The 57,671-nt window shown below is 51.7% G+C and carries 38 protein-coding genes (1 of these 38 only partly in view); 7 read left to right on the top strand and 31 right to left on the bottom strand.

Annotated features, from left to right (window positions below):
• Together ACFQZG_RS05180 and ACFQZG_RS05175 are read right to left on the bottom strand one after the other, a co-directional pair.
• Positions 1-122 carry the 5' portion of a cache domain-containing sensor histidine kinase gene (locus tag ACFQZG_RS05180; RefSeq protein WP_378150496.1) on the bottom strand. Its footprint begins 1,693 nt before the window's first position, so the window shows 122 of its 1,815 coding nt (coding positions 1-122); its start codon is at positions 120-122; the stop codon falls past the left edge of the window.
• A 199-nt stretch (positions 123-321) separates the two neighbouring features.
• The gene (locus tag ACFQZG_RS05175) at positions 322-1,572 is read right to left on the bottom strand and encodes a Gfo/Idh/MocA family protein (protein WP_378150495.1); all 1,251 of its coding nucleotides are present in this window, start codon (positions 1,570-1,572) and stop codon (positions 322-324) included.
• Between the two features lie 204 nt (positions 1,573-1,776).
• On the opposite strand from ACFQZG_RS05175, the gene ACFQZG_RS05170 reads away from it, so the two are divergent.
• Positions 1,777-2,619: a helix-turn-helix domain-containing protein gene (locus ACFQZG_RS05170; RefSeq protein ID WP_378150494.1), complete on the top strand. Its 843-nt coding sequence runs from the start codon at positions 1,777-1,779 to the stop codon at positions 2,617-2,619.
• A gap of 89 nt (positions 2,620-2,708) precedes the next feature.
• Here ACFQZG_RS05170 and ACFQZG_RS05165 read toward each other — a convergent pair whose 3' ends face one another.
• Positions 2,709-4,691: a clostripain-related cysteine peptidase gene (locus ACFQZG_RS05165; protein WP_378150493.1), complete on the bottom strand. Its 1,983-nt coding sequence runs from the start codon at positions 4,689-4,691 to the stop codon at positions 2,709-2,711.
• Between the two features lie 240 nt (positions 4,692-4,931).
• On the opposite strand from ACFQZG_RS05165, the gene ACFQZG_RS05160 reads away from it, so the two are divergent.
• A complete protein-coding gene (locus tag ACFQZG_RS05160; RefSeq protein ID WP_378150492.1) occupies positions 4,932-5,540 on the top strand; it encodes a hypothetical protein in 609 nt (202 codons plus the stop codon).
• Between the two features lie 5 nt (positions 5,541-5,545).
• A complete protein-coding gene (locus ACFQZG_RS05155; protein ID WP_378150491.1) occupies positions 5,546-6,280 on the top strand; it encodes a hypothetical protein in 735 nt (244 codons plus the stop codon).
• Between the two features lie 64 nt (positions 6,281-6,344).
• Here ACFQZG_RS05155 and ACFQZG_RS05150 read toward each other — a convergent pair whose 3' ends face one another.
• The 10 genes from ACFQZG_RS05150 to ACFQZG_RS05105 all read right to left on the bottom strand — a co-directional run bounded on the left by ACFQZG_RS05150 (position 6,345) and on the right by ACFQZG_RS05105 (position 22,794).
• Complete coding sequence (locus ACFQZG_RS05150) at positions 6,345-9,920, bottom strand: LuxR C-terminal-related transcriptional regulator (RefSeq protein ID WP_378150490.1); 3,576 nt, start codon at positions 9,918-9,920, stop codon at positions 6,345-6,347.
• A 266-nt stretch (positions 9,921-10,186) separates the two neighbouring features.
• Positions 10,187-11,023: a sugar phosphate isomerase/epimerase family protein gene (locus ACFQZG_RS05145; protein WP_378150489.1), complete on the bottom strand. Its 837-nt coding sequence runs from the start codon at positions 11,021-11,023 to the stop codon at positions 10,187-10,189.
• Between the two features lie 3 nt (positions 11,024-11,026).
• Entirely contained in the window at positions 11,027-11,884 is an 858-nt protein-coding gene (locus tag ACFQZG_RS05140; RefSeq protein ID WP_378150488.1) for an AraC family transcriptional regulator, read from the bottom strand.
• 47 nt (positions 11,885-11,931) lie between these two features.
• Entirely contained in the window at positions 11,932-12,687 is a 756-nt protein-coding gene (locus ACFQZG_RS05135) for a sugar phosphate isomerase/epimerase family protein (protein ID WP_378150487.1), read from the bottom strand.
• A 35-nt stretch (positions 12,688-12,722) separates the two neighbouring features.
• Positions 12,723-13,835 (bottom strand): Gfo/Idh/MocA family protein, encoded by a 1,113-nt coding sequence (locus ACFQZG_RS05130; protein ID WP_378150486.1) that lies wholly within the window; start codon positions 13,833-13,835, stop codon positions 12,723-12,725.
• Between the two features lie 475 nt (positions 13,836-14,310).
• On the bottom strand, positions 14,311-16,860 hold the full coding sequence (locus ACFQZG_RS05125) for a glycoside hydrolase family 97 N-terminal domain-containing protein (protein ID WP_378150485.1): 2,550 nt from the start codon (positions 16,858-16,860) through the stop codon (positions 14,311-14,313).
• Between the two features lie 29 nt (positions 16,861-16,889).
• Positions 16,890-18,983 carry an alpha-galactosidase gene (locus ACFQZG_RS05120; protein ID WP_378150484.1) on the bottom strand — a complete coding sequence of 698 codons (2,094 nt, stop codon included), beginning with the start codon at positions 18,981-18,983 and terminating at the stop codon, positions 16,890-16,892.
• 112 nt (positions 18,984-19,095) lie between these two features.
• Complete coding sequence (locus tag ACFQZG_RS05115) at positions 19,096-20,751, bottom strand: extracellular solute-binding protein (protein WP_378150483.1); 1,656 nt, start codon at positions 20,749-20,751, stop codon at positions 19,096-19,098.
• Positions 20,752-20,851: 100 nt separating this feature from the next.
• Complete coding sequence (locus ACFQZG_RS05110; RefSeq protein WP_378150482.1) at positions 20,852-21,793, bottom strand: carbohydrate ABC transporter permease; 942 nt, start codon at positions 21,791-21,793, stop codon at positions 20,852-20,854.
• Positions 21,794-21,825: 32 nt separating this feature from the next.
• A complete protein-coding gene (locus tag ACFQZG_RS05105) occupies positions 21,826-22,794 on the bottom strand; it encodes an ABC transporter permease (RefSeq protein WP_378150481.1) in 969 nt (322 codons plus the stop codon).
• A gap of 202 nt (positions 22,795-22,996) precedes the next feature.
• On the opposite strand from ACFQZG_RS05105, the gene ACFQZG_RS05100 reads away from it, so the two are divergent.
• Positions 22,997-24,580, top strand: coding sequence for a response regulator transcription factor (locus tag ACFQZG_RS05100; protein WP_378150480.1), 1,584 nt, complete (start codon positions 22,997-22,999; stop codon positions 24,578-24,580).
• Between the two features lie 32 nt (positions 24,581-24,612).
• Positions 24,613-26,325: a sensor histidine kinase gene (locus tag ACFQZG_RS05095; protein WP_378150479.1), complete on the top strand. Its 1,713-nt coding sequence runs from the start codon at positions 24,613-24,615 to the stop codon at positions 26,323-26,325.
• A gap of 8 nt (positions 26,326-26,333) precedes the next feature.
• On the opposite strand, the gene ACFQZG_RS05090 is transcribed toward ACFQZG_RS05095, so the two are convergent.
• The 15 genes from ACFQZG_RS05090 to ACFQZG_RS05020 all read right to left on the bottom strand — a co-directional run bounded on the left by ACFQZG_RS05090 (position 26,334) and on the right by ACFQZG_RS05020 (position 52,033).
• A complete protein-coding gene (locus ACFQZG_RS05090; protein ID WP_378150478.1) occupies positions 26,334-26,582 on the bottom strand; it encodes a tautomerase family protein in 249 nt (82 codons plus the stop codon).
• A gap of 24 nt (positions 26,583-26,606) precedes the next feature.
• On the bottom strand, positions 26,607-27,344 hold the full coding sequence (locus ACFQZG_RS05085; RefSeq protein ID WP_378150477.1) for an SDR family NAD(P)-dependent oxidoreductase: 738 nt from the start codon (positions 27,342-27,344) through the stop codon (positions 26,607-26,609).
• A gap of 27 nt (positions 27,345-27,371) precedes the next feature.
• Positions 27,372-28,004, bottom strand: coding sequence for a DsbA family oxidoreductase (locus ACFQZG_RS05080; protein WP_378150476.1), 633 nt, complete (start codon positions 28,002-28,004; stop codon positions 27,372-27,374).
• On the bottom strand, positions 28,001-28,555 hold the full coding sequence (locus ACFQZG_RS05075) for an NAD(P)H-dependent oxidoreductase (RefSeq protein ID WP_378150475.1): 555 nt from the start codon (positions 28,553-28,555) through the stop codon (positions 28,001-28,003). The genes ACFQZG_RS05080 and ACFQZG_RS05075 overlap by 4 nt, the downstream gene beginning before the upstream one ends.
• A 28-nt stretch (positions 28,556-28,583) precedes the next feature.
• Positions 28,584-28,892 (bottom strand): NIPSNAP family protein, encoded by a 309-nt coding sequence (locus tag ACFQZG_RS05070; RefSeq protein ID WP_378150474.1) that lies wholly within the window; start codon positions 28,890-28,892, stop codon positions 28,584-28,586.
• Positions 28,893-29,019: 127 nt separating this feature from the next.
• Complete coding sequence (locus ACFQZG_RS05065) at positions 29,020-29,592, bottom strand: TetR/AcrR family transcriptional regulator (protein WP_378150473.1); 573 nt, start codon at positions 29,590-29,592, stop codon at positions 29,020-29,022.
• Positions 29,593-29,986: 394 nt separating this feature from the next.
• The gene (locus ACFQZG_RS05060) at positions 29,987-35,296 is read right to left on the bottom strand and encodes a GH32 C-terminal domain-containing protein (RefSeq protein ID WP_378150472.1); all 5,310 of its coding nucleotides are present in this window, start codon (positions 35,294-35,296) and stop codon (positions 29,987-29,989) included.
• A 140-nt stretch (positions 35,297-35,436) separates the two neighbouring features.
• Positions 35,437-41,004 carry a GH32 C-terminal domain-containing protein gene (locus ACFQZG_RS05055; protein ID WP_378150471.1) on the bottom strand — a complete coding sequence of 1,856 codons (5,568 nt, stop codon included), beginning with the start codon at positions 41,002-41,004 and terminating at the stop codon, positions 35,437-35,439.
• Positions 41,005-41,414: 410 nt separating this feature from the next.
• A complete protein-coding gene (locus ACFQZG_RS05050; protein WP_378150470.1) occupies positions 41,415-43,898 on the bottom strand; it encodes a PfkB family carbohydrate kinase in 2,484 nt (827 codons plus the stop codon).
• Between the two features lie 60 nt (positions 43,899-43,958).
• Positions 43,959-46,190 carry a GH32 C-terminal domain-containing protein gene (locus ACFQZG_RS05045; protein ID WP_378150469.1) on the bottom strand — a complete coding sequence of 744 codons (2,232 nt, stop codon included), beginning with the start codon at positions 46,188-46,190 and terminating at the stop codon, positions 43,959-43,961.
• A 134-nt stretch (positions 46,191-46,324) separates the two neighbouring features.
• The gene (locus ACFQZG_RS05040) at positions 46,325-47,986 is read right to left on the bottom strand and encodes a type 2 periplasmic-binding domain-containing protein (protein ID WP_378150468.1); all 1,662 of its coding nucleotides are present in this window, start codon (positions 47,984-47,986) and stop codon (positions 46,325-46,327) included.
• Positions 47,987-48,100: 114 nt separating this feature from the next.
• Positions 48,101-48,982, bottom strand: coding sequence for a carbohydrate ABC transporter permease (locus ACFQZG_RS05035; RefSeq protein WP_378151569.1), 882 nt, complete (start codon positions 48,980-48,982; stop codon positions 48,101-48,103).
• Positions 48,983-49,009: 27 nt separating this feature from the next.
• Entirely contained in the window at positions 49,010-49,864 is an 855-nt protein-coding gene (locus tag ACFQZG_RS05030; RefSeq protein WP_378151568.1) for an ABC transporter permease, read from the bottom strand.
• A 143-nt stretch (positions 49,865-50,007) separates the two neighbouring features.
• Positions 50,008-51,015, bottom strand: a complete 1,008-nt coding sequence (locus ACFQZG_RS05025; protein ID WP_378150467.1) for a LacI family DNA-binding transcriptional regulator — start codon at positions 51,013-51,015, stop codon at positions 50,008-50,010.
• Positions 51,016-51,139: 124 nt separating this feature from the next.
• Positions 51,140-52,033: an IclR family transcriptional regulator gene (locus ACFQZG_RS05020; protein ID WP_378150466.1), complete on the bottom strand. Its 894-nt coding sequence runs from the start codon at positions 52,031-52,033 to the stop codon at positions 51,140-51,142.
• A gap of 53 nt (positions 52,034-52,086) precedes the next feature.
• Between ACFQZG_RS05020 and ACFQZG_RS05015 the strand changes: the two genes are divergently transcribed.
• Positions 52,087-53,301 (top strand): MFS transporter, encoded by a 1,215-nt coding sequence (locus tag ACFQZG_RS05015; protein ID WP_378150465.1) that lies wholly within the window; start codon positions 52,087-52,089, stop codon positions 53,299-53,301.
• 177 nt (positions 53,302-53,478) lie between these two features.
• On the opposite strand, the gene ACFQZG_RS05010 is transcribed toward ACFQZG_RS05015, so the two are convergent.
• Together ACFQZG_RS05010 and ACFQZG_RS05005 are read right to left on the bottom strand one after the other, a co-directional pair.
• Positions 53,479-53,919, bottom strand: coding sequence for a carboxymuconolactone decarboxylase family protein (locus ACFQZG_RS05010; RefSeq protein ID WP_378150464.1), 441 nt, complete (start codon positions 53,917-53,919; stop codon positions 53,479-53,481).
• 54 nt (positions 53,920-53,973) lie between these two features.
• Positions 53,974-54,927 (bottom strand): sigma-70 family RNA polymerase sigma factor, encoded by a 954-nt coding sequence (locus ACFQZG_RS05005; RefSeq protein WP_378150463.1) that lies wholly within the window; start codon positions 54,925-54,927, stop codon positions 53,974-53,976.
• A 195-nt stretch (positions 54,928-55,122) separates the two neighbouring features.
• On the opposite strand from ACFQZG_RS05005, the gene ACFQZG_RS05000 reads away from it, so the two are divergent.
• Positions 55,123-55,974, top strand: a complete 852-nt coding sequence (locus ACFQZG_RS05000) for an NAD-dependent epimerase/dehydratase family protein (protein ID WP_378150462.1) — start codon at positions 55,123-55,125, stop codon at positions 55,972-55,974.
• Positions 55,975-56,097: 123 nt separating this feature from the next.
• Here the strand turns inward: ACFQZG_RS05000 and ACFQZG_RS04995 are convergent.
• Positions 56,098-57,671 (bottom strand): S-layer homology domain-containing protein (locus tag ACFQZG_RS04995; RefSeq protein ID WP_378150461.1); only part of this gene is annotated, 1,574 nt, incomplete at its 5' end.

The following is a 57,671-nucleotide window of genomic DNA, read 5'->3' as shown; positions in this document are numbered from 1 at the left end:
AAATAAAAATCCGACATCAGCACGGATACCGTGAGCACGATGATCAGGAAAAACGTCAGCATCATTTTCCGATACAAGGATCTGCCGAAATACCGGAAGACTCTTCTGGCAAGCGCTTTCAAAAGTAACACCGTCCTTACGAATGATTGCTTCCTCTATTCTACAATGAATTTCGCTCCTCATCGTCGGTCGTTTCGCCTTGGAAGTATGAAATATTTAACCGGATTCTATTGAAATCTTCATGTGGCATTCGCATCCTTAATGACGGCATGACGAAGAGCATGCATACCGGTCGCCGGCACGCATGCTCTTCCTTGGCCGTTACGAGGGTTGAACGACCTTGCTTAACCCGTATTTCGAAGGTTGTTCCTCGTTGCGATCGATCCATTTCCCGCAAGTAAAGTCGGGGAACGCTACCGGCATGCTTCCCAATGCGATAGATTGCTCCGATAGGCAGGTAACGGCCATCCAAGTCGCGGTATCATAGACGTCGATAGGGGGAGGCGTATCGTTCATTACGCTTTCGATGAACGCCCGAAGCACGAGGAAATCCATGCCGCCATGCCCCCCCTTCAGACCGGCGTTTCGATATTCTCTCCATAAAGGATGTTCGTATTGTTCCATGTAGCTCTCCAGCGGCTCCCAGGATGCTTCAAGATTATCCGGATCCTCCGCGGGAGATCGGCCTTCGATATGGATCGACTTCTTGTCCTCCATCCAGATGGCCTTCGTTCCTTGAACCCTTCCGCCTCTCGAATAGACTCTGGGCAGCGAAGTATCGTGAATGAGGAATACGGTCTCTCCATGGGCGCACTTGATCATCGTCGTTACGATATCGCCTTGCGTGAATTCGACCTTCGCGTGTTCGTGATCGTCGCCTTTGTTGTCGACGATCCACTGGTTCAGGCCTCTTGCCTTCGAAGACATGGAAGTTAACGACGTGAACCGATTGCCGCGATTGATATCCAGGTATTGGGCAATCGGTCCGATCTCGTGCGTCGGATATAATTCTCCGTTCCGGTGCCGGTAATTGTTGAACCGGTAGTGACGCTTCTCCAGTCCCTGAGCGATTTCGCTTCGAAGATCATGCTGATAACCGCCCTGACAATGGATCAGCTCTCCGAATAGGCCTTGCTTAACCATATTCAGAATGGTCATCTCTTCTCTACCGTAACAGCAATTCTCGAGCATCATGCAGCTTGCGCCGGTTTCTTCGCTGACCCTTACCAGCTCCCAGAGTTCGTGAACGGAATATGCCCCTCCCGCTTCCATCCCCACCGGCTTGCCGGCTATCATGGCAGCGACGGCAATCTCCCTGTGAGTCGCCCAAGACGAAGCGATAATGACGCAATCGACATCGCTTCTCGTAACCGCCTCTTTATAATTGCCGCACGTATCCGGCTTGTACCCGCGGTTTAACCACACGGATTGTACGGCCTCCTCCATCCTGTCTTCGTATATATCGCTCACTACGGCGATGTATACGTCATCCATGTCGGCCATGCAGTTCATCAGGCTCAACCCGCGGCCGCTAACGCCGATTACCGCAACGTTCACTTTCTTAGGATTCATCGTATGCCCTCCATCTACATCCCTGTAATATATTGATCATGACCAAAGCGCAGCAACACGGATTCATCGATAAGGAACACCTTGAATTCAACGATTTATTAACTTTAATCATACTGATACAATAATTAAAGTACATGAATATTCTTGTTCTATACCTGTAATATATTGCAATCACACACTCTCATGATGAAAGGCTTGATCGGAATGTACGGCTATAGCGGATCCGCGCGCGAGGATGACGTTTACCTGGGACACCGCATATCATCAACACCGTACGCCATTAATTGCTGCGGATATGCGAAGCTCGATGATTATGATGTGTCTATCGATAGGACAAGAATCGATCTTTATTTGATTTATCTCATCAACGGCATTGGCCGCTATATGACGGATGACGGCGATATAACCGCGAGAGCCGGCAGCATCATCCTTTACAAGCCCGACGAGCATCAGAATTACTTTTATAGAGCATTCGACAAAGCGGAGCTCTATTGGATTCACTTCACCGGCGACCGGGCCGAGGCTTTACTGGATGAGTTGCGTCTATCCGGCAACCGTGTATTTCAAGTGGGAATACATTCGGAATATATGGAGATCTTTGAAAATATTATTCATGAACTGCAGGTCCAAAAGCCTTACTTCCAACAGAAATGCAATAGCTATTTGCTGCAGCTGTTGTCTTCCTTTTCCCGAAACGCGGAGGCTCTGAGGAGCGGAAATAAAGTACATGAGGGTTATCTCGACAATATCATCAAGGTAATGAATGAAGAATTCCAAAAGGGACACGACATGGACTATTACGCGAAATTGAGCGGATTAAGCATCTTCCAATTTATAAGAACCTTAAAAAAACAAACCAATTATTCTCCGGCCAAGTACATCGAAAAGATAAGAATCGCGAAGGCCAAGGAGCTTTTGCGCGATTCAAGTCTCACTATCGCGGAGATTTCGGCAATTGTCGGCTATACGGATCCTTTTTATTTCAGCAAGGTGTTCAAGAAAGCATCCGGCATCACGCCCTCTGAATTCAGAAGCGCATCCCAGTGACCTGTTGCCGATTCAAGCCTCTCGATAGCAAGAAGGCCGTTCTGAAGAAACGCTTCAGAACGGCCCTAAACGTATGGATATTCGAGGAATCAATCCACCAGCTCGAAATCGATGAAATCGGTGTACGTCTCGACGCCGGAATAATCGATGAGCACGAAGCCGTACTCGTAGACGCCGTTCGGCAGCATGTCGTAGCTCAGATCGATATCGTCGCCTACGACGAACTCGTCGCCGTCAATATAACCGACATCGTCCCCGTCGCTCGTATACACGTAGTATTGCGGAACGATGCGGTCTCCCGGCTTGAGCTGCACGATATTCTTGTCCGGCATGCCCGACTCCGAGTCAAGACCGGCCCAGGCGCCCATGACCTCGAACGTTCCTTCCTCCGTGTCGTAATGGACGAGCACGTCCATCTCCTTGCCGTTGAGCTTGACCGGAATCGCATAGCGAATATATCCGTCGCCTTGCGAGACGAGATCCAGCACGACGAAGTTGCCGTCCCACATGAGCCACTCCCCGGTGAAATCGTCGCGGATAACGCCCTGTTCCCAATCGACGTCGACGAAGTGATCGTAGCCCAGGTAGATCAACGCACTATCCTCGCCGGCTTCGTCGTCCGCATACATCGACACGACCGCATAGATCTGCTCGATCTGCTCCAGCGCATCCGGATCGACGCTAACCTCGTAAGGCGCGTATTCGTCTTCCTCGTCGTCGTTATAGTTGAAGATGAGATCTCCGCTCGCGGCGAAGTCCACCTGCTCCGTATCGCTCATCAAGCCGTCGACGTAATCTTGGAGGAACTCCGTATAGACCTGCGAGAACCCGATTTGGGCGAAAGTCTCTAGATTGTCGGCGAAGCTATCCTTGTTGCGGTGAGGAAAATAGATCGATAGCCCGTTCGCGTCCGGACGCCCCTCGCTGTTAATGTTATAAACAACGGCCTGTTGAACCGCCGCCTCCAGCGCGGTCGTCGTATCCGGATAGCTGGCGTTGACGTTGCGGGCAAGCGAGAGCAAATCCACCATATCGATCGCTTCCTCCGGCGAAGAGGAGCCTCCGTATTCCTCCGCGCGGCTGCGGGCGTTCGCGAAGCTGTAGAACTCGGCCCGATCGTTCACGATGGCGGAGCTTGCTTCTTGGACGAATGCCTCGAGCGCGGTCACGACGTTCCCTATCTTGCTAAGATCGGTCACCGACAGCGTGATATTCTTCTCCTGTCCGTTATCCGTAGCCTGCTCCCGGTAGGAATCCGCGATCCACCGCCCCAGCGTCGCTCCGTCGACGTCGGAGGATGCGCTTAATTCGCCAAGCGCCCGGCTATAGTCCCAGCCATGGCCCGGCTCCAGCTCCTCCGAGGCAACGAGATAATTGCCGTAAGGGCTGAGCAAGGATGCGTTCTCCACCGTAGCCATCAAGCAAGTGTCGAAGCCGATCAACTCGAACTTCCGTCCGGTCTGTTGATAAGCCGCGGCGATCCCCTTCTCCAGCTCGTCCAGCCTCAGCGAATTGCTGCCATACCATTCGTCCGAGCCATAGCCGTACACGGAGCCGCCGCCGTGGTTCCAGAAGATGAGCGCGTATCTATCCGCGGGATATTGCTCGACTCCCCATGCGATGAAATCCGTCAGCGTGCCGGCCTCGCCCATATTGCGCTTCCCGACATCCTGCAGGTGCGCGAAGCTGCCGTTCTCGATCAACCAACGCTGGTTCTGCTGTCCGTCGATCTGCTCGTTCGCCCAGGCCAACGTTCCGCCCGTCTCCAGCACGACCCGCGCGCGATCACCGGTTAGGCCGGCGACCATCTCTTCTATATCCGCGCTGGCTGCTCCCGAATACTCGCCGATCTCTTCGTCATAAGTGCTCTCTAGGTCGGAACCGTTCATATAGACAAGTACCGTATAATCTCCGTCGCCGTCCGACGCCGGCTTCGCGCTATCTTGATCTTGGACGATGGCCTCCGCTTCCCGCTCCGACTCCTCCGGCTCCCCGTCGGATACGAGCGCCCACACGACAATAAGCGCCAAGACGGCCGCAGCGCCAATGCCTATCTTCATCCCTTTGCTCAAGCGACTTCCCCCCATTGTAGACATCTCTACCGATAAGAGATTACCTCTTCCGCGCTTCGCTAACAACTAACTTTCGTATGAAATGCGCCTAATTTCGACGTTTGCCGTCGAAAAATCAGGAAAAAACGAAGTTCTCATACTTAAGTTTGATGCCGACTCGACGGAGCGGATGTGATGATGGGGATGTATCGCGCAGACGGTACGGAATATCGACGACAACATGGAATGGGGGAGGCCATTATGGTCCGACAAACAAAGAGCAAACGATTGAAGCTGTCTCTCATTGGCTTGGTACTCGTTGCCTTGCTCATCGCGGCAGGCTGCGGCAAGTCGAACGACGAAGGTAACGAAAGCAACGAAAGCAATGCGGGCACGAGCGAGAATGCGACGGCATCCTCTGCATCCGGCGAGGTTTCGGTCGCCGAGGATGTGCAAGCTTACAACGAATCCCTGTATGGTTCATACGCGGAAATTATGAAAGCCGTGAACACGATGACGGACGCCGGCGATGCTACGCCGGAGGAGCAACTGGCGGCGATCGATGGTGACATTAGCAAATTGAACGGGTTGTTGAGCGAATCGACTGCTTACCAAGCGAATACGCAGGAACTGCAGCAGCATCACGATGCCATTACCGCCGGCTTGCAAGGCTATTCGACCGGACTTAACGGGCTCAAGGACGCGCTTGCGTCGGGAGACGAGATGAAGCAAGTGGAAGCCGTCTTCAACCTATTCGAGCCGCTCGAAGCGCTGGCTACGGCGGAAGAGAATTACCGGACGTTCGCGAAGGCTAACGGCGTCGAACCGGAGTTGGTCGTCGATCATCCGGCTCCAGCGGCGGAGGAGTGATGAATATGGAACCAGTTACGGTTACGAGCGAAGCAGCGGCAGTGAAAGAGAAGCGCGGATTCGATGGTTGGCTTGAATTGATCATCGTCATTATGCTTGGCGTTACCGCGCTATTAACGGCGTGGGCCAGCTGGATCGGCGGTCTGCATGGAGGCAACCAAGCGGGCAACTATGCCAAAGGAAACAACCTGTCCGCGGACGGAAATTCGCGTTGGAATGAAGCTGCACAGACGTTAATGCAGGACTATCTGACTTACAATGCAATGAACGGCATGGAGATCGACCAGGCTTATGCGATCGAGCAAGGCAATACCGAGGAAGCGGATCGTCTCGAATGGAAGAAGGACGAGATGAGAGGCGCGAACATGACCGAGGAGTTCCAGGCCGCCTATGATTGGGCATTGGAACAGTCCAACGAGACGGGCGAGCATGTTACTCCGTTCGACCAAGAGGGTTATCTTGATTCTTACTACGCGGATGCGCAAACCGTGCTCGACGAAGCGCAGGTCGTCATGGATCAAGGCGAGAAGGATAACACGAACGGCGATGCCTACGGCCTCGTAACGGTCATCTACACGGTCGTCTTGTTCATTCTCGGTATCGTCAGCACGTTCAAGGGCAGGAGCAACCGAGTGGGACTCACCGCCGTCGCGATCGCCGCGTTCCTCGTCACGACGATCTATATGCTGACGATTCCGATGCCATCGGGCTTCGATTTGATCTCTTACATTACGGGTTGATTCGGCGGCAACGGCAACAGGACAGTCTACTCCCGCGGAGCAGACTGTCCTGTACTGCGAAGACCTATTTGATCAGCGTTAATTCGCGCGCGACGCCTACGGCTTGCGCGCGGCGTTTGACGTTAAGCTTCTGATAGATATTGTAGACGTGCGATTTGACGGTAGCCTCGCTGACGAATAATCGAGCCCCGATTTCTCTATTGGAGTAACCGTCGGCGATCAGTTGCAAGATTTCCAACTCTCTCCCCGTCAAGCTTTCCACCATGCCGGAGAACCCGTCCACGATGAGATTCGGACCTACGTTCGGCACATAACGGCGATCGTCAGCCTTCCCTTGCCCTTCGTCCTGCGTCGGACGCCGCAGCAGATGCAAATAGACGAATCGCGTAATCAGCATTTCGATCGTATCCACCGATTTTTGCGAGAACACATGCGAGATCGTTCGATTGTCCGCGATCAATACGGCTCTCTGATTGTCCGGAAGCATGATCGGCATGCATAGTAACGCTTTAACTCGATTGTTCCTAACATAGCAGTCCGCCGCGTGCTTGCTTGTCATCGCGTTATCGATCACGATCGTTTCGTTCGCGCTGCTAACATAGCGAACAAGCTCCATATCCATTGCTTCCGAGTACCCATCCTGCCGATCTTGACCTTCCGAATGCGCCAATAGAGCCGGAGAGCCGGACGTCATATGCAATAGAACAGCCCGTTCGGCACCCGTCTGAAGCTTGACGGCACGCAACAGTCTTTGCAGACCGTCCGTCAGATTGTTCGGAACGACGGCGCTATCTATGGAAGTCCAGCTCGATTCCTCCGGGGCTTGCGCCGCTGCTTCTTCGCGTACGATCCGTAACCTTTCCCCAGCGTTCGCGCGCCCGATTTCCGCCGCTTGCTCGCCGGTATCGCGCTCTCCCCTAACCCCGTGAGAGAGATTCGGATAGCGATCGAGGAGGCTGTTCGCCTTGACGATTGCGCCCCATGATTTGTAAGCGGCAATCGCGCCAAGCAGCGAGATAGAGCACCCCGTCGCCTGCTCGTTCTCCTCGTACAGATAAGCGGATTGCTCGTAGGCGATCGCTTCGATCAAGCCGTTCCGCTCTTGCTTCGCTTGTTTGATCGCCCGTTCATAATGCAGCAGCGCTTCATAATAGCGATCGTTCAACCGGCTTGCCTCCGCGAGAACGAGCTCATGCGCCGCGCTGTCCGCGCCGTAAGCGCCGCGCCAACGCCGCATGCGCTTCGCCCGGCGCTGAACGATTCGTTTGTAATCGTCCTTCGCCGCGGCCGTGGTCGAGCGGCACAGCTCCGCCGCAAGCAAGGCTTCGTACATCCGCATCCGGCGGTTGCGAATCCAGTCCAAGCCGAATTCATTCGTGCGAGCCAGCAAGATCCATTTCATCCCGACTTCTGGCTTGCGAGCCAGAAAGGCTTGTTCGGCCCGTTGGATCGCAATGTAATTATCGATATCGTCCGCCTCTCCGTCGTCATTCAGCCGTATGAAGGCAAGCAGGGCGTCGCGATCCTTCCACGAATCATAGTAATCCCGGGCATATTGCTTGTAATGCAACGTCGATGCTACTAATTGTTGTTGATGATCGCCTTCCAATAATCGAAACAGTTGTTCGAGATGCGGCAGGTACCCCTGCGAGAGTACCATCAGCGATATCGATGCGGCATTCACGAGATGGTTATGGCCTTGTTCGCCGGCTCGCTCGATTACCTTCAGCAATCGCTTCTCCGCCCTGTCCGGGTCTTCAAGCTGATTCAACAAAGACCCGGTTAGTTCCATGTGAATATAATCCGTAGGATGCCGGTCTTGGACAAGACGCTCCGCAAGAGCAAGCAAATCCTTGGGCCATAATTGATAGATTTGCGGTAACGCGCGTTGCAATACGACCTCATAGGAGCCGATAATACCGAGCAGATTCCGACATATCCCTTGGCTCAACGCGTAACGAATAAACCTCGAATACTGAATCATATAACCGACCGGGTCTTGAATCGCATAGGGAAAGACTAGCGAATCCATAAGCGCGGTTTGAGCGATATAAGACGGCCGATCCGTAATGGATAACCATTCGGGGTGCTTGAATGCCGCTCTTGCCGCCCGCAACGTCCGAACAACCTCGACCAATGCGCTCCCCGCGTTCTTACCGGTGCCGAGCCGTAGGCCGAATCGCTCCAATGCTTCCTTGCCGATCGTAATGGCCATTCGATTATCGGTGAATTTGTGCATCTCCATCTTGGCTAAGCACATATACAAGTAATCTTGCTCCCGGAGCTTATCGATATGTCGTTCGACTCGGTCGGTATACAACCTGGCGCGATCGTATTGATTGATGTAATACAGAGAGAAGGAGTACATGAGCAGCATATGAAGGGAATGCTCCGAAGGCGCGGCTTGAATCGGTTCGCCGAGATCCAACAATTCCGGCGCAACCGCCCGCAGCGCAAGCTCGAAATCTTCCGCCGCCTTATAGAATCGATAGTCGTGGAGCGCCGTCGTCGCTTGGTCGTAATTCAACAGGGCGAGTCGCTGCTTAATGGATTCATCCATCACGGATACGGCTTTATTCCAGTGAGCCCGACCGAACTCCGCATCCGCCTCTTCATACAGCGAGCCTAACCGCAGATGCGATTCGGCGCGTTCTTGCTCGGATAGTTGCAGGTAGGCATAGTCGCGAAGCTCCCTTAACAAGAACAGATACCGGACCCCGTCCTCGTCCGACTCGCTATCCGCCCGTTCGTCGCTCATCGCGATGATGCCATGCGCCAGCGCATCCGCAAGCAAGCGATGAAGCTGTTCCGGGTCCGTTCCGCTAATGAACGTCAGCTGCGGTCGGCTGAACTGCATCCCGATAACGGACGCATAGGACAGCAGCCGTAACGCGGCCGGCGGCAATCGTTGAACATGCTCGAGATGCAGCGATAGCTTCGCCTCGTCCCGGAGTACGTTGGACATCGAATGAAGCTGCCACATCCACTTATGCCCCGAATAATCGTAATAGAGCGTGCCCGAGCTTCTCCATTGCTCCAGCAACTCGATCACGCGACTCGGAATGCCGTCCGTCCAGTAATGGATGACCCAGCACAGTCGTTTGATTCTGGTCGATCGTTCCGTTAGCGCATGCTCCATCCAGCTCTTGAGCTCTTCATAGCGAAGCGGTCGAAGCATCCCCTCGTCATCGAGACCATCGTACAGATGCAATTGCTGCTTGCGATCCGCGACTCCTAGTTCCCGAAGGTCGCTTCGTTGCTCCAAGTCGTATAACAAGCCGTACGCGGATTGATAGCGGTCATCCGGCGACTTGGCCAGCAGCTTGGCAATGATGTTGCCGAGCGTACGATCGATCGGCTCGTTCGCATCGCCCTGCAATCGACCGGGCGAAGCATAGAGGTGGACATGCGCCCAATCCTCGTATTCTCCCAGCTCGAACGGCAGTTCTCCGAATACCCATTCATATAGGATAATACCAAGCGTATATAAGTCGCTGCGAACATCCGGCATGCGATTAATAATGCCGAACTGTTCCGGCGCCATATAGGCTCTCGGCTGTCGTTCGGCATGGAAATTCCAGCTTATCTGATCGGTTTGCGGATGAACGGTAATCTGCCCCGTATGCAGATTCCCCTGCAAGCCTTGTTGTTCATGCCTTTTAAATAGGATGGAAGCTAGTTGTATCGCGATAAGTACGATTCGCCCATCATTCGTCGGCATGTGCTGTCGCCATTCCGACAGGCGCTGATGTTGAACCCCTGTGTTCATCGTCGGCCGTTCCCTTCAACATCTTCTTGGCTCGTTTTTCTGTTAGCTTACTATAACTCCAAGGCATTTACTAGAAGAATGATGCGTGCGGGGTTGAAAAGAAAAGAGCCCGCTGCCATCCGGCAACGAGCACGTAATTAACCTGTTCGAGTAATCCCATAGCTTCGACGCACGGCTTCCAATCCTTGTCTGGCGACTTCCAGCGCCGATCTAGGCCCGAAATCCGGGATGAACAGTTCGAGGGAGAGGAACTCGCGATAACCCGCGGCGTTAAGCAGCGATGCGAATCGCTCGCTCGGGAAGACGCCTTCCCCGGGAAGTACCCGATCCGAATCCTGAATCGTCTCCCGGGGCGGATCGGCCGAGTAATCGTTGACGTGCACGATGCCGATCCGGTCGCCGCTCAACCGGGACAGAAGCTCAAGCGAGCTGCCGCCCGTGTACATGTGGAACGGATCGAGCAGCAGCTTGGCGTCGGCCGCTTCGGACCGTTCGACGACGGCCATCGCTTCCTCCAACCGCGAGAGCGCCTTCGCCCGCCCCCAGAATTCGAGCAGGGGATCGACGCCCAGCGGCCGGATGCGCCGGGCGAGCTCTCCGTAGCAATCCGCGAATCGCTCGGCCGAAGAGCCTTCGGTATCGCCGTATGGCGGCGCCGCCGCGGAAGGGCAACCGAGCTCGGCGAGCCATTCGGATTCCCGGATCGCGAGCTCCAACCCGGCTGCCCGCTCCCGTTCGTCTGTATCGGCCCACTTCCAGAACGAGATGGCGTTCGCGAAGGCGATCCCCTCGTCACCCGCGAAGCGCCTAAGCTCGGCCAGCGATCCTCCTTGCCCGAGATAGGCGTCCACGTCCTTCACCCACAATTCGATTCCTTCGTACCCCGCTTCGGCGGCCACCCTGATCTGCTCGGGAAGCGTTAACCGAAACGGAAACAACGTCGATGCGTTCAAAGCCGTGCGAAAGGCGTTCATCCTTCATTCTCCCTCCTGATCCGTTCGTTCCGTCCGTACGATGAACACGCGATTGATCGGGTACCGGGAATCGGCCGCGTGAATCGGCGCCAGGTCCCGGTACAGCGGATTCGCGTAACGTTTCCGATAAGCCGTGGCTGTCGTCCCCTTCACTTCCCTGAACATGCGGCTGTAATAATTCTCGTCCGAGAAGCCCACCTCGTAAGCGATCTGCTTAATCGAAAGTCCTTCGTCCATGAGCAACTGGCAGGAACGTTCGATGCGGAGATGCAGCAACATCTCCCGCGGCGTTCTGCCCGTGTGCGACGCGAAGCTTCTCGTCATATGCTCGTGCGACCACCCGACCTTGGCAGCGATCGCCTCCACCCGTAACGGCTCATGGAGGTGATCCTCCATATGCTTGATCGCCCGCAAGACGGGCTGCGGCACGGCATCTCCTGCCGGCTGCGACGGCAACGCGAGCTCTCCTCCCAATTCCAGGAGCAGGGAGAGCAGCAACGTGCCCCCTCTCGGGTTCGTTCGCTCCGGAGACGTATAGGTTAGGTAGATCAGCTGCTTCATCATCCCGATCAGCAGCTCGTTGTCGGAAGGAATGCGACAGATCCCCCCGACCTCGAGGAATGGGAGATCCGGCTTCGCCTCCGGAGCCTGCTCGAAGCCGAAGTGCACGAACAGATGCCTGGACACCGCCTCCCGGTCGTAAATATATTCGTGCAGCTCGCCCGGGCGGCAGACGATGAAGCATGGAACGTCCAGCGGATAAGACTCGCCTTCCATGACGTAGACGCCGTTCGTTCCCGACGTGAAGTACAACAGCTCGTAATCGTGAATCGTTCGGGGACCGAGTCCAGTTCCGGGCATCTTCGTGATGTCTCCGGCGATGTGAATCGCTGGAACTCCGGACGCGCTCACGCCATGATGCCCATGTTCTTCAAGTTCTCGTAGGACATTCTCAAGCTGTCGAACGGATCCCGACGGCTATCGTCCTGCTCAACGACCATCCACTCTACGCCGATATCCTCCGCGACGCGCGCGATGGCCCGGAAGTCGAGGACTCCTTCGCCAACCTCCGCGAAGAAGCGCTCCTCCCCGGCTTCCATATCCTTGAGGTGCAGACGCGGAGCCCGGTTATGAAGCTTGCCCAGATACGCGACCGGGTCTTCCCCGCCCTTCCGAATCCAGTAGGTATCCAGCTCCGTCTTCACAAGTTCCGGATCGGTATGACGCAACAACAGATCAAGCGCATATTCGCCGTCGAATCGCTCGAATTCCCAATCATGGTTATGGTAGAGGAAGGTCACGCCGCGCTTCCGGAACCGTTCGCCGATCTCGTTCATCCGCCTCGCCTTGTCCAGCACGTCTTCCTTGGAGGCGAACCGAAGGGAGATCGCCGCATAGCGGCCCCCGTCTACCTGCTCCAGGTAGTCCGCCAGTCCGTCGACGTCGAAGTCGAGCGTATCGAAACCGGCATGGCTCCCGACGACATAGAGGCCCAGCCTGTCGAGCAATTGCTTCTGAGCATCGACCGTCATCCCGTCGGGTGGCGGACCGATCTCGATTCCCCGATATCCGATCTCGGCGATCCGCTCAAGCGCTCCCGCATAATCCTTCGCTAGCGCTTCGCGAACCGTATAGGGCTGCACTGCGATTGGAAATCTCTTCATGTCAGGCACCTCTCTTCTATTAATAGGGAATCGGCTTACGCGTCCAATGCGTTATATTTCAGTCCAAGGGGAAGCGGAGCGATCGGCTCGAACGTCGTCTTCAGATGAACGTGCTTCTCCGAAGCGGAGGATTCCATGATCGCGAACGATACTTCGAGAAGATGGCGAGCGATGTCGCCGTTCGCGCGATTCGGGCGGCCAGATTGGATGGCGTACGCCATATCGGCGACGCCGATGCCTCGGCTGTTGTCCGCGAACGGATGGGAGAGCGGCATCTCCTTCACTTCGCCGCTGGCCAGTTGAAGCTTGATCGTGCCGCCGAAGAAGTTCGGATCGGGCACGGTCAGATTGCCTTCCGTCCCGAAGATTTCCATCCGAGGAAGATAACCGAAGCTCTCCTTGGCCGCTTGGAATACGCCGACGACGCCGGAATGGAAGTCGAGCACGGCGGATACGTTCGTCGGTGCCTCCACCGGCACCACCGAGCCGAACGCATGAGACTTCGGATTGGTCACGGTGACCTCCCGGTTCAACTGCTGCGCGGAACCGGATACTCGGCGAACCGGCCCCAGCATCGTCAGCATCGCCGTCAAATAATACGGACCCATATCGAACAACGGGTCGCCGCCCAGCTTGAAGAAGTTCTGGAAATTCGGATGCATGCCCCCCTCGGCGTTGCCCATCACGATGACGGCATTGGCGGCATAGGGCCGCCCGATCCAACCGTCGCGGATGAGCTTGATGCACGATTGAACGCCTGCCCCGAGCATCGTATCGGGAGCGCATCCGACATACAGCCCTTTCGACTTCGCCAGCGCCAGCACCTCGTCCGCGTCGCGCTCGGATAGCGCGAACGGCTTCTCGGTATAGACGTGCTTCCCGGCGTGAAGCGCTTTCAGATTGATCGGCGCATGCGCCGCCGGACTCGTCAGATTGACCACGATCTCGATGTCCGGATCGGCCAGCATCTCGTCCAGCGTGCATGCCAGCGGAATGCCGTATGTCGCCGCTTGCTTGCGGGCCAGCTCTTCGACCGCGTCCGCGACCGCTCGCACCTCTACGATGTGATTGAATGTCCGGGTCAACGTCTGCAAGTAAATATCGCTGATCATGCCCGCTCCGACGACTCCTACCTTCACTCTGCGCATCGTCTCATCTCCTAGCTGGATTTCATGCTCCTGCCCTCATTATCGTAATGTCGTTGGGATAATGCAATGGATGAAACCGCATCTCTTCTGGATGTATTTGATATACTTCGTAAATTTACTATCTATTTCGGCCCTATTGCTGGATTTACTTGACCCATACACTCCGAATCGTCGCGTAACAAGGCAGGCAACATATTCGACTTATCGAACACATTTTCGCAGTTGACCCCGTATCGCGGGGTTATATTTGAAATTTCGAATAGATTTCCGCATTTCCATGATTTCTCTCGGAATCTATTCGATATTTCGAACATACTGACCCTATCATGCCTCTCGCTTCATATTAAGCTCGAAATATCGAATACATCACGCAAGCAAGACACGAAATGCACTGCCGCCGGCCTAAAACACAAAACAGTCCCGATGCGCGCGTTCTCGCATCGGGACTGCCTATGATGATTAACGACCTTTATTATTAGTCCGCGATAAGCGCAAACCCGTAAATATGAGCCGCCCGACCTTGATCATTGTACAGACGCAACGTATTATTGCCCGCTTGCATCCGGATGCGGATCTCCCGCTGATCTTTCACGTCCCACGTCGGGAAGCCCCAGCCGGCCGTGTTGTGCAGATTGGTTCTGTACGTGTTGGCTCCTCCGTTCACTTCTACGCTGAGGTCTCTGCTCTCCCCCGCGCAGTAGTCGAAGCGCATCAGATAATAGCCGTCCTTCGGCAAGATGATGTTATCGAACGTAAGCTCGCCGCCGTTCCCGATACCTGTCGCCTTATCTACGCCCGATGCATCCGCCACAAGCTCCGCGCCGCCGCTCAAGGTGCCCTTGCCCACGGGAATATACAGTTCGCGCGGCGGTTTATTATCGATAATATGGATCTTCTCCAATGCGGGCACGGCTCCCGCGACGCGTTCGATGAACAAGGCGCTTTCGCCGCCGGCGAACGGGAAGACCACGTCTTTGGCGATGAAGATTTTATCGGATCCGCTTTGCGCCATAACCTGCTCCACGATGTTGCTTCCGTCGCTTACGCGCACCGTCCAAGGCTCTTTGGCTGCATAGAAGAGTCTGATCGTCTGGCGCGCGGCCGTTGTTTGCACCGGGAACACGATGCTGCCGTTCAACAATACGGCTTCCTGCTCGTTCTCGTAGACGACGGGCTCGCTGCCTTGCAGCGTCCGTCCCGCGATGGCGAAGTGCTCCGTTCTTGCATCGCTCATATAACCGGAACGAATGCCTTTCGGCAGTTCCGAGATTTGCTCAGCGATATAGATGCCGGCACCGCCGCTCTTCAGAAGCGGAAGCTCCAGGACGTCGGCGGAAGTCACTTTGCGGCGCTTCACTTTCATCAATTCGCCGCTGTAGTCGTCCTCGTAGAGGTCCGCCTCGAACTCGCCTTCCGGCAGGAAATCCAGCTTCAGACGCACGATCATCGCTTCGTTGGTGATGCAGCCGATCAACCACTCTTCCTTGGAACGGCGCATAATGGCAGCATGATGACCCGGGAATCCGGACAACACCTTAATCTCATCGTAGACCGGCTTCATGCGGCGTAGAAAATCCGTCCCTCTCCACGCTTCAAGATAGTATATAGAAGCGGCGATATGCGAAGCGCCCGATTCGTATACGACGGACAGCGCCATTTGATGCCCTAACGTCGTATTCCGGTTCTTATTCGAGAAACCCGTCGGCGTATAATCCATCGGACCGACCACGTTGCGCGTGAACGGAACCGTGCAATTGTGCTTCGCGTCCGGCAAGCCGCTCCACATATAATGTTCGATTCCCATAATCCCTTCCGCCGTCATGAAATTCGGCCAGGTGCGTCCTTCGCCCATGCATTTGGTTGCCCCGTGGAAGTTGATCATCAACTTATGCTCGGTCATCATGTTGGCGATCATCTCGTATTGCCACATCGTGTGCTGGGAATCGTTCTGGAAGAAGTCGACCTTAAGCCCGTCTACGCCGCAACCGGCCCACAGCGGAATTTTCTCCCGTGCTTTCTCCGGCGTATCGATATACTGCATCGCGCTCCACAGCCATACGACGATCCCTTTCGAATGGGCATAATCGCACAGCTCTTTCAGCCACGTAATATCCCAGTCCGCGTCGACGGTGAGTCCTTCGAAGCCCATCGCAGCCGCAAAATCCACATAATTCCTTTGCTCCGTGTATAACTGCGCGCTGTTCATATATTCCCACCAGCCCCACAAACAACGGCCCGGCTTGATCCAGCTTGTATCCTCCATCGTAGAAGGCGGATTCAAGTTATAGTTAATCGTCGTATTCACCATCTCGTTCAAGTCGTCCGTTGCCACGATGACGCGCCAAGGAGAGGAGAACGGCAGTTTGCAGGAGAGAGGCGAGCCCATCTCTTCCGGAGCGAATTCCAATGTCATCGTTCGATCGCCGGCTCCGCGCAGATGGCACGAGCAATAGCTGCCGTCCGTGTTATAGACCTCCGCTTCCGTAATCATGACCCATCCGCCGTTGTCGGCGTGGAACAAGCTTGGCATGCCGTAATCTCTGCCGTCTTTGTCCTCCCAACCGGTACGGTCATAGGTCCCTTCGTAGCTCGGAACCCATTGCTGCAACCACAAGTCGTCGTAGGCCTCCGCCAGATTAAAGTTCGTCGCTTCCCGTTTGACTTTCATCGGTTGTTCGACTTCGGACAGCACGCGATAGCGGAAAGCAGCCCCGTCATCATAAGCGCGCGCGCACAGGACGAACGTATACGCTCCGCACGCGAAGGCCAACGTCATTTCGTTCGCATGATTGCCGTAAACCGCTTTTTTGCCCGCCGGGATCGAATAGGTCTCGTCGACGACGGCACGGTCTTCCTTAACGAAACGAAAGCCTTTCGTGAAATTTTCCAAATCGCTTTCGAAGCCGAGCTTGCTTGGCTCGATTACCGTTGTGCCGTTGCGTTCAACCGCGTACGTCAACTCCCCGTCGGCATTTCCGACAACCGTAAAGCTAACCGATCGATTCGGCGAATACAGCTTCCACATAGATGAATCCCCTATCCATTCGTATATTGTTATTTGGTTATGCGCACCATGCAGCTTGCGTAATCATGGTTCAGTACGACCCGAAGACCGTTGTTCATCAGGAACGCGCCCGACATCTTGTGCTGCGGCTGGCCTTCTATCTCCACCTGGTAAGTCGCGTTCGCGTCCAGCCCTCTCGGACGGATCGTGAATGCCGTGCGCCAGCGCGACGGATGATCCAAGAAGGCGAACACGACGCTCTCTTCTCCGTTCTCGTACTGCACGGCCTGCAAGCCGTCCGCCTTCAACGAAGCCAATCGGTGAATGCGCCCGAACTGAACGATCGAACGAATTTCTTTATAGATCGCCACGTACTTGGTCAGAAGCGCCATGTCCTCTTCCGTGCTCTCGTTGAGATCAAGGCCGATGCCCAGCGCGCCGCACATGGAGCAATGCAACCGGAACAACAACGGCATGGCGCGCTTGCCGTTATTGCCCGAATCCGTCACCCATGCGCGCATATACTTGATGGGATAGAGATAGCTATATCCTTCTTGAATGGACAGACGGTCCAATGGATCCGTGTTATCGCTCGGCCAGAATTCGTCGAAATATCGCATGGCGCCGTAATCGACGCGGCCGCCGCCGCTAGCGCAAGCTTCCCACTCTACCTCGGGATGCAGCGCCCTTAAGGATCGGATAATCTGGTAGAACCCTTCCGTATGCCGGTACCAGATGCTCTTGTATTCGCTGCGATCGAGCATCGCGGAAGCAACCTCGCTCAACCCTCTGTTCATATCCCATTTGATATAGGAGATCTCGTTCTCCTTAAGCAGCCGGTCGATTTCTCCAATGATATAATCTTGTACGTCTTGCCTCGTAAGATCCAGCATGTACTGGTAACGCCCTTCCATCACCGGGCGGCTTGCATAGCGATAGACCCAATCTGGATGAGCGCGATACAAGTCGCTATCCGGATTCACCATTTCCGGTTCGATCCACAGACCGAATTTCATTCCGTAGCTATGCAGCTTGCGGGTCAATGGCGCCAGCCCGTTAGGAAACTTCGTATCGTTGACGTACCAATCCCCGAGGCCGGCGTGATCGTCCTTGCGCTGTCCGAACCAACCGTCATCCATGACGAATAGCTCCACGCCCAGTTGCGCGGCCTTCTCGATCAGCTTCGTTTGCGCCTGTTCGTTCACGTCGAAATACGTGGCCTCCCAGGAGTTGTAGAGAACGGGCAGAGGCTTATCCGCCACGGGCTCCGGCATCACGTGCTTTCTCGCGAATTCCCCCATCGCATTCGACATTCTATCGAATCCGTCCGGCGAATACCCGAGATAGAGAGACGGCGTTTCCAGCGCTTGCCCGGCCGTCAACCGCCATTCGAAGTCCGTATCGTTCATGCCCGCCAATATATTTAAAAACTCGTACGGCGTTTGCTCCAATACGATTTTGAAATTTCCCGACCATGCCAGTGCGCCGTAATAGACTTCTCCGTAGGTTTCTCCCGCGTTCTGATACAGAATAAAGCTCGGATTCGCGACATGACCCGTTGCGCCGCGCAGACTTTCCAACACCGTTTTTCCGCCCGTTATCGTTTGCTCGAATGCGTCGAAATCGGAATTCCACATGCCGTTGAAGTTTTTCAGCTTCCAGCCTGCGCCCGGCAACGAACACTCGCCCGAATGCACCCGCTCGATGGAGACGACTTCGTCGCCGACGTTGGTTACCGTGCGGCGCTTCTCGATGAGATCCGCTTCTTCGTACACCTTGTAATGCAAGCTCATTCGAAGCGGATACGCCGTGTCTTCCAAGAACACGGTAAGCTCGTCGCCTTGAATGGCGTGCCCGGCATACCGGTAGCGATAATCTCTCGTACCGTCGGCATAGGCGACTTTGAACGACGTTTCTTTGAATCGAAGAGATCCGAAGGACGAGCATTCCTCTCTCTTCACGTCGTTAATAGAATGGAAGCCCTGTTCCCAGATATAAGGCTCGTTCTTGAAATCTTCGATCGTATCGATGCGCGCTCCCCAATACAGATGCCTCAGCAGCCCCTCTTGATCTACACAGAAGCAGTAGGAAGCGTTTCTTGTATTTAATAGAAAGACGTTGTTGTCTCCGATAATAATTGCCATGGTCTGTCTCCTTGATAGTGAGATTGCGTTCTTTCTATAACAGATACGGGGCAGGCTGCACGATCGAGCTCTGCCCCGCTTCTCAGCGATTCGCTTCTATAAGGTTTTCAACTTATTGCTGTTCGGCGGCGTTATACAGTTCCATGCGCGCCTTATAGTTTTCCGTGTAGATCCCTTCGATTTTGGCTGCATCGTTCGCTTCCAGCTCGGCGAGCATCTTCGTATACATGCCGTCGATTTCGGATTGCGACTCCGCATATACCATGCCGGAGAAGCTGCTGTCCATAATGTCCTTGATCTTCTGTTCGCTCAGGGCGTCAGGCGTTCCCGCCTTCGGACCGAGATCGTCGTACAGCGCGGTATCCCAAGTGGAGCCTGCCATCGATTTCAACGCATGCTGATTCACGTTATCTCTGTTGTAACGGAACATTAAGTCATAAGGAGTGCCGTCTTCGCCCAATCCGTTGCGAATCATCCATGTCCATTTGCGAGCGCCCGTTGTTTTCGAGAATGCCGCCCAATCCGCGCTGATGGCATCCAAGGCTTCTTGCGTCGGTACGTGAACGCCGTTCTCCATATTCCAGTTCATGCCTTCCTTACCCCACATCAGCAAGTACTGACCTTCTTCGCTTGCCAAGAAGTCCAGGAATTTGATCGTCTCGACCGGATGCTCATTCGCTACCGTAATGCCTACGCCGTCCCAACCCAAGGAACTGCGAGGGCCATAGGTCGTTTGATCCGGATTAATGCCCGGAGCCGTTACCTTGAAGGCGTAGAACAGCTTATTCGTATCATCGCCGTTTGCCGTACGGAATGCGGTGTTGGCTTCGTTCACGACGCCGCCCGCCGTTGCGAATACGCGTCCGCTGGAAGTTTTCTCCGTATAGTTCTGTGCTTTGTTGATACCCCATTCGCGGTCGAGCAAGCCTTCCGTATAGAGCGTATTGATGAATTTGATCATTTCGAGATAACGCGGATCTTTAACGATGAATTCAAGCTTGCCGTCATGCTCGTAATAATTTTTCATCCCGTACATCGCCTTGAACGAACCGATGATCGTAGGCATGTGATCCGCGTTCACCGTCATCGGTATCGAAGGTTTGCCGTCTACGGATGGATATTTCTCCTTGAACTTTCTCAGCAAGTCCAAGAATTCATCCTGCGTGAAGGATTCTCCGGCCAATGCGCGCTCGCCGTATCCGAACTCTTCCAGGACGTCCATACGCATATTGATCGCCCAGTTCGGATCCGGATCCAAGCCGTACCAGTTGTTCAAGTAATAGTTTTTGCCGTCCTCGTACACGCTCTTGGATAGAACGTCGCCGTAACGAGCCTTGATATTCGGAGCATACTGATCGATCAGATCATTTAACGGAATCAATGCTCCGCCGGCAATGTATTTGTTCAACGTCGCTTCGCGTCTGTCGATGAGCGCGATATCGGGCAAGTCTCCGCTGACTAACATCAAGTTCAGTTTCTCGTCCGGATTGCCGGTAGGCTGCTGAACCTCGATGAACACGCCCGTGCGTTTCGTGATTTCTTCCGCAACGGGGTTCGTGAACGGATCGCCCACGTTCTTGTCGAACAACGTAAGGGTAATGGGATCCTTCGGCGCTTCGCTTGATGCGCTGCTTGATGCGCTGCTCGATGCACCGCTTGATGCACCTGCTTCCGGCGAGGAATTAGCCGAATTGTTGTTGCCTGAATTGCACGCGCTTAGAACCATAATGCTTGCAAGTACCCCTGCCAAGACGATTCTCTTTTTCATTGACATACCCTCCTTGATATAAGTAGCGCTTATTTAAACCACATTCCGGACTGAACAAGCTGCGGAACAATGGAGAAAATACTTCTATGATGGGTACCGCTTAGCCTTTAACCGCGCCGACGAGTATTCCCTTCAGGAAGTACTTCTGCAGTAAAGGATATACAAGCATGATCGGCAGCGTAGCCACCATCGTAACCGTCATCCGAATGCTCTCGCTGGATACCGGCATCTTGCGCTGTTCGTTGGCCAGTTGCTGCGCCGAGCTTAACATGTCGCCGGTCTGGAACTGATTCAGAATTTTCACCAATACGGCCGACAGCGTTTTCAAATCCGGATTATAAGTGTAGATATAAGAATCGTACCATGCATTCCAATGACCGATGGCCGAGAACAGGGTGATCGTGGCCAGTACGGGCGTACATACGGGTATGATGACTTTCAGGAAAATCTGAATGTCGTTCGCGCCTTCGATCTGGGCCGCTTCCTCCATTTCTTTGGGCAAATTCTCCATGTAGGTGCGAACCAAGATCATCCAGAAGACGCTCATAATGCCCGGGAAGATGAACACCCAGAAGCTATCGATGAGGTTCAAGCTGCGAACGACCATGTAAGTCGGAATCAGTCCGCCGCTGAAGTACATCGTGAATACGAAGAACAGATTAATGCCGCGCCAGCCGACAAGGTCTCTCTGACTTAGCGCATAAGCCAGCATGGACACGCAAGCCAGCGTAAGCGGCACGCCGACGAACGTTCGGCCGAACGTCACGATGATGGAACTCAGAATCTCCGAATCCTTCAAGACGGTCGTGTAACTATCCAGGCTGAAATTACTCGGCCACAGCATGAATCGTCCGTAAGTCGGATCGGACGCATCGTTCAGGGACAGAATGAAAATATGCCAGAACGGGAAGAACGTAACGGCGAACAAGATCAATAAGAAGCCGTATACGATCAAATTGCCCGTAATCGTCGGCAGCGTATAGCGCTGCGACCGCTTGCTTAGCGCGCCCGCCTTGTTAATCGGTGCCACTTGATGCTCCATTTGCTTACTCCTTCCCCGCTGCATGCGCAACGTTAGAACAGATGCGATTGACCCATTTTTTTGGATATTTGGTTGACGGCGATGACCAGAATGAACGCGACGACCGATTTGAACATGCTTACGGCCGCTGCATAGGAGAACATGCCATTCTGAATGCCGTAACGGAACGCATAGGTATCAATGACGTCCGAATATTCTCTGTTCAGCGAGTTGCCGAGCAGGAAATATTGATCGAACCCCGTATTCAACAAGTTGCCGATATTCAGAATCAACAGAATAATAATCGTAGGCCGCAGCATCGGCAGTAACACGTGCCAGATTTGCTTCAAGCGATTGGCGCCGTCCACTTTCGCGGCTTCGAACAACTCCGATGGAATGGCCGCAATGGCAGCCAGATACATGATGGAATTGTACCCCATATCCTTCCACGCATTCGACAAGGCAACGATGATCCAGAACATCTTGCCTTCCTGCATGAACAGTACGCCTTGTTCTATGACCCCGATCTTCATCAGCAGCTGATTGACGGGTCCTTCGGCGGACAACAACGTAATCACGATGCTTGAGGCAACGACCCAAGAGATGAAGAAGGGCAAATAGGATGCGGTTTGAACCGTCCGCTTGAACCAATTGATTCTTACTTCATTCAGCGTGATGGCGATGAAGATGGGAATCAGAAACCCGATCGACAGCGTTAACGCGCTCGAAACCAACGTATTGCGCATGACTCGCCAGAAATCTTGCCCCGAGAAGAAGTATTCGAACCACTGGAATCCCACGAAATCCGCTTTGAAGAGAGATCCCCAGAAATCCCCTAACGTCGGCTTGTAGTCTATGAACGCCATGTACAACCCAGCCATAGGAGCATAAGAGAACAATACTGCCCATACGATTCCCGGAATCAGGAGCATATAAAAATATCGCTGCCGAATCATTTTTTTTATCGTAGGACGTTTCAGCAACGGCAGCTTTACGTTGCTTCTGTCCGCCTCGACTTCCATTCTCCAGACTCCCTTCTCTTGTTGCGAATGATGATCTCGACTTCATCATAGGGAATCCTGCCCGCGATCTCTATATCACGATTTTCCGATTTCTATCTCAAACAAACGAACTTTCTCACGGACCCCCTCGCATTTGACATTATCCCTATTCGAACTTATACTCTGTTCTAAAATACGGGATCTTAACTCCAGCGGAGGGTCTATGTACACGATTATTGTGGTCGATGACGAGAGACGCACCTTAGACACCCTTGCCAACTATATCGATTGGAAACAGTTCTCCTGCCGTGTCATAGCCACCGCCAACAACGGACAAGATGCCATGAAGAAGATAGAAGCCCTGCAGCCGGATATTCTCATCACCGACGTGAAGATGCCCGTCATGGACGGGATCGAGCTCTGCAAGCAAGTACACGCTCGCTTCCCTAAGATTCAGATCGTGTTCCTGAGCGGATACAACGAATTCGAATATGCCCATGCCGCCCTGCAGCATGGCGCCTGCGGCTATTTATTGAAGCCCGTCGACCATACGGAACTCGCTAACACGATGAAGATGGTCCTGCAGCGTTGCGAAGAGCAGAAGAACCGTCTCCATTCTACCTTGTTAACGTCCGGAGAATATTTGCGCGAGCTTCTCCAGATCGGCGGCAATCTGCTCTCCGGTTTGGCGGATGAAGTTACCGCCATCTACAACCACCACTTGCATCTGGGCGCCGATAACAGAACCTTCTCCTTCTTATCGATCAGCATCGACGAATACACCCTGCTGGCGGAACATCCGCTCGATTTCGATGCGCCGTCCGGCGACTTCTCCACCGTGGAAAGATTGGAATTTTTCATTGCCGGCTTGCCCAGCCATACCCCTGGCGTCCTGACCAAGCTTCGCGACGGCCAATGGATATTCGTCACGAAGGAATCCGATATGAACGCGTTCGCGAATTGGCGCGAACAGTCCGCGAACGCAGGGCGTTGGATATCCCTGCTCCTGACAAGCTCCCCGCAAACCATACTTTCCTTCTCGTCGCAATGGCCAAGGATGCTGCAAATCCGTAATCAACTGGTCGCGAATGACGGCACGGGACTCACGAACGCTAACTGGGAGAATACGGAGGTCGAGCGGCGCAGGACGCCTTTGCCCGCAACGGAGCGCTTGATAGCCGCCGTTCAACAGAATCGCAGAGACCTCATCGAGGAATGGCTCCATGACTTCTACGATGGCGGTCTGCCGGTCGGCAACGTGAAGCAGGCTTTCGTGCAAACCAACGCCGTATTCGATACGCTGCTCTCCGCGATCGCGGCCAACAACCATCACTTGAAAGAGATTATTGAAAGGGATTCCAAGTTCTTCGGGCGCCTTTCCTTGATGGAGAGCATGCAGTCCATGAAGACGCTCATGCGTCAAATCTTGGGCATGATGATGGACGAACTGGAGACCTCTCCCGCCGATCGGCATATCGAGATCGTCAACGAAGTATGCAGCATCATACAGAAAAAATACGGAGAGGTCATCTCAATAGACGTATTGGCGGAGCTTATTTTCCTGTCGCCCAACTATCTCCGCACGATCTTCAAGGATATTACCGGCAAAACCTTGCTGGAATACGTAACGCAGGTTCGCATGGATCATGCTTGCGCCATGCTCCAGGAAACCAATGTTCGAGTTCATGAGATCGCCAAACGGGTCGGGTATGAAAGCCCCTCTTACTTCGGCTCGGTCTTCTTCAAACGTACCGGACTTACCCCTAACCAATATCGTACGCACGCGAAGAAGGGTAACCTTCCATGAAGACGGCGAAGAAACTATTCAACGATTCCTCTTTGCTGCAGAAGCTGCTGCTCATGTTTCTCACCGTGACCATCGCCCCGCTCTTGTTCATTACGATCTTCTTCTATGATCGTACGGAACAGCGGCTATTGGAGCTGACGTATGAGAACATGCACAGCAGCAATCAACAAATCAGCAGCAACGTCAATGCGCAATTGGATATACTCCGCCAAATTTCGTCTCTGATCTATACCGACGACACGTTGCAAACGTATCTAACGCAAACCTACACCAAAGACTATTCGTTCGTCGAAGCCTATCGCTATATCGACGGTCTCTTATACAGCCTGTTAGCCGCGAACAATAATCTCACCAGCATCAACCTGTATGTACACAATAAGACCCTCCCGGAGGACGGTCTATTCCTCAAGCATATTACGCCGGAAAATTTGCCGATCGATTATTTGACGAAGTTACAGCAGACGTACGGGAATAATATATTCAGTAACGTAATCGAGGGGGCTTCGGGGAAGAACGTCATCTATATCGGGCGTATTCTCAACTTCAATTCACAGAACCAGAACTATGGCATGATGACGATCGGCATCTATGAGGAACTGCTGTACGGGTTGATTGAGAAGGAAGAACATCACAAACGCGTCTACTTGCTCAATGAAGACAATCAGATTATTTCCGCGGCCGACAAGTCGCTATTGAATAAGTCATTCAGCGAAGCCATCGGTCCCGAGTTGTCGGACAATCGAACCGTCGTCGACATAGACGGACATCCTAACTTGCTCGTGTATAATGCCATGCCTCAAGGTTGGAAAACCGTATCGCTAGCGCCGATTAACGAAATCATGAGCTCGTCCCGTAAGACGGCTCAGCAGATCGTCGTCATCTCGCTATGCAGTCTTGCCTTATCCATCCTCATGATCATCGTCATTGCCAAATATCTATCGCGCCGGCTTCGGAAGTTAAACCGTCAGGCCGCGCAAGTCGAGCAAGGTAATTTCATTCTCCTGCCCGTCGATAGCAGTAAGGATGAAATCGGTCAATTAAGCACGGCCTTCAACGAGATGAGCGCGCGACTTAAGGATTTGATCGATAAGCTGTACGTGAAGGAAATCGCCAAACGGGATGCCGAACTCTATGCCTTGCAGAGTCAGATTAACCCGCATTTCCTCTACAACACGCTGTCGGGAATTTCCTCTCTTGCGATCCAGAACGATGATATCGAGGTAAGTGAAATCGTCAACCATCTCGCAAGATTCTATCAAACCTCTCTGAACATGGGACATCAATATATTACATTGGAGAAGGAACTTGCCCTTACGAAGCACTATCTCGCCATTCAACATATGCGCTTCGAAGATAGCTTCGTCGAACGCTGGGACATCGACGAAAACCTGTTATCCCATGAAACGTTAAAGCTGTTGCTGCAGCCTTTCGTTGAAAATGCGCTTAATCACGCTATTTACGACACTCAAAAGACTCTGAATATTGTCATACGTATCTATCAAGCCGTTCACGTCGGCGCTCCCGCTCTCCTGCTCGAGGTAGAAGACGACGGTTGCGGAATGTCTTCCGAGCAAGTAGAAACCCTGCTCTCGACGGAATCGAAAGCAGGGTACGGGATCAAGAATGTACATGAACGCGTGCAGCTTGCTTATGGACAACACTATGGCGTAACGATCCAGAGCCGGTTGGGGCAGGGGACGAAGATCGTCATTGCGTTGCCTTTGCAGGTGATGCGGCAGGTTTGATCCTAAGATTACTCTTCAGTAGCTGCCTTCTGCGCAGCTAGCTTCCGGCGGTACTCCAGTGCCGGTAGACCGCCCCAGCCCCAGTTGTCGGTGTCGACTTCTTCGATCACGACGAACGTCGATTCCAGCGGCTTATTCAGCACGCTAAGCAGCAATTCGCTTACGCCTTTAATGAGGGCTGCTTTCTCTTCGGCGGTTACCGAATGACGATCAGGCGTCGTGCCCTCTCGCGTGACCTGAATGTTTACGATCGGCATGAATCTTTCCTCCATTCGTTTAGATCAGTAGCCGGCGCTTTGGCCGCCGTCCACATGAAGAATTTCGCCCGTTACGAACTGCGCCGAATCCAGGTACAGCACCGCATCGACGATCTCTTGCTCCTCGCCCATGCGTCCCATCGGATGCAGCTTAGACAGGAATCCGTGCGTTTCCGGCGCATGCATCGGCGTTTTGATGACGCCCGGCGAAACGGCATTCACGCGGATACCGCGTTTCGCGTACTCGATCGCCAGCGCTTTCGTCGTGGAGTTCAGACCGCCTTTCGTCAAGTTCGCAAGCGCGGACGGCACTTGCTCCGTCGGCGAGTCCGTCAGGCTTGTCGTGATGCTGACGACGTGCCCCTTGCCTTGTTTCAACATTTGCGCAAGCGCGCGCTGCGTCAGATGGAAGAACCCGACCACGTTCGTGCCCATGTATCTCGCGAATTCTTCCTCGGTGTACTCCGTGAACGGCTTCGCGATGAAGATGCCCGCGTTGTTGATCAGCGTGTCGATGCGGCCGAATTTCGCCAATGCCGCGTCGACCAGACGCTGCGCGACTTGGGGTTCCGCAACGTCGCCGGCTACGATATGGACGTGCTTGCCTGTCGGGTCGATATCCTTCGCGGCTTCCGCCAGCGCTTGTTCACGGCGTCCGTTAATGACGACGTTGGCGCCGCGCTTGACTACTTCTACCGCCATAGCTTTGCCAAGTCCGCTGCTGCCGCCGGTGATGACATATACGTTTCCTTGAATGCTCATTATTATAATCGCTCCTCGTTGGTGATATTATTGCCTATTGAATGCGTTGATCAGATCAGCAGGCGATTGCAAGCCTGTCAATGCGTGCTTATCGTTAATGATGTAGTACGGTACGCCTCTGATACCCAGCTTCCGCGCGTCGCGCTGTCCTTCTTCCACCTTCTCAAGTCCATCTCCTTGGAGGAGCCGTGCCTTAAGTGCCGCAGGATCATTCGTAACTCCGCTCGCTAACGCGATCGTCGCAAGCTCGTCTACATCGCCAAGATTTACGCCTTCTTCAAAATAAGCCGTATATAAACGCTCGAGCAATCGGGATTGCAGATGCTCGGGGGTAATCGCGATCAGTTGGTGCGACAATACGGAGTTCGGCGTAACCTTCACCCGGTCCATATTGTAATTCAGACCGAAATGCGAGCCTGTTTGATTATATTGCTTCATTCTTGCTTCGAATTGCGCTTCTCCGCCCAAGCGGCCGATCATGACCTTCCGGTAGTCCTCGCCTTCCTTGCGAATGCCGGGATTCAATTGATACGCATGATAACGAACTTTGGCATTCATGCCTTCCGGCAGCTCCTTGAGCGCGATTCTTAGGCTTGCATCGCCCATACGGCACCAAGGACATACCGTATCCATATATACGTCAATCGTTACGTCGTTCATAGGGATACCTGCGCGACCGGCGCAGCCGGCTTAACCGTCTTAACGTGCTCGACGTACGCTTTACTGCTCTGCGCCAACCGCTCGGGCGTCACGTCGGACGTGTCGTTAACCGTGAAGTGAGGCAGGTATACGGCGCTGATGAATCGGGCGCTTGCTTGAATCGGCGCCAGAATTTGATCCAGCGTGAACCGGTTGGATCCCGTAGGCAGGTAGGATTCCGTCGTGCCGTAGGTTGAGATGGCCACGCCGATTTCTTTGCCGGTCGTCGCGGTCGCTTCCGGACCGTAAGCCCAGTTGTATTGCAGTACGGCATCGAACCATTTCTTGAGCAACGGCGGCATGCTATACCAGTACAACGGATATTGGAAGATAATACGGTCATGGGCTTCTACGAGCTGCTGTTCGCGGCGAACGTCGATGTTCTCGCTCGGATATTCCTTGTACAGCTCGTGGATCGTGATATCGCCGTTCTTCTTCAATTCTTCGACCCATGCCTGGTTCCAGTGCGATGCTTCCAAATTCGGGTGCGCTACGATTACGAGTGTTTTCATTTACATTCGCTCCATTCTGTTCGTTGGTTTAGTCGTTATTGAAAAAGGTTGCTTTACGCATGAAGATGCTTTCCTGATGCCAAGTCAGCGGTGGGCCATCCAGCTCCGAAAGCTGCTTCGCTTGGATCCATTCGGGATCCGCGCGAAACCGTTCATAGTTCGCGTTGCGGGTCTCCATGTCGGAATGCTCGACGACATAATAGAGACGGTTAGCCGCGTCATTCGCATCCACCCAAAAATGCTTGATCGTCATCCCATGCTTTGCGAATAAGGCAACGACATGCTTATCGAAGCGCTCGAGGATCGCCTCCATCTTGCCCGGGCTGACATCGTACATTCTCATCTCGTATAGCATCTGCTCGCCTCCCATTCAGATTCAATCATGGTGTTCGTCCTAATTTGATCCAACAACGAGACTACCTACTAGAAGGTAGGTAAAGTGGAGAAAAAATATCCGCCTCGTCTTATTCCACTAAGGCGGATATGATGCCTTCGGCGATCACGTTGAACCGATTGGCATCCCGGAAAGTTCTTGAAAGCAGCTGCGCCCCCTGAAGAGAGGACAATATTCTATGCGCCTGCGTTTGCGCCGTTCCATCGAATTGAAGCTGACCTTCGCTGCGTCCTTGCTCGAGCACCCGTTCTACCCACGCCAAGTTGGCGGCGAAGAACTCGGCCAGCTTCTCGCGAACCTTCTCCGTTAAGGTGGCCAGATCCGAAGACAGCATTACGCTCAGGCAGGTGCAGTACGAATCGACCGGAATGCTGAAAATCATGACGTAACTGCGAATTTTCTCCAAGTTGTTCTGCGTCTGGGCGTCGATCTGAGCAACGGTTGCGACGAACTCCCTGTGGTACCTTGCAATTAGCGCTTCCCCTAGATCCTCCTTATTCGGAAAATGGTAGTGAATGCTCGCCGTCCGTATGCCGACCCGCTCTGCAATGTGCGCATAGCTGAACCCGTTGAAGCCGAACTCCTGCACTAGCTGTTGGGCAGTATCGAGAATCGACTCTGCCGTGGTTTTGTTGTTGTTCATGTTTTGTATTCTACCTTTCAGTAGGTAAGATGTCAATGCGATTACGGAGAAAAAAGTTGGATAAACATTAGAATCACCATGATTGAAGTGCAATAGGCCAGCAAACACAAGGGTTTGCTGGCTTTTGTTATAACGTTCCCCGTCAGTTTAACTTTACTCGCTCTTTTGAGCCAGCATGTTCAGCAGAACCGTTACGGCCTCCGCTCTTGTTGCATGGTCCACTTGCTTTACATAAGCAACCGCAGCTTTGGCCCATGCTGGAATGTCCTTGTCGTCTGCGAAGCTGGTTGCCGCGGCATTCGCTTCGCTATATTTACCCAAAGCACCCGCAATCATCGCTGCTTACAAAAGTCTACAAGGAACTATCTTACAAGGACATTCCCTTATTTGAAAACTATAGAGTCGGTACATTCACATCATCCACATTGATGTGACCGAAGCTACCCGTTGCGTTGTCAACGATCTTGATGTAACAAGCCGCTCCCACATAGGCGCTAGCATTCCACGTTATGCGACTGTACGCTTCAATAGCGCTGCCGGTCGCCTTCATTAACTCCATGCCGTCTGAAGCGCGAACTAAGGCGACGTACAAGTTATTAATATCATTCCCGCCGCCAATGAGGAAGTCGATTGATCCGTTTCCGCCAAGCGTGAACGTTTCGGACTTGAGGACTCCGACCAGACTGTCTCCTCCGTCCTTGAATCCCCATAGATGGTATGAACCATTTTGGTTAAAAGGGCCTCCCCATCCCCAGTTCACATCCGTTGTGACGTCCGCCGCGCTGAATGCATTACCGCTGACGACTGTCCATCCGGTTAGATTCCCGCTCTCAAAATCATGGTTGGTAATCCCGGAAGCGTTTGTCGTTACCGTTACATTGTTGCTGGCGGCGGACAGGTTCCCCACCGCATCCGTTGCCTTAACCGTGTACGTGTAGGTAGTACTTGCCGATAATCCCGTGTCTGTAAAGCTAGTTGTTGAACTGCTACCCACTTGAGACCCGTTTCGGAAGATGGAGTACCCAGTAACGCTTACATTATCGGTAGCAGCAATCCAATTCAGCGTAACCGAAGTTGAAGTTTTGGTCGGCGATTGCAGACTTGCTGGAGCAGTCGGCGCAGAGGTGTCCGGGGTACCTCCTGTCGGTACATTCACATCATCCACATTGATGTGACCGAATCCTCCCGATGAGTTGTCTACGATCTTGATGTAACCTGTTGTTCCCACATAGGTAGCAGCATTCCACGTTACGCGACTGTATGCTTCATTTGCGCTACCGGTCGCCTTCATTAACTCCACTCCGTCTGAAGCGCGAACCAGAGCAACGTACAAGTTGTTGATATCATTCCCGCCGCCAATGAGGAAGTCGATAGTTCCGTTTCCGCCAAGCGTGAACGTTTCGGACTTGAGGACTCCGACCTGGCCGTCACCTCCGTCTTTGAATCCCCATAGATGGTACGAGCCATTTTGGTTAAATGGACCTCCCCATCCCCAATTCACATCCGTAGTGACGTCTGCAGCGCTGAATGCATTACCGCTGACGACTGTCCAACCGGTCAGATTTCCGCTCTCAAAATCGTGGTTAATAATCCCCCCGGAAGAGGATGCATCCGTCATTACCGGCACGCTGTTGCTGGCGGCGGACAGGTTTCCTGCCGCATCTGTTGCTTTAACCGTGTACGTATAGGCTGTACTTGCAGTTAATCCCGTGTCTGTGTAGCTCGTCGTTGTGCTGCTTCCCACTTGGGTTCCATTCCGGAAGATGGAGTACCCTGTAACGCCAACATTATCGGTAGAGGCAGTCCAACTCAGCGTGACCGAAGTAGAAGTTTTACTCGGCGACTGCAGATTGGTCGGCGCAGTCGGCGCGGAGGTGTCCGGGGTACCTCCTGACGGTACATTCACATCATCCACGTTGAGGTGACCGAAGCCTCCCGTCGAGCTGTCGACGATCTTGATGTAACCTGCGGTTCCGATATAAGCAGCCGCATTCCACGTTACGCGGCTATACGCTTCGTTATTGCTGCCTGTCGCCTTCATTAACTCCACGCCGTCGGAAGCGCGAACCAGGGCGACGTACAAGTTGTTGATATCATTCCCGCCGCCAATGAGGAAGTCGATTGTTCCGTTTCCGCCAAGCGTGAACGTTTCGGACTTGAGGACTCCGACCTGGCTGTCACCCCCATCCTTGAATCCCCATAGATGGTACGAGCCATTTTGGTTAAATGGCCCCCCCCATCCCCAGTTCAAATCCGTAGTAACATCAGCTGCGATGAATGCATTACCGCTGACGATTGTCCACCCGGTCAGGTTCCCGCTCTCAAAATCGTGGTTGGTAATTCCTTCGGGCGGGGCTACGTCCGTTGTTACCGCCACGCTGTTGCTGGCGGTGGACAGGTTCCCGGCCGCATCCGTTGCTTTAACCGTGTATGTATAGGCTGTGCTTGCCGTTAATCCCGTGTCTGTATAGTTCGTCGTTGTGCTGTTGCCTACCTGGATCCCATTCCGGAAGATGAAATACCCATTAACGCCTACATTGTCGGTAGAGGCGCTCCAATTTAGCGTGACCGAAGTAGACGACTTGGTCGGAGACTGCAGATTGGCCGGAGCAGATGGCGCAGAGGTATCCGCGGTACCTCCTTGGACGGGAACAAGGAAATCATCCACGTTAATATGTCCCCATGCGTCTGTACGTTCATCCACGACTTTAATATACATAGTGGTTCCAATATAATCCGTTGCATCCCAATACCTTCTGGTGTAGCTTTCCGTCTCTCCTTTAGTGCTTTGCCAATTCCAATAGGTTCCAGGTCCGGTGGATCTGAACAATTCATTTCCATCGGAAGCCCGGACAAAGGAAACATACAACTTGTCAATATCGGAACCGCCGCCTGCCAAGAAACTGATTTGTCCATTCCCGCCTAGCGTGAAGTTTTGCGATTTGAGAACGCCTACTGGCGCTTCACCTTGTTTCGAACCCAAGAGATGATAGAATCCTTTATGGTTGTAAGGCTGCGAACCCGAGAATACAGTATCGCTGGTAACAGAACTATTTGAAAATGCGGTCCCGCTTTCCACAATCCAACCGCTTAGATTACCGGATTCGAACCCGCCGTTCGTTAAATTTGTAGAAGTTGGAGCAGCGACTACGATAACCTGAGCTGTATCCGTTTTTGCACCAACACGCGTTGTGGCCGTAATCGTTGCAGTACCGATCGACTTTCCGGTAACTACTCCGTTCACGACAGTCGCTACACTGGGATTGCTCGAACTCCATATCAGATTCTTATTTGACGTGTTGGAGGGCGTAACCGTTCCGTATAGCCTGTTCTTCCCGCCAACTGATACTTGAACGCTTTCAGGCGAGAGATTCAATCCGGTTGCAGGTACCTGCGTGTACGCGGAATTCATTCTCCATACCTTTAATGATTTGACAACGATTGAACTTGTGTTCGCGTCTCCCCATAACTGCAAGCCATTGGCATCTTCACGAGTGGAATAGATTCGCGTGGTTATAGATTTTAATCCGTTAAGGTAAGCTTCCACCATGGATTTATCTAGATAAATATGAAGCTTTACGTTTTCAGAGCCGATATCCACCGTTCCTGTTTGGATGCCTTTGTTAGTTCCTGCAACCGTTTTGGTCCGATTTACTCCGAACTCATCCGTACTGTTTTTGTAGTATAACAAGGTCTCTTCTTCGCTATTTGGCGATTTTCGGACTTTTATCCCTACTTGGTCGGCTGTTCCTCTGGCGAGCTCCATCTCAATTTCAAGGTTATCGCCTGATATAGCAGAAAGAACGGAGTTCGCAGAGGCAAAACTAGTATCGCTCGTGATATTCACCAATTGCTGCCCGCGCAGGGACTGCAATTCATCAATGGGGTCAATGCCAAGTTTGCCATCTGATCGAAGACTCAATTCCACCGGAAGCCCGGCATTATGAGCCCAGCCTGAATCAAACTCTTCTTGAGACGAACGTTCCCCTTGTGCAATCGTAAACATGATATTACGTCCCGTAACCGGGTCGACAAACGCGCTTGGCCCCGTGAACTTGAAGTCGCCAAAATCCATTAATTGAGGAGTAGGCTGATCAGGTATAAACTTCGCAGTCGTGCTGTTCCAAGAACCAATCCAGTAATAAACTTCAACGTTTGCGCCCGATCCGACGGGACTAATTGCTAGAAGATGTTTCCCGTTTCCTAGTGGCAGCAATACAGGAAGTTCCCATACCTGACCTAGATAAGGATAAGCAGCGGGATTAGAGGTATACAACGGGCCGCGATAAGTCCAGTTCATTAATTGGGGATCCGTTGTGGAATATACAGCCGCGGTTCCTCCCTGGCTATCCGTTCCCGTACCCATCAACATAAACCATGTCGATCCGTCTTTAAATACATAGGGATCCCGGAACTCTCCAAGTTTACCTTGCCCAGGCTGCTGAGTTACTGCAAGTTTGGACTCTTTTACCCAGTTCTTTAAGTCGTTATCACCATCTTGCTGAACCGTGCTTCGTGCAAGACCAACATTCTGATTACTATTCATGTATGGTTTAGAATCATTGCCGGCAGTAAAGAAGAGAGTCGGATTCCCAGAGTCGTCCACGACAGCACTTCCGGACCAGACGCCATCCGGATCAACCTGGAAAAGTTCCGGAGAGATTGCCGGTGGAAGGTCTCGCCAATGAACCATATCATCGCTCACCCAGTGACCCCAATGCATATTGTGCCAATAAGGACCATGCTGATTGTTCTGGTAAAAGAGATGATATTGGCCATTGTAATACAGCGGCGCATGCGGCTCATTCATCCAATGGCCTGGGGCAATGGCGTGATAGATGGGACGATATTTGTCTCCATCGTATACGCTCCGATCGAAGGTTAGATTAGGGGTTGGTGGATTACCTCCTAGTTGTGTCAGATAACTCTGGAACGAGCTCTGCGCTTCCGCTGCTGAGTAGGCTCCACTACTGATTTTCAACTCATCGATAAGTCCGTTATACATATTAAGGGGAAATACGCCTAGTTGCGTACTTTGATTGTTTTTGCCGATCAGCAATTGGTTTGCGGATGGGGTAATCGTAGAATTAATAGGTACACTGCGGGCTGCAACTTCTTGTCCGTTCAAGTAGAGTTTCATCGCACCTTGCGTACCGTCAAATGTAGCAACGAGATGCGACCATTCGTATTTAGGAAGCGGTTCGTATGCCCACACTTCATACCAGCTTCCATTTGATCCGATTTGGAACGTCCAAGTTCCTCCGCGAAACACGCCGAGCATAAATCCCTGTTTCGCCGGTTTATCTTGCTGGTTTACGATTGCTGAAACCACTCCGTTATCGCCCCATTCATACGCCCTAGGGGCAACCCAAGTCTCTATGGTCATTGCCGAAGATGGTGTAGAAATTGAATTGTGCGTTACCCAGTTGGAATATCCGTCAAACAATAAAGCGTTATTGGAAATGCCATCGGCCCTCCATAGCGGATCACTAGACGGTTTATATACCGCGTTATTGAAAACATAGTTAATAGCATTATTCGTATTGCCTACCGCTTCCTTTGTCGTTTTCCCGCTACCCTCATCAAACTTCCACTCTGCAATTTTAACTGTCGCCGCATGAGTATTTTGGGAATAGGCCGGTAAAGAAATCAATGCCAAAGTGATACAGAGGATGAGTTTTAACCATTCCTTGTAATTAGACATTTCATTTCCTCCTTATAATAAACACAAACTAACGCAAGCGTTTACACGTAAGCGTTTACGTAAATGATTACCTTGTATCGATTATTTTCTTTATCGCATAGAAGGCAAGCTACTCTTGCAGCTTGCCTTCCAGCTCTCTTTTAGTTAATTATTTTTTTAACCGGCACGTTGAAATCATCGACGTTGATATGACCAAATCCGCCGGTAGACTGGTCAACGACCTTAATATAAAGCTTCTCTCCGATATAATCCGATGCGTCCCAAATCTTTCGTTGATATTCCTCATAGTTGGTTGCAGTCACTTTAAACAACTCAGCGCCATCCGAAGCTCTGACGAGAGCAACGTATAAATGCTCAATATCGCGACCGCCGCTGACGAGGAAATCGATTTGACCGTTTCCGCCCAGAATGAAGTTTTTCGATCTCAGCGTGCCCGTTAAGCTATCGCCCCCGGCTGCTTCATTGTATCCCCACAAATGATAAACGCCCGGGATTTTTCGCGAAGGATTAAAGTAAACGTCACCCCAGAATTTCTCGACATTGGTCACATGAACATTCTGGAATGCATTTCCTTCCGTTATCCACCCCGTTAAGTCGCCGGTAGCAAAATCATGGTTAGGCAACTCTGTAATTTTCTTGTACGCGGAGTCGTCCCAATTTTCCGGCACATAGACCGGTGCTGCCGGCTCGCCCGTCAAGGCATTCATATTCCAAACTTCCATAGACTTTACGGTAATGTCGCCATCGGCCCAGACTTGCAAACCTAACGAGTCATATCTACCAACATAGACTCGCGTCGTTAATTTCTTCTTGTCGTTAGCGAACGCTTCGATAATAGATCGGTCAAGATAGATATGAAGCTTCAAGTTGTCGCCGTCCAGATCGACATAGCCGCCTTGAATCCCGTCCACTCGGACGTCCGGATCAATGCTGCTCTTGGTGCGGTCTACATTGAAGGTGCTCGTTAACTTGTCGTAGTAAATAAGCGTTTCTTCTTCTCCTTTTTCGGAGCGTCGCACCTTGAGGCCGAATTTCTTGGCCTTACGCGGATCGATCTCCATGACGATCTCCAGCATGTCGCCCTTAACATGTTTGAGATGTGCATTCGCGCTTTTTAGATTTTTATTCTTGATATCCGCCAATTTCGTTCCTCGCAACCCTTGCAATTCCTCAATCGGCTCTATGCTCAGCTCATCATTCTCATCAAGGCTTAATGCAATCGGCAGCGCAAGATTATGCGCCCAGCCCGACAAATACTCAGCTTGAGGCGTTCTGACGTTCTGCACCATCGAGAAAACGACCGTTCTACCATCCGGCGTGACTAGACCGCTTTCTGCCGTTAAATAACCATCGCCGACATCCAGCTTCGAAGGCGCCTCTTGGTCTGGAATGAATCGGAAGTTATCCCGATCCCATGTACCGATCCAATAGAAGACTTCAACGTCACGTTGCACATCGTCGGACGGCGCAACGTGATTAGGCTTTTCATGAGGGTTAACGATAAAAATGTGCTTCTTATTCCCTTGACTATCCGTACCTAGCGGCAGAAGCACCGGCAATTCCCACACCGTTCCAAGTTCCGGGTATACGCTTCTGTCGCTAACGTATAAAGGCCCCTTGTATTCCCAGTTGTACATATCGTCGGATTCATAAACCAAAGCCGTACCGCTGCTGTAGTCTTGAACCCCCGAGGTAACCAACTGATACCATTTATCGACCTCTTCGTCGTACCATACGAACGGATCTCGGAATTCGTTAGGTATGCCGATTCCGTTTTGTTCCGTAACAGGCACAGGGTGTTTCACCCACTTTTCCAGATATGGATCCGTTAAGTCGGCTGGGGTAGCAATTGCTGTTCTTTGGTTCGGAGACAAGGAGTCATTGCCAGCCGTATAGAACAGAACGGGGTTGCCGTTTCGATCATATGCCGCGCCGCCTGACCATACGCCGTCAGGATCCAGAGTGCCGGCTTCCGGTGCGAGAGCAGGCCTTACATTCTCCCAATGCACCATATCGTCGCTGACCCAATGGCCCCAGTGAATTTGATGCCAGTAAGGCCCTTGAGGATTATGCTGATAGAACAGATGGTATTTGCCGTTGTAATAAACCGGCGCATGGGCCTCGTTCATCCAATTTTGCGGCGGCATGGCATGGTATTGAGGGCGATGCTGATCTCCGTCGAATACGCTTGGATCTTCATCGATCTCTGCATTCGGAATAATCGGAACCGCTCCGTTGTGCTGCGCCTTCACGCTCTCGTATTTCGCGAGCACCTCTTGCGCCGTCAGCGCTTTATTGCGCAAGCTTACTTCATCCATAAGCCCGCTGAACATATTGAAGGAGAACAAGCCGGCAAACTCAACGGATTTATTGTTTTTACCGATGATGAGATTTTCCGTTGAAGGCGTGATCGGAACATGAATAGGCGTCGCTTGGGAAGCTACTTCCTCACCGTTTAGATAGAGCTTAATGACTGCGGTGTCTTTATCGAATGTAGCGACCACATGATTCCACTTGAATTTTTCCAATGGATGATCATACACCCATACCTGTATCCATTGGCCGCCGATGCCAACCTGCATTGACCATGCGCCATGCCGATACATGCCGAGGGCAAATCCTTCGGCTTTATCCTGGTCGGATTGATTCACGATCGCGGAAAGCTTATTGCCGTCTCCCCACTCATAACTGCGCGGGGCCACCCACGCTTCGATTGTTAGTGCATCGCTTACAGGCACGATCTCGTCGGCGTCAATCTCGATATAATTGGAATATCCATCGAACAGCAATGCGCCGCCCTTCACCCCGTATGGGGTCCATCTGGGATCCTTCGAATCCATGTATCTGGCATCATTAAACACGTAATTTACTTCGTGCTCAATATTACGTACTTCTTCTAACGCTGTCTTTCCTCCGTCATCATCAAAGCTTAAGTAGGCAATGTCACCTGTCGCATACGCTTGGAAGCCGTCGACTGCAATGCTTGCATCAATGGAATTATCAATTACCTTTACGTATACTTGTTTGCCGAAATGCTCCTGAACGCTCCAGGAGATCTGTTCGTTTTCGCTTACATTCCCTGTCTTCTTGAGCATAGCATGGCTGTCTGCATCGTATAGAGCGACGTAAGCATGATCGGAATTTTGAATCTCCACTATTCTGAAGTTGATTACGCCGGTTCCTTGAAGCGTGAAGACGTTGGATGCGATGGATCCTTCTCCTTCCAAGTCGGATGCCGCGTAGAACGTGCCTTCCTTCGCCTCATGAGCTTCACTCGTCACTTGGAAGGCATTTCCGTCCGCCGTCCAGCTTGACAAATCGCCGGTTTCGAATCCGCGATTGGCAATCTCCTTCGGCATAATGTTTACCGCGTAGACCCCTTCAGCAGGCGCGATTTCATGGAAAGTATGGAAGGCGTCCGCGAAAATCACGCCCCAGTCCGCAATCGCATGATCTACGACTTCAAGATACAGATTTTTCCCTATATATTTAGACAAATCGGCTCTATATTGCTCCATGTTCGCCAGACGTAATCCTTGATCCGGATTCGGGAAATTAACGTCGGCAAATTCGGTATTGCCATATCGGGCAATCAATTTGCCTGTATCCGCATCGATGACGCTGACATACGCTTGGTCTGTATGCTTGCCGCCGCCCAGTCTAAAGCTGATCCAGCCCGTGCCGCCTAACTCGAACGTCGAAGAACGAAGCTTTCCAGTTTCGGCTTCCGGGCTTCTCCAGCCATTCAAGTGATAATTGCCCTCATGGTTGTACGGAATATTCTCGTTCCAATATGTCGTTTCGTTAGAAATGCTATCACTATTGAATGCTTGGCCTTCTACGATCGTCCATCCCGATATATTTCCGGTTTCGAAGCTGGGATTATCGATTTGGTATCGGTCGAAATCTGGTTTAATATCGGTCGCTACGACGCCTTCTGCCGGTTCTGCTTCATGATACATGAAGAATGCGTCCGCAAAAATCAAGCCCCAGTCATTAGTAGCATAATCGATAATTTCTACATACAACTGCTTGCCGAGATGTGTGGACAGATCAGCCTTGTACTGCTCCATGTTCGCCAAACGCATGCCACTTTCCGGATCCGGGAAATTGGTATCCGCAAATTCGCTATTGCCGTATCTGGCAATGACCGTACCTGTGTCCGCGTCGACAATATTGATGAATACTTTGCTTTGATTTTTAGCACCGCCTATCTTGAAGCTGATCCAGCCGCTCCCGCCCAATAGGAAGGTTGAAGAACGCACGACTCCCGTTTCAGCTTCCGGATGCTTCCAGCCGTTTAAGTGATATGTCCCATCCTGATTGTACGGAATATTTTCTGCCCACCATGTCGCGTCTCCTGATACGCTGTCAGGACCGAACGCTCCCCCTGAAACTACGGTCCACCCAGCCATAGTACCAGTCTCGAAGCTCGGGTTGAGGATCTCGTTCGTTATCTCTTGCGGTTGCAGATTCGTTGCAACTACGCCTGATGTCGGCTCCGCGACGAGATACGTGAAGAAAGCGTCCGCAAAGAGCGCCCCCCAATCTGAAGTGGCGTTATCGACGATTTCAATATACAGGTCCTTACCCAGATGACTAGATAGGTCGGCTTTATATTGCACCATGTTGGCTAAGCGCATGCCTTGATCGATATGCGGGAAGTTTACATCTGCAAATTCGGTATTTCCGTATTTGGCAACGACATTGCCTGTAACTGCATCCACTACGGAAATATACATCAATTCGGTATTTTTCCCGCCGCCCAGTTTGAAGCTGATCCAGCCGCTACCGCTTAACTGAAAAGTACTGGAACGAAGCTTGCCTGTATAGGACTCGGAAGTCTGCCATCCATTCAAATGATAGATTCCTTCTTGGTTGTACGGAATCTCTTCAGCCCACCAAGTAGTTGCATTCGTCACGCTGGACGGACTGAAAGCCGTTCCTTCCTGAATCGTCCACCCGCTTAAGTCTCCCGTTTCAAAGCCTGCGTTCTGGATCTGATATCCGCCTAGATCTGTTGTCAGATCTGTTGCGAGTACCCCGTCCATTGGTTCTAATTCGTGATAAGTAAAGAATGCATCCGCAAACAGAATTCCCCAGTCATTGCTGGCATGATCGACGATTTCAATATATAGGTTCTTACCGAGATGAGCGGACAGATCGGCCTTGTATTGCACCATATTGGCCAAGCGCATCCCCTGATCGATATTTGGAAAATTGATGTCCGCAAACTCTGTATTCCCGTATTTGGCAACAAGCTTTCCCGTTTCAGCCTCCACAATATTGATATGGATCTTGTCAGTATTCTTGCCGCCCCCCAGCTTAAAGCTGATCCAGCCACTACCTCCTAACGTGAAAATGCTGGAGCGAAGTTTACCCGTAGCAGATTCGGCGTTTTTCCAACCGTTCAAATGATAGGCGCCTTCTTGGTTATACGGGATCTCTTCCGCCCACCAAGCCGTTTCGTTCGATACGCTGGTTGGACCAAATGCGCTTCCGTCTACCACGGTCCAGCCTACCAAATCCCCTGTTTCAAATCCCGGATTCTGAATTTCATAACTAGGATCCGTTACCGGTTCATCGGCAGACGCGCTAGTTAATAATGCAACGGGAACGATGAGCTGAAAAACCAACAGCAATACAGTAACAATTGCAATTTGTTTACCTTTTCTTAAAGAGCCCCTTGGCATTGTCGAACCTCCCATTATTAAGCCTCCTAAACATTCCTAGTAAGCAAACATTCGAACTGTTCCTTCCGGCTGTACTCCGTCAAGTTCTGCTTGATATCAAGTCCCTCACCTCCTCGCAGAAAAAAACCTAAATTTTGCGCGCAGTTAAACTGCCGAGCTTATTGACTTCGACATCGTTCAGAAAATTATGAAAATTGTGATTATATATGGGGTAATAGAGGATCTAACGTATTCCAAATTCGAACCGTTTACCATGTATAACTGGAGAGTCTCATTGAGGTGGACATGATTACGCGGTTTTGCTTGAAGAACTTATGTTTTTACTTAGGAGGATTTCAAGTCTTGGATCTTGCGTTAAGGGTAAGAACCCACCTATAAGTAGCCATGAAACGTCCTTGGTGGGTTCTCACTCTTGTAATTCTCACTCAAACCGCAAAGATAGACTTCAGCGGATAACAAACGAGGTTATCCACCTTCACGTCCCCGCCTTTGCTGTAAAGCGCCACCCCTATGCTGGATGGATCAGGGAATATAAGATCGGTTAGTACAAGAAGTCCGTTCTCGGCAAACACTTCGACAGACGAACGGTCGACGATAACGCGCAATTTTATCCGGTTCCCTGCCGTTTGCACAGCTGCACCGTGTTTGCACGGAAATGCTTCGTGGAAGCCAGACTCGCCGGAACGGGTACGGTCGATATATAGGAAACCCGGTGTCGTTTCGAAACCGATCACCGTCTCCTCTCGGTCGGACCGACAAACTTTCAGCCCGAATTCAGTGGCATCGTCCCACGTGAATTCCGCTTCGATTTCATAACAGTTTCCGCTGATATCGCTCAACGCCTGCTCTCCCGCCACGGATGTCGGAGATGGCAGCGATATTGGCTCGCCACGTAATTCGCTCAACTCATCGAATGGCTTAGAAACAAGACGTATGCCTTCCGCCGTACTTGTTAACGAGATCGTACGCGGGATCGTCATCGCGCTGCGCCAATCCACGGTAGGCGTTTGATTCGCATACTTCCAGTTACTCATCCAGCCGATGAGAAGACGGCGCCCATCATGCTCGGGTACATCGGACCATGTGACGGCAGCATAGTTGTCCCGTCCATAGTCCATCCATAGTATCTCTCCCGGATCCAAATCGCTGGTGAACGTACCCCCATCGAATTGGCCGATAAAATATTGCGTTCGTGAGCCCTCAGGGAATTCCGGACTGTCGCCGATACTGACAAGAAGCACCCACTTCGCGTTCTCGGCATTGCCGTCGACGGGAAGCATAAACAAATCTGGACATTCCCAGACGCCCGCGTGAGAACCTTCGCCCGATCCGAATTTACCGGAGAACGTCCAATCTTTCAAATTCGTAGATACATAGAATCGGACATGGTCGCCTGCAACAAGCACCATAACCCAATGTTGCGCAGCGTCGTGCCAAAACACCTTCGGGTCACGGAAATCCGTGATCTCGACGTCGGAAAGCACCGGATTACCCTCGTACATCGACCACGTTCGGCCTCTGTCCTTGCTGTAAGCGACGCTCTGGCGCTGTCTCGGCCGCTCGGTAACTCGCTCTCCGTCAATCACGTAGCCGTTGTCTCCTGTATGGACAGTTTGCGGATACGTATCCGCATGCGTGAAGACAGCGACGAGTCCAGTTCCACCGTCGAAGAAGCCGCTCGTATCGTTCCAATCCACGACGGCGCTGCCAGAGAAGATCATTCCGTTGCGGTCCGGCGCCATAGCGATCGGAAGATGTTCCCAATGAGCCAGATCCTTGCTTACCGCATGTCCCCAATGCATCGGTCCCCACACGTTTTTATCGGGATAATGCTGGTAGAACAAATGGTATTCTCCTTCGAAATAGACGAGCCCGTTCGGATCGTTTAACCAACCCGACGAAGGACTGAAGTGGAATTGAGGCCGATATTTGTCTATTGTCGCTTGCGTATTCGCCGTCAACATAATCTCTCCTATTTCTGTTAATGCTGGCATGGCCGGAATTGCGCCTTTCTTTGTCGTGACTAGTGATCCGACCGCGTTGGCGAATCGAGTCATGGCGTAGAGATCGGATTCGCTAAGATCATCGATCCGACAGCCCCGTTCCAACAACTGATAGAGAAATCCGCCCAAAAAAGCGTCCCCTGCTCCTGTCGTATCCACCGCATCGGCCGGAAATCCGGGAACGGAGAATGCAACGTCTCCGTTCCTTACGAAACAGCCCTTCTCCGCCAGTGTGACGAGAATGATGCGCACGCCGTATTCGCGGAAAATCGATTGAGAGCCCTGAACAAGGTCGTTCGTCCCCGTGAGGAATGCAAGTTCCTCTTCCGAAATCTTGAGCACATCCGTATAGGTTAATCCGATTCGGATCTTATCTTTGGCGTGTTCGAGAGTATTCCATAACGGGAAGCGCAGATTGGGATCGAAAGACACCACTGCCCCGTTCGCTTTGGCGACTATGACCGCTTTAATCGTCGCTGTTGACGCCGGTTCGTTAGTCATGGATATGGAGCCGAAATGAAAGATTTTCGACTTCCCCACGATCGTATAATCGACATCCTTATCGGTTAGAAGCATATCCGCGCCCGGATTCCGCACAAAGCTGAACATTCTGTCACCGCGTTCGTCCAAATGAACGAAAGCAAGCGTTGTGCTCGCCTCGACGGTTCGGACAACGCCCTTTGTCTGAATGCCGCATGCCTCCAGCGTATCGGTCAGAAATCGGCCGAATGGATCATCGCCGACTTTGCCAATGAAAGCCGTCTTTTTGCCCCATTTCGATAACGCCGCTAGCACATTGGCGGGTGCACCGCCCGGGTTCTGCTCGAACCGCGCGTTACCGTTACCGGACGAACCCGCAGGCGTAAAATCGATCAATACTTCTCCAAGCGACGTGACATCTAACATCTCTCTCCACCACCTGCTTCTCTCTATGTTCCAAGACATTCAATTTCTAAAGTTGTATCCTTATGGCCGAAAAATTGGCAGCATGCTCCAGATTCGAAGCGAATCAATTCGTAGCTCCCCGTCCGCGAACAGTTGTACACCGTCTGCATCAGTCCTCGAAGGATACGTACGGGTCGTGAGGCTCTTCAATCCATTCGCATAAGATTCAATCAAGGATCGGTCGACGAAGATTCGCAGATGCAGCGACTCGCCTCGCAAGTCAAGCGCACCTTCCTGAATGCCGTTAGGTCGTTCCCTCGAATCTAGCGTCGAGCGGTTCCGGTCTACGCCGAGCCGTTCCCGAATTCGATCGTAAAAGAGTTCCGTTTCTTCTTCGCCTTCCGGTGAACGTCGTACCGACACGCCATAACGGTTCGCTGAACCTACTTGGAAGACGATGTCGATCTCCAGCATATCGCCATGTATATCCTGCAGTTGCCGATTCGCCTCCTCCATGGAAACATCCGACAACTGAAGGAGCAAACCGCCTCGCAATTGCTCGATCTCCTGGATCGGCTCGACCCCAAGCCTGCCGTCACTCCGCAAGTGAAGCGAAACCGGCATCCCGGCGTTATGGGCCCAACCGCTGTCGTATTCGGATTCTAGTGTGCGTTCGCCTTGAGCGATCGTATATAGCAACGACCGACCCGTGACCGGATCAACCATGCCGCTCGGTCCTGTGAAGTGATAATCACTGACGTCGATCGCACGCGGTTCTTCATCGTCCGGAATGAACCGAATATTGGCCGCATCATACGTTCCGATCCAGTAATGCACGATCATTTTCGCACCGATACCCCATGGGCTGATCAGAAAAATATGTTTGCCTGAATTCCGTCCGTCATGTTGTAACGGCAGAAGCACCGGCAGTTCCCATCCTGTCCCCAAGTGAGGGTACTTCGTATAATCGCTGATGCAGAACGTGCCTTCATATATCCAATCGACCATATTCTCCGAGACATAGACGAACGCCGTGCCGCCCCGTTCGATCAGACCGCCGCCGACGAGCATGATCCATCGCCCATCTTCCTTCCAGACGAACGGATCGCGAAACATCCCTGGCAGCGCTTCGACGCCTTGCGGTTGGACGGCAAGCGGCGTTTGACTTTTTACCCAACGGACCAAATCCGGATCTCCGTCTTGGGCGAACGTGCTTCTAGCGAGTGCTACACTTTGATCCGGGTTCTGACTGAAATCCCCCGCCGTATAGAAAAGCGCCGGAACTCCATCTTCATCAAGCGCTGCGCTTCCAGACCAAATACCGTCAGTATCGATTCCGGGTTCAGGAGCGAGTGCCGTCGGTAGATCCCGCCAATGGACTAAATCTTCGCTTACCCAGTGACCCCAATGGATCGATTGCCAGAAGGGGCCTTTCGGGTTGGACTGATAAAACAAATGATAACGGCCTTTATAATAGATCGGAGCATGAGGCTCATTCATCCAATGGCCCGGAGGGCTCAGATGGAATTGGGGACGATGCCGATCTTCGCTGAATAGCTCGCGCGGAAGAGTCAGCTGATTCCAAGGAATATCTGGGACTTGGCCGCCGTGGTGTTCAAGCGCTTCCCGGTATAGGCGGAGCACTTCTTCCCCTTGCAAGCTCCTCGAGTAAATTTTGATTTCGTCCATAAGCCCGTCGAAATGATTCTTGACGAATGGTCCGACCAGCACCGCTTCTTCATTATGGCGCCCGACGAGCAAATCGGCTTCGCAGGGAGCAATGCTTGCCGATAATGGAAGCGTTCGGCTAGCGGCTTCTTCTCCGTTGAGAAATAGCTTTAATGTGCCATTTCCTTTATCGTAGACTGCAGCCACGAACGACCATTTGTTTTTCGGAATAGGTCGGTCATGGCACCAAACTTCAACCCATTCTTTGCCCAAACCAAGCTGTATAGACCAAGAACCGTGTTTGTACAACCCGAATACATACCCCTGTCTTAGTTCTCTATTATGCTGATTCACGATAGGGCAGAGCCGATGATCATGGTCAATATCATAGGTGCGCGGCGCAATCCAAGCGGCGATGGTCAATTCATCGGTTGGCTTGCCTATCTCGCCGGACCAACGGCGGATATAGGTAGAATACCCGTCGAAAGATAAGGCGGTCCCTGATATTCCCGGCCGCCAAACCGGATGCAGTGGCGGCTGAAACCGCCCCTTGGCGAGTGCAAATACAATGTTGTCTTCCTTGCCTGATACGAAGTCAATTGCCTTGTTTCCTTGACCTTCATCGAACGACCAGCTTGCGATCAACGAATGCTCTCCTCGGTCTGTACGTGACACTTAATTCCTCCTGCACTCTGACTTTACGGAACAATAGGAGACTAGCCGGAACAGACTTGTGTCAGTTCCGGCCAGCTACTATAGACTCGATTCAACAGATCGTATTATTTCTGCGCTGCAAGATAGCGATCGTAACCGGATTGGTGGGCCTTCAGCAATTCTTCAATCCCCATCTTATCAAGGGTCTTCTGGAATTCGTCCCAATCTTTTTCCACGCCGCCGCTGAGCAACCATTTAGCGCGCATTTGGTTGATATAGGTGGAGATATCCGGCTTCAACCGATCGATGACTTCTAATTCCTCTGGGTTAAAGAAAAGGTTCGGGAATTTTTCTGTTTCCATTTGCGGCACGTAGTACTTGATGCTATCGTCAATACGCTGTTGAGCGCGCGGTTCGACATAGGCGACTTTCTCCTCCATGCCGGACAATAGAAGACCGATACCGTTCGTAACCGCGGATTTTTGTCTGAACTCGCCTGGGTTCTCTACCGTCTTCTGAATCAGTTTGCCGCTGGCGTCTTTGTCGTACCACACGCCGACCGGACCGAAACGAGCTTGTGCAGCCATCGTTGGCTCGTAGAAGATATCCAGCCACGCCGCCGTAATTTCCGGATTCTTATTATCTTTGGTGATAGCCGGTCCGTCGCGGCCGATACCGCCGCCGTTATTCCATTTGACTACCATGTCTTTGAACGGAGGGACAATGACCCAGTGTTCGCCTCTTTCGGGACCGGCAACGTCATTTTTGTCCCACCAGATCATGGCGCCGATCGTCTCGTCAGTCGTCTTGCCTCTTGCGAAGTAAGAATCGTAAGTGTGCGTGAAAGCATCGAGGTCTACCAGATCGTCTTTGAACCAATTATGAATATAAGACACTGCTTGCTTGAAGCCATCTTGTTGAGCGGAGATGGTGACTTTACCGTCCACCACGTTCAAGTGATCGATAAACGTAGGATTGTTCGGACGATACGTTTTGTCCGGTACCCCGAACGCGCCGAACAGAACGCCGATATCTCCTGTCCAGAAGTTATCGATGTACGTGAGCGGAATTTCATCCGCCTTGCCGTTGCCGTTCGGATCTTGCGTCTTGAACGCTTTCAATACGGCCGTGAACTCGTCGATCGTTGTCGGCATTGGCAGCTTCAGCTTGTCGAGCCACTCTTGGTTGATGTACAGGAAGTCCGGATTCGCGCCGATATCTTCTTGTCCCGCACCAAGCTCTTCGCCTACCGGCAGCGAGTAAATATTGCCGTCCGGTGCCGTGATCGACGCTTTAATATCCGGCCGATCCTTCAGGATCGCATTCAGATACGGCATATGCTTCTCGATCAGATCGTTAAGCGGAATGAGCGTGCCGTCTTGACCGTATTTCATCAGCTCCGTATCCGAGAAACGGCCGCTGAAGAAGAAGTCGGGAAGGCTTCCGCTCGCCAGAAGCAAATTACGTTTCTCGATAAAGTCGTTGTCTACGGTCGTCTCCCACTCGATGTGGACGTTAGTGTTTTTTTCGAGTTCTTGGATAAGCGGTTGCTCGTTGAAATCGCTCGGCCCAAGCGGCGGTCTATGGGCGGATGCTTTCAACGTAATCTTCTCTTTTAGCGGGAATTGGCCTGCCGCCGCTTCAGTCGCCGTTGAGCTTGCCGACGGTGCGGTGCTTGCGCTTGCCGAAGGAGATGCGTTGTTATTGTTGTCGTTTCCGCTACATGCGGAGAGTACCAAGCTCAAACCCATGATGCCTGCCAATCCGAGTGAAGATTTTCTTTTCATTTGTACAAAACCCTCCCTTTGATTATCCACGATCAAATTAACGGTCCTACGACTGATCCAGAGTCTCCACCGAGGAGAGAATCACCTCCTAATTTAGTTAACTATGTTGGGTTCTTAGCCCTTAACGGAGCCAATGAACACCCCTTGAACGAAATAGCGTTGCAGGAACGGATACAGGATCAAGAGCGGAAGCGCCGCGACGATAATGACGCCATACTTGATCAACGCTACGATCCGCTGTTGCTCGACGGCCGTCTGAATGTCCGAGACCAAATTGCCGGTAGGCTGGTTCTGTATGAGAAGATTCCGAAGGATCAACTGCAGCGGATATTTGGCTTCGTCTTTGAGATAAATCAAGGCGTCGAAAAATCCGTTCCACTGTCTCACGATCGCGAACAGGGCGAGTACCGCGATGATCGGTTTAGACAAAGGCAGGACGAAACTCCAGATATATCGAAGATTCGTACAACCGTCCATGCTTGCCGATTCGCGTATCTCTTCGGGAAGACCTTGAAAGAAGGTTCTCGCAATGATAATGACGAAGGCGTCTAAGGCCGGGAGCAGAACGACAGGCCAGATCGTATCCATCATGTGCATATTCCGGATCTGCAGATAAGTTGGAATCAAGCCACCGTTGAAGAACAAGGTTACCGCAAAAAAAAGCATGAATGCGTTGCGGCCGTAAAAATCCTTCCGCGATAAAGGATAAGCCGCCATGATCGCCAACGATGTGCCGATGAACGCCGACAGCACCGCGTATAAAAGAGAATTTCTATACCCAAGCCAGATGGCGCCGTCAGCGAAAATCCGCTGATAACCCTCGAACGTGATTCCTTTGGGGATCAACCAGATGTCGCCGGTGCCGACCCGATTCGGGTCGCTGAAGGAAGCGATCAGAATAAAATAGAGCGGATATAAAATCATAAGCGTGAATCCGATGAGCAACGTATAGTTGGTAATATCGAACAGCACGTCGCCGGTCGATTTTCTTTTCATTGTAAGCAAGTCCGATTCTCTCCTTTTCTAAAACAAGCCGTTTCCGCTCATTTTTTTGACCGCTCGGTTCACGATGAATAGCAGGATCAAATTAATAACGGCGTTAAACAAACCAATCGCTGCGGAGAAGCTGTATTGCGCGCGCTGAATACCGATTTTGTACACGTAAGTCGGAATGATTTCGGACGTTTCCACATTGATGTCCGTTTGCATCAGAAACGCTTTCTCGAAGCCGATGTTCATCAGATTGCCGACTGCAAGAATGAACAACACGACTATGGTTGGCATTATGCCGGGAATATCGATATGCCGAATCCTTCTCCATTTGCTGGCACCGTCCACGACTGCCGCTTCGTGCAAAGAAGGATCGATGCCAGCCAAGGCCGCCAAGTAGATAATCGAAGAAAACCCGGTCGTCTGCCACACTTCGGTAAAGATGTAAATCGGCCTGAACCACTCCGAATTCGTCATGAACATGACCGGTTTACCGCCGAATGCCATGATAATATGGTTCACGATGCCGCTGTTCGGGGACAGGAACACGAACACCATACCGATGAGAACGACGGTCGAGATAAAATAGGGGGCGTAGATGGACGTCTGCATAAACTTCTTGAGCTTCTGATGCGTTACCTGATTCAACATGAGCGCGATAAGAATCGGAATCGGAAACGCGATGGCAAGAAGCAATAAGCTTAAGTAAACGGTGTTTAAGACCACCTGCTCGAAATTATAAGATTCGAAGAAACGGACAAAATGATCGAAGCCGATCCATGGACTGTCCCAGATCCCTTTGGCTGCGGAGAAATCTTTAAACGCGATTTGAACTCCATACATGGGCATATAACGGAAAATGATAAAGTAGGCGACCGGAAGCACCATTAGCAAATAGAGTTCCCAATTGACCCGAATTCGTTTTAGACGATTATGCACTGCGATTTCCTCCGATTTCTTAATAAAACGTTTACGTAAACGTTTTTATGAATCTCTGAAAATAAGGCTAGCCATAATTAATTATAAATAGGCTAGCATGATTCCCGCATAATTAGCGTCGTTGGAAGGCGGTATTCGATCCCTTCGTGTTTATCCGAATTCTCGATTCGCCCAATCATCGCTTCAGCCGCCTTTACGCCGATTTCAAACGAAGGCTGGCGAATGACCGATAGCGGAGGCGTCGTAATTTTCGTCCAATCGTAGTCGTCGAACCCGATGACGGCGATCTCTTCCGGCATTTTTATTTTTTGCTCCTGAAGGTATGCCACGACCCCCATGGTCAACACGTTGTTGGCCACGAATATTGCGGTAATATCCGTTGAAGCGATAAGTTCTTTGGCGCACTCGTATCCATTTTCAAAACTGGCATTGGCTTCCCGCATGAGCGACGGATCGAACGATATGCCGCGATCGGCTAACGCTTTCTTGTAGCCGTCCAAACGTTCGTTGCTCGTAGATATTCCTAATGTACCCGTAATGATGCCAATTCTTTCATGACCTTTGTCCAACATCGATTGAACCGCTTTCAACGAACCGCCGAAGCCGTCGGCCAAGACGTAATCGCCAGGATAGCCTTCAGGCTTGCGGTCAATGAACACGACCGGGTAATGGGAGCGGACCGTGTCTTTCAAATAACTCGCATCATCGGCAATGGAGGCGATAATTAGCCCGTCGATCAGTTTAGAATTGAACAGCTTGATCTGCTCTTTCTCTTCTTCGAGTTCTTCCGTAGCGTTGTTGCTGAGCAGCAATTGATAGCCATGCCGTTTCAGTGTCTTCTGAATGCCTTGCACGATCGTCATGAAGAAGAAATTCGATGTATCCGAAGGAAGCATTGGCACGATTAGGCCGATCGTATTGGACTTCTGACTTCTTAAGCTTTGGGCGACTGCGTTGGGACGGAAGTCAAGCTGTTCCATGGCTTGGAACACCTTCGATTTCGTCTTTTCGGATACGAATCTTGTATTGTTCACCACGTGGGAAACGGTTGCGATGGATACTCCTGCGGCTTCCGCCACTTCTTTAATGCCGACGTTCATTCGTTTCCTCACCTTTCAGAAAAACGTTTACGTAATCGTTTTTATGAACTGATTATAAACGCTTTCAATCGATGCTGTCAACGATATTTTTACCCGATTTCTGCCAGCTTCGACGTTGGTCGAATCATCCAATATAGCCTAGTTCTCTAGATATTTCTTTAGCGGCTCTTGTGAGCTTATTCATCAGTTTCTGGTGCGTATGTTCATTTATTCGATGAATTGGCCCCATAATCGTGATGGCTGCTACGACGCAGTTCATGTAATTCCTAATGGGTGCAGATAAGCAGATCAGCCCTTCCAAATACTCGGATTCACAGCAACAAATCTGTTCTTTGCGAATTTCCATCAGTTGCTTCTGCAGTACTTCCTTTTCCGTAATCGTTTTTGCAGTATAGGACGTCAGTCCCCTTCTCACCACCTGATGGAGTCTTTCCGTCTCGTAATACGCCAGTAATAGCTTGCCGGCGCTCGTGCAATGCACGGGGCTGCGATGTCCCACAAGAGGCAATATAGGCTCCTTATGCCGGCATTCAATTTGTTCAATATATACGATCTCATCTTCAAGGACAGAGATTAAGGCCGCTTCTCCCGTTGACTTCGCCAATTCCCTAATGATAGCTTCCGCAGCGTGATTAATCTCTAATTGACTCGTGACTACGCTGTTCAATTTCAAAATCTGCAGTCCCAAGCTGTATTTTTGAGTGGTCGGTTCCTTTAATACGTAACCCTCGCTGGCTAGCGTGCTTAGCAAGCGACTGACTGCGCTTTTGCTGATCCCCAGCTCATCGGCCAGTTCGGTGACGCCTTTCGTCGGCTTCTTTACCGTAAAGCTGTTCATGATCCGCAATGCATTTACGACGGATGAGAGCATATAAGGCTGTTGATCTGGTTTTTCCGCCAAAATAGACCCCTTCTTTACAAAAAAGTGAGTGGCTGTTGCATATAGCAGAACAGCAAGCTTGAGAACACCTCTTCTCTTTAATACGTTTGATGTAAGAGATAAAAATAGTCTAATCATCTTCATTCTCTAAATCAATGACCATGGAGTGGCGTAAAAAGGAGCGAGTTGTTATGGTGTCCCGTCGTTTTTTAAGTTCAATTCTTGTCTCGACTTTTTTTTTGCAGCTTGGGATTTGGGTAAGGAATATTGCCATTTTGCTATACGTTGTAGAACATACCGGTGGGAATGGCTTTGCCGTTTCCATGATTTCTGTTGCTGAATTTTTACCCATATTTATCTTTTCTTTTATTGGCGGAACGTTCGCGGATCGATGGAATCCTAAAAAAACAATGGTATGGAGCGATATTCTTAGTTCCATTTCAATTTTATTTATTCTTCTTGCGCTGTCATTCGGATCCTGGAAGGCTATTTTTTTCGCCACCATTGTTTCCTCGATTATGTCTCAATTTTCGCAACCATCCGCCATGAAGCTATTTAAACAGAACGTAAGGGAAGAGCTGATGCAGAGCAGCATGTCCCTGTTCCAGACCCTGTTGGCCATCTTTATGGTGCTAGGTCCTATACTCGGGACGATTGTTTATCAACAGTTCGGGATTCATATTTCGATTGGCATCATGTGCATTTCTTTCTTGCTCTCGGCGATCGCCCTAACCTTCATTCCTTCTGATGGCATACGCAAGGGATCAATGAATACACAAGTATGGCAGGAAATGAAAGCTGGGCTCAACTATGTGCTTTCCAAGCGTTTACTGACGCTCCTCGGAATTTCTTTTCTAATTTCCGGACTTGGTGTCGGACTGGTTGTGCCGATGGGGATCTTCATTGTCACAGAGCGATTAAACCTTCCCGAATCCTACTATCAATGGATCGCCACTTCGAAAGGGATAGGCATGATCTTAGGAGGCGTGCTATCTGTCATGGCAAGCAAGCGCGTGGCTCCGCTGTATTTATTAACGACAGGCTTTTTGGTCAATGCCGCTTGCCTCGCTACAGCCGGTTTTTCTACTTTCTTCTGGTTAACATTCTCTGCGGAATTTCTTATTGGATTTGTGACCCCGGCCTTTCAGGTAGCCATTCAAACCCTGATTCTCAAAAATACGGATGAAGCCTATATAGGCAGAGTAAATGGAATGTTAACTCCGTTATTTATGGGGGCTATGGTTTTGACGATGAGCTTCTCCGGCTGGCTTAAGGATATGCTCTCGGTAACCGTTATGTATGAGCTGGCTGCTGTTTTCTTTTTAATCAGTACCTTAATCACCAAGTCCATGTATAGAGTTCTCCCGAGAAAGTCGACTGTGGGCCTAACCGATACTTTATCGTGATTTGTACTTTAGAATCATTGTATTTGGAACCCGTTCGTCCATTTTTCAATCAAAAGGCAATATGTTTTAAACCGAAGCGTTAATATATAGCAACGGCAGCCAAGAACAAGAAAATAACGTCCTAGACTGCCGCTGTTGTCATTCATCTATCGTTCTCCAATAGTGAGATGCCATGGATTATGCCGGAGGAGTCAAGGCCGTCGTGATTGCGATGCGGTTCCAGCCGTTGATCGTGATAATGGCGATCAACAGCTCGCTGATTTCCTGCTGGCTGAAGTGGCGGGCCGCTTCTTCGTACACGTCGTCCGGAACGTGATTGGAAGCGACCAAAGTCACGGCTTCCGTCAACGCCAGCGCCGCGCGCTCTTGCGGGGTGAAGTAAGTCGTTTCGCGCCAAGCGTTAAGCGTATAAATGCGAACCTCAGTTTCACCCAGCTTGCGGGCGTCGGTTGCATGAATTTGGAGGCAGAAGGCGCATCTATTGAGTTGCGAAGCGCGTATTTTTACAAGCTCCTTCAGTTTTTTGTCGAGACTTGCGCCATCCAGAAATTTTTCGAGTCCGACCATCGCAGCGAAAGCCGCAGGGTTAACCTCTTTCAACAACATTCTTGGTTCCATTGCCAATCACTCCTTAAATAGTAGTGCCGACCAGCTTGGATCGACTTTCGCTATCTAAGACCGAGCGGCGAATCGGTTTGTGACACTCGCAAGCTTGTCAGGGTTTAAAATAATAAAAATGCGCGAAATCCTCTTATCCGCGTCCCAACCGAACACCATGACCATGGCCGGCTGGCCGTTCTGGGTAACGATAAAGCCAGGTTGGCCGCTCACGTCGACCGGCAAGAACGAATCGCCCATCGTGCCTTTGCGCGCGTTAGCGATAAAGAATGCTGCAATGCGCTCACTGCCCTCGATCGGATTGATCGCCGCGCGGGCTTTGCCGCCGCCATCGGTTACGAATACGGCGTCATGCGCCAGCATGTCCACGAGGGCGGACGAATTTCCTGTCTCGGCCGCCTTTATGAACGCTTTGGCGAAAGCCCATGCTTGTTCCTGGTTGCGCCGCATGGGATCGATCGCTTCCGCGCTGCCGTATTCTCCCGCCGAACCTTGAAGCTTTTCCTTTGCCCGGCTGAAAATTTTGCGGCAATTCGCTTCCGACTTCTGCACGATGTCCGCAATTTCCCCATAGTCGAAGTTGAGCGTCTCGCGAAGAAGGAAGACGGCTCGCTCGACGGCAGTCAGTCTCTCCAGCATAACGAGCATCACGTACGTGATGTTCTCTTGCCGCTCGATGTAATTGGCAGGATTTCCGTTCTTTCCGAATGTGGATCCAAGCGCGGCGGCCGCACCGCCGCCATCTGCAATGGCAGGCTCCGGGAGCCACTGCCCGACGTAGAATTCGCGGCGTTTGCGCGCGGATTGTTTCAGCTTCAAGCTTCTGTTGGTGACCATTCGAACCAAATAAGCTTTTTCGTGCCTGATGCTGCCGCGATCCACAGTCATCGCATAATCGGTCAGCGCATCCTGTACGATGTCTTCCGCTTCGCTTAAGGAACCGAGCATCCGGTAGGCGAGCGTCATTAACAGAGGACGGTACGTTTCGACCGTCGACATATCCAACATCCCTTTCAACTCCTATCTCGATCTAATCCATTATGTCCCGTTATTATACTGCTTCCTTCCGTTATTCCGCTAACCTAATTGAATTCCAAACCTGTCTTCATACGTTTTTTCCCAAACGACTGAATTCGCATGTTATGTCACAAATGCGATAACAGATTGGTCTTTAATTAAAATAGTTAAAGGAGGCAGTACAAAATGAAAATTTTAGTTGCTGGAGCAAGTGGCGTCATCGGGAGGGCACTTATACCGATGCTAGTACAAAAAGGACATGAAGTGATTGGACTAATACGCAACCCGGAGCATGCAAAAAGCTTAGAGAACGCCGGAGCTTCATTCGTCCAAGCGGATGTATATGACCGCAAAAATCTGTTCAGCGTACTTGCCGAAACATCCCCAGAGGTCGTTATTCACCAACTGACTTCGCTGCAGGCTATGGATCCATCCGCCAATGCAAGAATTCGCGTGGAAGGAACGAGAAACCTAGTGGATGCTTCGCTCGCCGCCGGGGTTCGACGGATGATCGCGCAAAGCATCACAATGACCTATGCGCCCGGAGACGGGCCGGCAACGGAGGATTGTCCGCTAGACTTTGAGGCTCCGGAACCGCAACTAACAAGCGTGCATGGTGTTCATGCACTGGAAACCACCGCTGCGGAAATGCCGGAGCATGTCATTCTTAGATACGGCGTGCTGTACGGTGAAGGGACCTGGTACGGATCGAACGGATTGTTCGCAGAGCAAGTTCGAATGGGGAACTTGCCTGCTACTGATGGCATCGCTTCTTTTGTGCATACAGAAGACGCCGCAGTTGCAGCTGTTTTGGCACTGGAATGGCCTACAGGAACATATAACATTGTGGATAGCGATCCAGCAGCGGGTACCGAATGGGTGCCTGTCTATGCGAAAGCCCTTAACGCTCCTGAACCCAAGACAATGCCTGGAAGCGTAAGAGGAGAACGTGGGGCGCTTAATACAAAGGCACTTCGGAATGGTTGGAGTCCGCGGTTCTCTTCATGGCGTGAAGGTTTTCCTAAGACGCTTCGTTAAGCGGCAGTGTCCGGGGTGACAAATAAGTTTTGAAGTGCAAGAGGCCAGCAAACGCAAAGGTTTGCTGGCTTTTGCTGTAAAAACGAATAACGTTCTCCGTTAGTTTAACGACCCTTTTTTACTTTACTCGCTCTTTTGAGCCAGCATGTTCAGCAGAACCGTTACGGCCTCTGCTCTTGTTGCATGGTCCCCGGGGGCAAATCGGTTGTCGCCTTTCCCTTGCACGATGCTTGCTTGCTTTACATAAGCAACCGCGGCTTTTGCCCATGCCGGAATGTCCTTGTCGTCCGCGAAGTCAGTTGCCGTGGCATTCGCTTCGCTAGATTTACCCAAAGCACCCGCAATCATCGCTGCCATCTCTGCACGTGTAATTTCCCCGACCGGACGGAAAGTACCGTCCTCATAGCCATTAATAATGCCAGCTTGTACCGCTTGCGCGACCGCTTTCTGCGCCCAGCTGCCGATCTTCGCTGCATCTTTGAACGTCAGCGCCGCTCCCGCTCCTTGCGGCTTGATCGCATTCATAAGCATGACGGCAAATTCCGCGCGAGTCACGGTTTTGTCCGGCTTAAACGTGCCGTCCTCATAACCAGTGACGATTCCGTTGCTTACCGCTTGCTCGATGCTTGCCTTCGCCCAATGTTCGGAGATATCGCTAAAGTCAATCGTTGGTTTTGCCGCTTGCCCTACAACCAATACCGCGAATTTCGTAAAGTGGTTTACTTCCGCGGTAATCTCATTACCGCTAACAACGCCGCCGACTTCCACCCATTTCTTCAGCGCTTCATCGTAATAGAACACGGCTGCTCTTTGATCACCGCTCAATTTTGTCGGATCGAACTTAAAAGTCAGCGTTACCGGTTTGCTGAAGTTCTCCGAGAAACTTTTCAGAATCTCGAAGATCGGACTAGCCAGAACGTCTTCATCCTTTAGAAGACCTTGAGTCCCGGTCAATTTTTCAATCGTTAATTTCAGTTCTTTGTCCGTTGCATTTGCCGGAATAGCTATCGTGATAGCATCTTCCAAACTAACCTCGCCCGTTTTGCCTGCGGGAAGCAATAAATCGCCATTCTCTGAGATTACTTTGCTGTCATCCGGTGGCGTCGGGGTACCGCCGCCACCGCTACCGCCACCAGGAATGGCCGTCCACTGCGCGTACAGCGTCACGTTCGCCACTGCCATGGTGAAAGAAGCGCCCGCCGCATAGCTTGTGCCACTTCCGTTAGCCGCCGTGTTCCAGCCTGCGAACGTGTTGCCCGTCTTCGCCAAGCTTCCCGTGTTTCCTAATACGGTTACGGTTTCATTTTGCTCGTACGGATGGCCATCCGTTGGCACGGTTCCTCCCGTGCTGCCATTGCCGTCGTACGTTACGGTGTATGTCGGGTTGACCGTCCACTGCGCGTACAGCGTCACGTTCGCCGCTCCCATGGTGAAAGTAGCGCCCGCCACATAGCTTGTGCCGCTTCCGTCGGCCGCCGTGTTCCAACCTGCGAACGTGCTGCCCGTCTTCACCAAGCTTCCCGTGTTTCCTAATACGGTTACGGTTGAATGTTGCTCATACGGATGGCTATCCGTTGGCACGGTTCCTCCCGTGCTGCCATTGCCGTCGTACGTTACGGTGTATGTCGGGTTGACCGTCCACTGCGCGTACAGCGTCACGTTCGCCGCTGCCATGGTGAAAGTAGCACCCGCCACAT

Origin of the sequence: Cohnella sp. GCM10027633, assembly GCF_042675445.1 — a bacterium.
Taxonomy (GTDB): Bacteria; Bacillota; Bacilli; order Paenibacillales; family Paenibacillaceae; genus Cohnella.
Note: the sequence above shows the minus strand (reverse complement) of the source record. Positions and strands in the feature narration are given on the sequence as shown.

Excerpts from the sequence above, each read along its gene's own strand:
- ACFQZG_RS05175 (WP_378150495.1), bottom strand. The coding sequence starts at position 1,572 with ATGAATCCTAAGAAAGTGAACGTTGCGGTAATCGGCGTTAGCGGCCGC.
- ACFQZG_RS05170 (WP_378150494.1), top strand. The coding sequence starts at position 1,777 with ATGTACGGCTATAGCGGATCCGCGCGCGAGGATGACGTTTACCTGGGA.
- ACFQZG_RS05160 (WP_378150492.1), top strand. The coding sequence starts at position 4,932 with ATGGTCCGACAAACAAAGAGCAAACGATTGAAGCTGTCTCTCATTGGC.
- ACFQZG_RS05155 (WP_378150491.1), top strand. The coding sequence starts at position 5,546 with ATGGAACCAGTTACGGTTACGAGCGAAGCAGCGGCAGTGAAAGAGAAG.
- ACFQZG_RS05145 (WP_378150489.1), bottom strand. The coding sequence starts at position 11,023 with ATGAACGCCTTTCGCACGGCTTTGAACGCATCGACGTTGTTTCCGTTT.
- ACFQZG_RS05140 (WP_378150488.1), bottom strand. The coding sequence starts at position 11,884 with ATGCCCGGAACTGGACTCGGTCCCCGAACGATTCACGATTACGAGCTG.
- ACFQZG_RS05135 (WP_378150487.1), bottom strand. The coding sequence starts at position 12,687 with ATGAAGAGATTTCCAATCGCAGTGCAGCCCTATACGGTTCGCGAAGCG.
- ACFQZG_RS05130 (WP_378150486.1), bottom strand. The coding sequence starts at position 13,835 with ATGCGCAGAGTGAAGGTAGGAGTCGTCGGAGCGGGCATGATCAGCGAT.
- ACFQZG_RS05125 (WP_378150485.1), bottom strand. The coding sequence starts at position 16,860 with ATGTGGAAGCTGTATTCGCCGAATCGATCGGTTAGCTTTACGGTTGTC.
- ACFQZG_RS05120 (WP_378150484.1), bottom strand. The coding sequence starts at position 18,983 with ATGGCAATTATTATCGGAGACAACAACGTCTTTCTATTAAATACAAGA.
- ACFQZG_RS05115 (WP_378150483.1), bottom strand. The coding sequence starts at position 20,751 with ATGAAAAAGAGAATCGTCTTGGCAGGGGTACTTGCAAGCATTATGGTT.
- ACFQZG_RS05110 (WP_378150482.1), bottom strand. The coding sequence starts at position 21,793 with ATGGAGCATCAAGTGGCACCGATTAACAAGGCGGGCGCGCTAAGCAAG.
- ACFQZG_RS05105 (WP_378150481.1), bottom strand. The coding sequence starts at position 22,794 with ATGGAAGTCGAGGCGGACAGAAGCAACGTAAAGCTGCCGTTGCTGAAA.
- ACFQZG_RS05100 (WP_378150480.1), top strand. The coding sequence starts at position 22,997 with ATGTACACGATTATTGTGGTCGATGACGAGAGACGCACCTTAGACACC.
- ACFQZG_RS05090 (WP_378150478.1), bottom strand. The coding sequence starts at position 26,582 with ATGCCGATCGTAAACATTCAGGTCACGCGAGAGGGCACGACGCCTGAT.
- ACFQZG_RS05085 (WP_378150477.1), bottom strand. The coding sequence starts at position 27,344 with ATGAGCATTCAAGGAAACGTATATGTCATCACCGGCGGCAGCAGCGGA.
- ACFQZG_RS05080 (WP_378150476.1), bottom strand. The coding sequence starts at position 28,004 with ATGAACGACGTAACGATTGACGTATATATGGATACGGTATGTCCTTGG.
- ACFQZG_RS05075 (WP_378150475.1), bottom strand. The coding sequence starts at position 28,555 with ATGAAAACACTCGTAATCGTAGCGCACCCGAATTTGGAAGCATCGCAC.
- ACFQZG_RS05070 (WP_378150474.1), bottom strand. The coding sequence starts at position 28,892 with ATGTACGATGTCAGCCCGGGCAAGATGGAGGCGATCCTCGAGCGCTTC.
- ACFQZG_RS05065 (WP_378150473.1), bottom strand. The coding sequence starts at position 29,592 with ATGAACAACAACAAAACCACGGCAGAGTCGATTCTCGATACTGCCCAA.
- ACFQZG_RS05060 (WP_378150472.1), bottom strand. The coding sequence starts at position 35,296 with ATGTCTAATTACAAGGAATGGTTAAAACTCATCCTCTGTATCACTTTG.
- ACFQZG_RS05055 (WP_378150471.1), bottom strand. The coding sequence starts at position 41,004 with ATGGGAGGTTCGACAATGCCAAGGGGCTCTTTAAGAAAAGGTAAACAA.
- ACFQZG_RS05050 (WP_378150470.1), bottom strand. The coding sequence starts at position 43,898 with ATGTTAGATGTCACGTCGCTTGGAGAAGTATTGATCGATTTTACGCCT.
- ACFQZG_RS05040 (WP_378150468.1), bottom strand. The coding sequence starts at position 47,986 with ATGAAAAGAAAATCTTCACTCGGATTGGCAGGCATCATGGGTTTGAGC.
- ACFQZG_RS05035 (WP_378151569.1), bottom strand. The coding sequence starts at position 48,982 with ATGAAAAGAAAATCGACCGGCGACGTGCTGTTCGATATTACCAACTAT.
- ACFQZG_RS05030 (WP_378151568.1), bottom strand. The coding sequence starts at position 49,864 with ATGGTGCTTCCGGTCGCCTACTTTATCATTTTCCGTTATATGCCCATG.
- ACFQZG_RS05025 (WP_378150467.1), bottom strand. The coding sequence starts at position 51,015 with ATGAACGTCGGCATTAAAGAAGTGGCGGAAGCCGCAGGAGTATCCATC.
- ACFQZG_RS05020 (WP_378150466.1), bottom strand. The coding sequence starts at position 52,033 with ATGATTAGACTATTTTTATCTCTTACATCAAACGTATTAAAGAGAAGA.
- ACFQZG_RS05015 (WP_378150465.1), top strand. The coding sequence starts at position 52,087 with ATGGTGTCCCGTCGTTTTTTAAGTTCAATTCTTGTCTCGACTTTTTTT.
- ACFQZG_RS05010 (WP_378150464.1), bottom strand. The coding sequence starts at position 53,919 with ATGGAACCAAGAATGTTGTTGAAAGAGGTTAACCCTGCGGCTTTCGCT.
- ACFQZG_RS05005 (WP_378150463.1), bottom strand. The coding sequence starts at position 54,927 with ATGTTGGATATGTCGACGGTCGAAACGTACCGTCCTCTGTTAATGACG.
- ACFQZG_RS05000 (WP_378150462.1), top strand. The coding sequence starts at position 55,123 with ATGAAAATTTTAGTTGCTGGAGCAAGTGGCGTCATCGGGAGGGCACTT.